General features: G+C 65.2%; 53 protein-coding genes (2 of these 53 only partly in view). 31 read left to right on the top strand and 22 right to left on the bottom strand.

Going from position 1 to position 56,221, the window contains the following annotated elements; translation table 11 throughout:
• The 6 genes from efeB to RCF34_RS01265 all read right to left on the bottom strand — a co-directional run.
• Nucleotides 1-1,242, bottom strand: the 5' portion of a protein-coding gene (efeB, locus tag RCF34_RS01290; protein ID WP_308706532.1) for an iron uptake transporter deferrochelatase/peroxidase subunit. Its footprint begins 51 nt before the window's first position; 1,242 of the gene's 1,293 nt are visible here — the first part of the coding sequence; its start codon is at nt 1,240-1,242; its stop codon lies off the left edge, out of view.
• The gene (efeO, locus tag RCF34_RS01285; protein ID WP_308707501.1) at nt 1,239-2,393 is read right to left on the bottom strand and encodes an iron uptake system protein EfeO; all 1,155 of its coding nucleotides are present in this window, start codon (nt 2,391-2,393) and stop codon (nt 1,239-1,241) included. The genes efeB and efeO overlap by 4 nt, the downstream gene beginning before the upstream one ends.
• Before the next feature lie 41 nt (nt 2,394-2,434).
• Entirely contained in the window at nt 2,435-3,289 is an 855-nt protein-coding gene (gene efeU / locus RCF34_RS01280; protein ID WP_308706531.1) for an iron uptake transporter permease EfeU, read from the bottom strand.
• Nucleotides 3,290-3,436: 147 nt separating this feature from the next.
• Nucleotides 3,437-4,459, bottom strand: a complete 1,023-nt coding sequence (locus tag RCF34_RS01275) for a twin-arginine translocation pathway signal protein (protein ID WP_308706530.1) — start codon at nt 4,457-4,459, stop codon at nt 3,437-3,439.
• Nucleotides 4,460-4,510: 51 nt separating this feature from the next.
• Complete coding sequence (locus RCF34_RS01270; RefSeq protein WP_133863086.1) at nt 4,511-4,915, bottom strand: 3-phosphoshikimate 1-carboxyvinyltransferase; 405 nt, start codon at nt 4,913-4,915, stop codon at nt 4,511-4,513.
• 100 nt (nt 4,916-5,015) lie between these two features.
• On the bottom strand, nt 5,016-6,044 hold the full coding sequence (locus tag RCF34_RS01265; RefSeq protein WP_308706529.1) for an RNA methyltransferase: 1,029 nt from the start codon (nt 6,042-6,044) through the stop codon (nt 5,016-5,018).
• 85 nt (nt 6,045-6,129) lie between these two features.
• On the opposite strand from RCF34_RS01265, the gene RCF34_RS01260 reads away from it, so the two are divergent.
• Entirely contained in the window at nt 6,130-6,432 is a 303-nt protein-coding gene (locus RCF34_RS01260; protein ID WP_133863084.1) for a DUF1883 domain-containing protein, read from the top strand.
• A 35-nt stretch (nt 6,433-6,467) separates the two neighbouring features.
• On the opposite strand, the gene RCF34_RS01255 is transcribed toward RCF34_RS01260, so the two are convergent.
• Together RCF34_RS01255 and metH are read right to left on the bottom strand one after the other, a co-directional pair.
• Nucleotides 6,468-7,595 (bottom strand): PQQ-dependent sugar dehydrogenase, encoded by a 1,128-nt coding sequence (locus tag RCF34_RS01255; RefSeq protein ID WP_308706528.1) that lies wholly within the window; start codon nt 7,593-7,595, stop codon nt 6,468-6,470.
• A 93-nt stretch (nt 7,596-7,688) separates the two neighbouring features.
• The gene (gene metH, locus RCF34_RS01250; RefSeq protein ID WP_308706527.1) at nt 7,689-11,405 is read right to left on the bottom strand and encodes a methionine synthase; all 3,717 of its coding nucleotides are present in this window, start codon (nt 11,403-11,405) and stop codon (nt 7,689-7,691) included.
• Nucleotides 11,406-11,632: 227 nt separating this feature from the next.
• On the opposite strand from metH, the gene RCF34_RS01245 reads away from it, so the two are divergent.
• The 3 genes from RCF34_RS01245 to nfuA all read left to right on the top strand — a co-directional run bounded on the left by RCF34_RS01245 (nt 11,633) and on the right by nfuA (nt 14,268).
• Nucleotides 11,633-12,634, top strand: coding sequence for a response regulator (locus RCF34_RS01245; RefSeq protein ID WP_308706526.1), 1,002 nt, complete (start codon nt 11,633-11,635; stop codon nt 12,632-12,634).
• Between the two features lie 2 nt (nt 12,635-12,636).
• A complete protein-coding gene (locus RCF34_RS01240; RefSeq protein WP_308706525.1) occupies nt 12,637-13,602 on the top strand; it encodes a diguanylate cyclase in 966 nt (321 codons plus the stop codon).
• 81 nt (nt 13,603-13,683) lie between these two features.
• Nucleotides 13,684-14,268 carry a Fe-S biogenesis protein NfuA gene (nfuA, locus tag RCF34_RS01235; protein ID WP_064308678.1) on the top strand — a complete coding sequence of 195 codons (585 nt, stop codon included), beginning with the start codon at nt 13,684-13,686 and terminating at the stop codon, nt 14,266-14,268.
• 60 nt (nt 14,269-14,328) lie between these two features.
• Here the strand turns inward: nfuA and RCF34_RS01230 are convergent, their stop codons facing one another.
• Nucleotides 14,329-14,739: a PA2817 family protein gene (locus tag RCF34_RS01230; RefSeq protein WP_308706523.1), complete on the bottom strand. Its 411-nt coding sequence runs from the start codon at nt 14,737-14,739 to the stop codon at nt 14,329-14,331.
• Nucleotides 14,740-14,881: 142 nt separating this feature from the next.
• On the opposite strand from RCF34_RS01230, the gene RCF34_RS01225 reads away from it, so the two are divergent.
• Genes RCF34_RS01225 through queF form a run of 3 tightly spaced genes read left to right on the top strand, consistent with a single transcriptional unit; the run spans nt 14,882 to nt 17,431 of the window.
• Nucleotides 14,882-15,814 (top strand): ABC transporter ATP-binding protein, encoded by a 933-nt coding sequence (locus tag RCF34_RS01225; RefSeq protein WP_308706522.1) that lies wholly within the window; start codon nt 14,882-14,884, stop codon nt 15,812-15,814.
• Nucleotides 15,811-16,590, top strand: a complete 780-nt coding sequence (locus tag RCF34_RS01220; RefSeq protein ID WP_308706521.1) for an ABC transporter permease — start codon at nt 15,811-15,813, stop codon at nt 16,588-16,590. The genes RCF34_RS01225 and RCF34_RS01220 overlap by 4 nt, the downstream gene beginning before the upstream one ends.
• A gap of 13 nt (nt 16,591-16,603) precedes the next feature.
• Nucleotides 16,604-17,431 carry an NADPH-dependent 7-cyano-7-deazaguanine reductase QueF gene (gene queF / locus RCF34_RS01215; RefSeq protein WP_308706520.1) on the top strand — a complete coding sequence of 276 codons (828 nt, stop codon included), beginning with the start codon at nt 16,604-16,606 and terminating at the stop codon, nt 17,429-17,431.
• On the opposite strand, the gene RCF34_RS01210 is transcribed toward queF, so the two are convergent.
• Nucleotides 17,432-17,701, bottom strand: a complete 270-nt coding sequence (locus RCF34_RS01210; protein ID WP_007158392.1) for a DUF4404 family protein — start codon at nt 17,699-17,701, stop codon at nt 17,432-17,434.
• Between the two features lie 142 nt (nt 17,702-17,843).
• On the opposite strand from RCF34_RS01210, the gene RCF34_RS01205 reads away from it, so the two are divergent.
• On the top strand, nt 17,844-18,545 hold the full coding sequence (locus RCF34_RS01205) for a VacJ family lipoprotein (protein ID WP_374941131.1): 702 nt from the start codon (nt 17,844-17,846) through the stop codon (nt 18,543-18,545).
• A gap of 57 nt (nt 18,546-18,602) precedes the next feature.
• Here RCF34_RS01205 and RCF34_RS01200 read toward each other — a convergent pair whose 3' ends face one another.
• Nucleotides 18,603-18,902, bottom strand: a complete 300-nt coding sequence (locus tag RCF34_RS01200) for a PilZ domain-containing protein (protein WP_308706519.1) — start codon at nt 18,900-18,902, stop codon at nt 18,603-18,605.
• 204 nt (nt 18,903-19,106) lie between these two features.
• On the opposite strand from RCF34_RS01200, the gene rssB reads away from it, so the two are divergent.
• Both rssB and rssC read left to right on the top strand, forming a co-directional pair.
• Entirely contained in the window at nt 19,107-20,291 is a 1,185-nt protein-coding gene (rssB, locus tag RCF34_RS01195) for a two-component system response regulator RssB (RefSeq protein ID WP_308706518.1), read from the top strand.
• Nucleotides 20,288-20,770: an anti-sigma factor antagonist RssC gene (gene rssC, locus RCF34_RS01190; protein ID WP_007158388.1), complete on the top strand. Its 483-nt coding sequence runs from the start codon at nt 20,288-20,290 to the stop codon at nt 20,768-20,770. The genes rssB and rssC overlap by 4 nt, the downstream gene beginning before the upstream one ends.
• A gap of 155 nt (nt 20,771-20,925) precedes the next feature.
• On the opposite strand, the gene tal is transcribed toward rssC, so the two are convergent.
• Together tal and dusA are read right to left on the bottom strand one after the other, a co-directional pair.
• Nucleotides 20,926-21,852, bottom strand: a complete 927-nt coding sequence (gene tal / locus RCF34_RS01185; RefSeq protein ID WP_308706517.1) for a transaldolase — start codon at nt 21,850-21,852, stop codon at nt 20,926-20,928.
• A 47-nt stretch (nt 21,853-21,899) separates the two neighbouring features.
• The gene (gene dusA / locus RCF34_RS01180; RefSeq protein ID WP_308706516.1) at nt 21,900-22,910 is read right to left on the bottom strand and encodes a tRNA dihydrouridine(20/20a) synthase DusA; all 1,011 of its coding nucleotides are present in this window, start codon (nt 22,908-22,910) and stop codon (nt 21,900-21,902) included.
• A 544-nt stretch (nt 22,911-23,454) separates the two neighbouring features.
• On the opposite strand from dusA, the gene RCF34_RS01175 reads away from it, so the two are divergent.
• From RCF34_RS01175 to RCF34_RS01120, 12 genes are all read left to right on the top strand, one after another.
• Entirely contained in the window at nt 23,455-24,195 is a 741-nt protein-coding gene (locus RCF34_RS01175) for a response regulator (RefSeq protein WP_308706515.1), read from the top strand.
• A 2-nt stretch (nt 24,196-24,197) separates the two neighbouring features.
• Nucleotides 24,198-25,256, top strand: coding sequence for an ATP-binding protein (locus RCF34_RS01170; RefSeq protein WP_308706514.1), 1,059 nt, complete (start codon nt 24,198-24,200; stop codon nt 25,254-25,256).
• 101 nt (nt 25,257-25,357) lie between these two features.
• Nucleotides 25,358-25,957: an EF-hand domain-containing protein gene (locus RCF34_RS01165; protein ID WP_308706513.1), complete on the top strand. Its 600-nt coding sequence runs from the start codon at nt 25,358-25,360 to the stop codon at nt 25,955-25,957.
• 308 nt (nt 25,958-26,265) lie between these two features.
• Nucleotides 26,266-27,807 (top strand): ABC transporter substrate-binding protein, encoded by a 1,542-nt coding sequence (locus tag RCF34_RS01160; protein ID WP_308706512.1) that lies wholly within the window; start codon nt 26,266-26,268, stop codon nt 27,805-27,807.
• Nucleotides 27,804-28,739, top strand: coding sequence for an ABC transporter permease (locus tag RCF34_RS01155; protein WP_308706511.1), 936 nt, complete (start codon nt 27,804-27,806; stop codon nt 28,737-28,739). The genes RCF34_RS01160 and RCF34_RS01155 overlap by 4 nt, the downstream gene beginning before the upstream one ends.
• Nucleotides 28,736-29,557 carry an ABC transporter permease gene (locus RCF34_RS01150; RefSeq protein ID WP_308706510.1) on the top strand — a complete coding sequence of 274 codons (822 nt, stop codon included), beginning with the start codon at nt 28,736-28,738 and terminating at the stop codon, nt 29,555-29,557. The genes RCF34_RS01155 and RCF34_RS01150 overlap by 4 nt, the downstream gene beginning before the upstream one ends.
• The gene (locus RCF34_RS01145) at nt 29,554-31,020 is read left to right on the top strand and encodes an ATP-binding cassette domain-containing protein (RefSeq protein WP_308706509.1); all 1,467 of its coding nucleotides are present in this window, start codon (nt 29,554-29,556) and stop codon (nt 31,018-31,020) included. The genes RCF34_RS01150 and RCF34_RS01145 overlap by 4 nt, the downstream gene beginning before the upstream one ends.
• Nucleotides 31,021-31,192: 172 nt before the next feature.
• A complete protein-coding gene (locus RCF34_RS01140; RefSeq protein WP_374941153.1) occupies nt 31,193-32,497 on the top strand; it encodes an OprD family porin in 1,305 nt (434 codons plus the stop codon).
• Between the two features lie 889 nt (nt 32,498-33,386).
• Nucleotides 33,387-33,599 carry a hypothetical protein gene (locus RCF34_RS01135; protein ID WP_308706507.1) on the top strand — a complete coding sequence of 71 codons (213 nt, stop codon included), beginning with the start codon at nt 33,387-33,389 and terminating at the stop codon, nt 33,597-33,599.
• Nucleotides 33,600-33,711: 112 nt separating this feature from the next.
• Nucleotides 33,712-34,092, top strand: a complete 381-nt coding sequence (locus RCF34_RS01130) for a response regulator (protein ID WP_007161706.1) — start codon at nt 33,712-33,714, stop codon at nt 34,090-34,092.
• Nucleotides 34,093-34,186: 94 nt separating this feature from the next.
• The gene (locus RCF34_RS01125; RefSeq protein WP_308706506.1) at nt 34,187-34,432 is read left to right on the top strand and encodes a hypothetical protein; all 246 of its coding nucleotides are present in this window, start codon (nt 34,187-34,189) and stop codon (nt 34,430-34,432) included.
• A complete protein-coding gene (locus tag RCF34_RS01120) occupies nt 34,432-35,295 on the top strand; it encodes a formate/nitrite transporter family protein (protein WP_308706505.1) in 864 nt (287 codons plus the stop codon). The genes RCF34_RS01125 and RCF34_RS01120 overlap by 1 nt, the downstream gene beginning before the upstream one ends.
• Before the next feature lie 54 nt (nt 35,296-35,349).
• Here RCF34_RS01120 and fabI read toward each other — a convergent pair whose 3' ends face one another.
• From fabI to gloB, 3 genes are all read right to left on the bottom strand, one after another.
• Nucleotides 35,350-36,150 carry an enoyl-ACP reductase FabI gene (gene fabI / locus RCF34_RS01115; protein ID WP_042134086.1) on the bottom strand — a complete coding sequence of 267 codons (801 nt, stop codon included), beginning with the start codon at nt 36,148-36,150 and terminating at the stop codon, nt 35,350-35,352.
• A 195-nt stretch (nt 36,151-36,345) separates the two neighbouring features.
• Entirely contained in the window at nt 36,346-37,977 is a 1,632-nt protein-coding gene (locus RCF34_RS01110) for a LysM peptidoglycan-binding domain-containing protein (protein ID WP_308706504.1), read from the bottom strand.
• Nucleotides 37,978-38,122: 145 nt separating this feature from the next.
• Nucleotides 38,123-38,902 (bottom strand): hydroxyacylglutathione hydrolase, encoded by a 780-nt coding sequence (gene gloB, locus RCF34_RS01105; RefSeq protein WP_308706503.1) that lies wholly within the window; start codon nt 38,900-38,902, stop codon nt 38,123-38,125.
• Between the two features lie 83 nt (nt 38,903-38,985).
• On the opposite strand from gloB, the gene RCF34_RS01100 reads away from it, so the two are divergent.
• The 5 genes from RCF34_RS01100 to nudC all read left to right on the top strand — a co-directional run bounded on the left by RCF34_RS01100 (nt 38,986) and on the right by nudC (nt 43,908).
• Complete coding sequence (locus RCF34_RS01100; protein ID WP_308706502.1) at nt 38,986-39,762, top strand: methyltransferase domain-containing protein; 777 nt, start codon at nt 38,986-38,988, stop codon at nt 39,760-39,762.
• Entirely contained in the window at nt 39,755-40,219 is a 465-nt protein-coding gene (gene rnhA / locus RCF34_RS01095) for a ribonuclease HI (RefSeq protein ID WP_308706501.1), read from the top strand. Before RCF34_RS01100 ends, rnhA begins: the two co-directional genes overlap by 8 nt.
• A gap of 17 nt (nt 40,220-40,236) precedes the next feature.
• The gene (gene dnaQ, locus RCF34_RS01090; protein ID WP_308706500.1) at nt 40,237-40,971 is read left to right on the top strand and encodes a DNA polymerase III subunit epsilon; all 735 of its coding nucleotides are present in this window, start codon (nt 40,237-40,239) and stop codon (nt 40,969-40,971) included.
• A 433-nt stretch (nt 40,972-41,404) separates the two neighbouring features.
• Nucleotides 41,405-43,084: a ferrous iron transporter B gene (locus tag RCF34_RS01085; protein ID WP_374941130.1), complete on the top strand. Its 1,680-nt coding sequence runs from the start codon at nt 41,405-41,407 to the stop codon at nt 43,082-43,084.
• Complete coding sequence (gene nudC / locus RCF34_RS01080) at nt 43,081-43,908, top strand: NAD(+) diphosphatase (protein ID WP_308706498.1); 828 nt, start codon at nt 43,081-43,083, stop codon at nt 43,906-43,908. The genes RCF34_RS01085 and nudC overlap by 4 nt, the downstream gene beginning before the upstream one ends.
• Here nudC and RCF34_RS01075 read toward each other — a convergent pair.
• Nucleotides 43,876-44,652, bottom strand: coding sequence for a TSUP family transporter (locus tag RCF34_RS01075; RefSeq protein ID WP_308707500.1), 777 nt, complete (start codon nt 44,650-44,652; stop codon nt 43,876-43,878). The two genes, nudC and RCF34_RS01075, sit on opposite strands and share 33 nt — an antisense overlap.
• Before the next feature lie 76 nt (nt 44,653-44,728).
• Entirely contained in the window at nt 44,729-45,913 is a 1,185-nt protein-coding gene (gene pobA, locus RCF34_RS01070) for a 4-hydroxybenzoate 3-monooxygenase (RefSeq protein ID WP_308706497.1), read from the bottom strand.
• 114 nt (nt 45,914-46,027) lie between these two features.
• Between pobA and RCF34_RS01065 the strand changes: the two genes are divergently transcribed.
• Complete coding sequence (locus RCF34_RS01065) at nt 46,028-46,945, top strand: helix-turn-helix domain-containing protein (protein WP_308706496.1); 918 nt, start codon at nt 46,028-46,030, stop codon at nt 46,943-46,945.
• Here RCF34_RS01065 and RCF34_RS01060 read toward each other — a convergent pair.
• Nucleotides 46,905-49,964 carry a PAS domain S-box protein gene (locus RCF34_RS01060; RefSeq protein ID WP_308706495.1) on the bottom strand — a complete coding sequence of 1,020 codons (3,060 nt, stop codon included), beginning with the start codon at nt 49,962-49,964 and terminating at the stop codon, nt 46,905-46,907. The two genes, RCF34_RS01065 and RCF34_RS01060, sit on opposite strands and share 41 nt — an antisense overlap.
• 42 nt (nt 49,965-50,006) lie before the next feature.
• Nucleotides 50,007-51,275, bottom strand: a complete 1,269-nt coding sequence (aroA, locus tag RCF34_RS01055; protein ID WP_308706494.1) for a 3-phosphoshikimate 1-carboxyvinyltransferase — start codon at nt 51,273-51,275, stop codon at nt 50,007-50,009.
• Nucleotides 51,276-51,477: 202 nt separating this feature from the next.
• Here aroA and RCF34_RS01050 point away from each other — a divergent pair, with 202 nt between their 5' ends.
• The 3 genes from RCF34_RS01050 to RCF34_RS01040 all read left to right on the top strand — a co-directional run bounded on the left by RCF34_RS01050 (nt 51,478) and on the right by RCF34_RS01040 (nt 55,211).
• Complete coding sequence (locus RCF34_RS01050) at nt 51,478-53,031, top strand: alkaline phosphatase D family protein (protein WP_308706493.1); 1,554 nt, start codon at nt 51,478-51,480, stop codon at nt 53,029-53,031.
• A 119-nt stretch (nt 53,032-53,150) separates the two neighbouring features.
• The gene (locus RCF34_RS01045) at nt 53,151-54,095 is read left to right on the top strand and encodes a DNA replication terminus site-binding protein (RefSeq protein ID WP_308706492.1); all 945 of its coding nucleotides are present in this window, start codon (nt 53,151-53,153) and stop codon (nt 54,093-54,095) included.
• A 522-nt stretch (nt 54,096-54,617) separates the two neighbouring features.
• Nucleotides 54,618-55,211: a DUF1349 domain-containing protein gene (locus tag RCF34_RS01040; RefSeq protein WP_308706491.1), complete on the top strand. Its 594-nt coding sequence runs from the start codon at nt 54,618-54,620 to the stop codon at nt 55,209-55,211.
• Nucleotides 55,212-55,223: 12 nt separating this feature from the next.
• Here the strand turns inward: RCF34_RS01040 and RCF34_RS01035 are convergent, their stop codons facing one another.
• A complete protein-coding gene (locus RCF34_RS01035; RefSeq protein ID WP_308706490.1) occupies nt 55,224-55,997 on the bottom strand; it encodes an L-iditol 2-dehydrogenase in 774 nt (257 codons plus the stop codon).
• 68 nt (nt 55,998-56,065) lie between these two features.
• A protein-coding gene (locus tag RCF34_RS01030; protein ID WP_308706489.1) for a sugar ABC transporter substrate-binding protein crosses the window boundary here: on the bottom strand, nt 56,066-56,221 show its 3' portion. 1,152 nt of this gene lie beyond the right edge of the window; only the last 156 of its 1,308 coding nucleotides appear in the window; its start codon lies off the right edge, out of view — the gene reads right to left on this strand; its stop codon occupies nt 56,066-56,068.

Below are 56,221 nucleotides of genomic sequence, written 5' to 3'. Positions count from 1 at the left end.
GGTGATCCCCGGCAGGACGAAGAAGTAACCGCCGCCGATGGGTTTGATGTATTCCTCCAGGGGTTCGCCATCCAGGCGCTTCTGCACGGCGATGAAGCCCTGTTCCAGATCGGCCTGGTAGGCGATGAACAGCAGGCCCATGTCGAGTTGGCCGTTCTTGCGCACGCCATTGGAGTAGTTGAAGGGGCGGCGCAGGATCAGGTTGCGCTGGCTCTCCGCGGTGCGGGGATTGGCCAGGCGGATATGGGCGTCCAGCGGGGTGACCTGGCCCTTGGGATCGCTGGCGTAATCCGGCACATCGGTCTCGTGACCGCCGGCCATGGGCGCGCCACTGGCCTTGCGCCGACCGAAGATGGCTTCCTGCTCCTGCAGCGGCGTGCGATCCCAGCGCTCGACGAAATTGCGAATGATGCGCACCGCCTGGTAGCTGCCCTGGGCGGCCCAGGCGGGCTCGCCGCCGCTGGGCTGGACCCAGACGATCCGGTCCATCGCCTGGGTGTCGGTGGAATCCGGGTTGGCCGAACCGTCGCGAAAGCCGAGGAAGTTGCGCGCGCTTTCCGCGGGTTGCCCGGGTGGCGGATCCTGCACCGGTACGCTGCCTTCCTGCTTCCAGCGGATCGCCAGCAGATCCGGCAGGTTCTTCACGATGTCGCGCAGGGCGTGGATGTTGGTGTCCGGGGTGTTGGCGCACAACTGCAGACAGAGATCGCCGTGGCAGCAGTCCGCTTCCAGGGCGTCGTTGGGAAAGCCGGTCATGCGTTGCAGCTGCAGTGGCTTGACCGCGCTCAGGCCGAAGCGCTCGTCGAACAGCGACTCGCCCACCGAGACGGTGATGGTGAGGTTGTCCGGCGTCACCACCGGGCCGAGGATGCCGGAATCCAACGGCGGCAACCTGGGATCGACCTCCGGCACCGGGCCGCCCTGCATGAGAAAGCGGATGCGTTCGTCGAGGGTACGCAGCAGGCGTTCCAGGTCCTCGCGGTCGCTGGCCAGTACATCGAAGGCCACGATCATCCCCGCCGCTGGCCGTGGGGTGACGATGCCGCTCTGGTGGAGACCAAGAAACGCCTGGCGCTGGTGGGTATTGGCGCTGCCGGGGGCGCGGGTCACCTCGGCGGTGCTGGCCGCCCGGGCGTGCATCGGGCAGAGCCCGGCACCGGCCAGCGCCACGCTGGCGGCGCCGAGGCCACCCAACAGCCGGCGGCGTTCGATGTTGGGCTGATCGGGAGCGGACTTCTTCATGGCGTGGTATTGGTCGCGGTAAGGCCGAGGGCCGGGGCCACCTGCTCGAGGGAGTCGGCCAGTGCCTGGGCCGCGTCGGCGATGCGCTGGCGGTCGCCAGGGACAAGGGTGGAGTAGGGACGCTGGACATCACCCAGGGCCGCGGCCAAGGCGTCGGCCTGGGTATCCAGGCGCTGCTGCAGCTCGGGATGACCCTTGCCGAGCAGCGGGCGCAGCAACTCGATCACCTTGCGCGTGCCGTCCAGATTGGCGGCGAAACCGGGCAGGACGAGCTGGCTGTAGCGTTCTTCCTCGCCCGAGATCCGGGTACTGGCCAGGTTGTGCAGCAGGCGTGCGGCGTTGCCGCTGAGTTGGGCGGGCGGCAGCGACTGACCGAGCAGGGCGTCGCGCAGGGCGGCGGCGTCCTGTTGCAAGCGATTGGCGACCGGCTCCAGGTCCTGGGTGCTGTCGCCGGCGAAAAGGCCCTGTTCGAGGCGATGGAAGCCCCCGAAGGCCGGATCCTGTTCGCGCTTTTCGTAGTAGTCGGCGCGGGCGTTGAGGCGATTGTCCAGTTCGGCGAAGCGCTGCGCGGTCGCCGCCAGACGCTGGTAGGGCAGGCGGGCGGCCGCATAGGCGGCGCGCGCCTGCTCCAGATCGTCCGCGGCCAGCGCCTGCTGGAGGGTGGCGAGGCCCTGCAGCAGCAGGCGGCTCTGCTGATTCAGGTAGACGCGGTATTCCGACAGCGGGCCGACGAACTGGGTCAGGGTCGGGCCGGCCTTGCTGGCGGCTTCAGAGGCGGCGGTGGGCAGCACCTTCAGGGTCCCGCGCGGATTGCTCAGCAGGCCGCAAGTGATGGCGTAGTCGCCAGGCGCCAGGGTGGCATTGATGACTTGGCTGAGGCCGGGCGCGATGTTCTCGCGCTCCTCGACCACCAGGACGCCATCGAGGATTTCCCACTCCACCGCCCGGTCCGAGCGGTTGACGATCCGGAAACGCGCCGGCCCGGCGGGCACTTCCAGGGCGTTGGGCTCGCAGCGATTGGCCAGGATATCGACCTTGATTTCGCCGTCGGCCACGGTGGCGTGACGCTCGCCTGCGGAGCGCGAGGCGTAGTAGAAGGCGGCGGCCGCGACGATCAGCAGCGTGGCGGAGCCGACCACGGCCAGGCGCATCGCCGTGGCGCCCTGCTTCGGCGAATGGGGGTTGGCGTTGTTCAAGACGGGCGCTCCAGCGAGGCAGGGGTGGTCACGGCAGGACGCTGGGGCGGCGCCGGGCTGCGGAAGAACAGCGGCAGGGTGACCGCCAGGAACAGCAGATAGGCGCCGAGGGTGCTGACCGTCGGGGTGTCCTGGTAGCCGAACATCCCGGCCAGCACCGTACCGACCGGGCCGTCGGCGGGCAGCACGTGGCTCCAGTCGAACAGCACCTGCTGCAGCGCATTCCACAGGCCGGCTTCATGCAGGGCCTTGACCGAGTTGGTGAACAGGCCGGCCGCGACGAAGAGGATGAACAGGCCGGTGAAGCGAAAGAACTTGCCCAGGTTCAGTCGCACGCCGCCGGTATAGAGACCGTAGCCCACCGCGATGGCGATGATCAGCCCCAGCAGGGCACCGAGGGGCGCGCCGGGGCCGGCGCTCTGCTGGAAGATCGCGAGCAGGAAGAACACGGTTTCCAGGCCCTCGCGGGCGACCGCCAGGAAGACCATGCCGATCAGGGCATAGACCTGGTTGCGCGAGGCGGACAGGGCGTTTTCCAGGGAGTCGTGCAGTTCGGTCTTGATCGAGCGCGCCGCCTTGCGCATCCAGAACACCATGGAGGTGAGGATGGCCGTGGCCGCCAGGCCGACCACCGCTTCGAACAGCTCCTGCTGACGCTGCGGAAATTCGGCGCTGGCCAGTTGCAGGCCTGCACCGACGAACAGCGACAGGGCGGCGGCCAGCATCACGCCGGTCCAGACCGCGGGCATCCAGTGGCCGCGACCGGTCCGTTGCAGATAGCTGGCGATGATGCCAACGATGAGCGCCGCTTCGATGCCTTCGCGGAGCATGATCAGAAAGGGAACGAGCATGAAAGCTATCACCGACGGAAGCTAAGGGCGCGGAGGCGCCCGCAGGTCGGTGATTTGTATCACAATGATTCAAATTGTTAAATGCGGATGATTCTCGTGCCTTGCGGATCCGCTGACCGGTTGGCAGCGGATCAGGGCGGGCGAGCGTCAGCCCCGGAAGACCACGGCGGTATCCGGCGCCTGGCCGGTGGCGAAGCGGCGGATCTCCCGCCAGTTGCGCAGATCGACCACCGCCAGCTGGTTGTCCTCCAGGGCCGCGAAGAGACGCTCGCCGCGGGGATCGAGGTTGAGTCCGGGCACGGCGCTGCCCATGGGCAGGTAGGCCACTTCGGCGAGGGTGTCGGGCCGCAGCAGCGAGAGACTCTTGTCCGCCAGGTTGGAGACCAGCAGGCGACCACCGGGCAGGGCGGCCACGCGCACCGCTTCGCCACGCAGCTTGACCTGGCGGAGTGGCGCGAGGTCGCGGGCATCCAGCGCATGGAGGATGCCGGCGAAGCGATCCAGTACATAGAAGGTGCGCTCGTCCGGACTCAAACAGCAGCCCTCCGGCGCCTGGCCGAGATATTTCTTAACCGGCAGCACGGCGGGATTGTGCGCGTCCACCAGGATCACCAGGCCGCTCAAGGTATCGGCGACATAGGCACGACGTCCGTCACGGGTCAGTACGAAGTAGTGGCTGCGGGTGCCGCCGACCGGGACGATCTGGCTGGGCGATTCGGCGGTTGCGGGGCGATCGAAGCGGATGAGCAGCGAGTCAGTTTCGCTGAGCACATAGAGGCGACCCTGGTCGTCCAGGCGCATGCCGTGCAAGCGGTGATAGGGCGACAGGTCGATGGATCTCACCAGGCGGCGCTCGGCGAGATCGATCACGCTGACCTGATGGCCGCCTTCGCCGGGCGCCTGCCAGCTCTTGACGCCATATTGGCCGACATAGGCATAGCGACCCTGGCGGTCGGCGACGATCTCATGGGGTTGCTCGGGCAATTCCAGGTTGCCGACGCGCTTGCCATCGACCAGGCGATAGAAGCCGATGCCGGGAGCTTCCTTCTCGACCAGGGCGAGGTATTCATCGCCCGCCGCGAATGCGTGGAGCGGATAGCCGCCCAGCAGGGGCAGGGCGGCACTGGCAGCCAGCAGGCCGAGGGTCCGGCGGCGATTCAGGTGGGGCATAGGAGGTCTCCCGAGGGGCAAGCCTCCCTGCCAGGGTCAAGCGAATCCGTGCTACTCGAATAGACCCTTGAACCAGGTCCAAACGCCGAAGGAGTAGTCGGGAAAGATGTCGATGCCCAGCGCGGACTTGAGCAGATAGAGCAGCAGCAGACCCACGAGTCCGCAGGCCAGCAGGATCACCGCCAGCACCGTGGCCTTGCCGAGCAGGGACAATTCCTGCTCCAGGCGCGAGAGTTGACGGTAGTTGCGACCGGCGAGGAAGACGAAGTAGTAACGGCGGTGCCAGAACTTGACGGTGCCGCGCAGATCGACGCTGTGCTTTCCCCAGCTGCGGGTGCCGAAAGCCAGCTTGAGGGCTTCCAGCTGCTCCTCGGTAAAGGATTCGCGCAGCGCTTCGGGCAGGCGTTCCTTCAGACCGGCGATGAAGGGGTCGTGGCGTTTGATGCGATCCTGCATGGAAAAGCTTCCCTCTGAATGGTGCGAATGCACTCTGAGGGAACGCCAGGCCGGGCGTTCCGCCGCAACTGATGGGCGGGGCCACGCGCAGGACGATCGGTCAGGCGCTGACCCGTATGGGGCGCAGCACCTCGGCTCGAGCGCGCAACTGGCCACAACCGCCATCGACATCCTGGCCTGCGGAATTGCGCACCTTGGTGAGCAGGCCGCGGCTGTGCAGGTAGCGCACGATCTGCACGATGCGCTCGCCGTCGGGGCGCTGGTAGTCGTCTACTTCCAGGCTGTTGTAGGGAATCAGGTTGAGCACACCGTACTTGCCCTTCATCAGCCGCAGCAGTTCGTCCATCTCGTCCTGGCTGTCGTTGATGCCGGCGAGCAGCGTCCACTGGTACTGGATCGGATAGCCAATCAGCCGGGCGTAGGCTTCTCCCTGTTCGATCAGCTCGCCGGGTTCGTAGCGGGGCGCCTTGGGCAACAGGCGGGCCCGACGCTCAGCGTTGGTGCTGTGCAGCGACAGCGCCAGCGCCGGCCTGACCGCCTGCCGGGGCAGTCGCTCGAACACCCGCGGATCGCCGACGGTGGAAAACACCAGGTTGCGATGGCCGATACCGCCGGCCGTGCCCAGCAGGTCGATGGCTTCCAGCACGTTGTGCAGGTTGTGCGCCGGCTCGCCCATGCCCATGAAGACCACCTTCTTGACCGGCCTGATGCGTCGCGCCAGGGCTACCTGGGCGACGATCTCGGCGCTGCCCACCTGACGCAGGAGGCCGCTCTTGCCGGTCATGCAAAAGACGCAGCCCACCGCGCAACCAACCTGGGATGACACGCAGAGTCCATCGCGGGGCAGCAGCACGCTTTCCACCGCCTGGCCGTCGCCCAGGGTCACCAGCATCCGCGCCGAACCGTCGGCGCCCGAATGCTCGGAGGTCACCCGGGCCAGGCCTTCCAGCCGCGCGGTCAGCGCCGGAATGGCATGGCGTACCTCCAGCGGCAGGAAGTTCTCCGCCTGCTGGCGCCGGGTGCCGGTGTCCAGGGGCAGCCCCTGGCACCAAGCGCGCAGGATCCGGGCACTGTGCTTGGGCTTGGCGCCGGCCTCGGCGAGCAATTGGACGACATCGGAAATACGCATGGGAAAAGGGCAGGTCGGGGGCGGGCGGCGATAATAGGACAGGGCAGGGATGCTATCCTAGTCCTTTGCAAGACGAGGACCCGTCATGAAGTTCATCCACCAGCGCGAGCATCTCAACGAGGGCGACCTGGTCGTCATCCAGAGTTCGGGGGTGTGCAACATCCGCCTGATGAACGATGCCAATTTCCGCAGCTTCAAGAACGGCGGCCGCCACTCCTACCACGGCGGCGCCTTCGACACCTTTCCGGCGCGGATCACGGTACCCAGCACCGGCTTCTGGAACATCACCCTGGACACCGTCACCAAGCGGCCGATCAGCGTGACCCGCAAGCCCGAGATCAAGCACTCGATCAAGATCGTCCGCCGCTCGCCTTCCGAGCTGCGCTGAGCCGGCGGTCACCCCTCCCTGGGTGACTCCTGCCGCTACTTCGGCTGCAATTCCAGCAGCCGCGCCTGGGCACCGTCTTCCAGGACCCAGAGACTGCCATTGGGGCCTTCCTCGACGTCGCGGATGCGCGTGCCCATGGCATAGCGCTCGACCTCGCGCGCCTCTTCGCCCTGGAGTTCGATCCGTACCAGCGCCTTGGACGACAGCCCGCCGATGAAGGCGTTGCCCTTCCAGGCAGGGAAGCGGTCGCCTGCGTAGATCATCAGGCCGGCCGGCGAGATTACCGGCGTCCAGCTGATCTTGGGCGGGATGAATTCCGGGCGCGTCGCGTGATCCGGGATCGGCCTGCCGCCATAGTGGTCACCATTGGAGACCTCGGGATAGCCGTAGTTGCCGCTACGCTGGATCAGATTGAGTTCGTCGCCACCCTGGGGGCCCATTTCCTGCTCCCACAGGCGGCCCTGGGCATCGAAGGCGATGCCCAGCGGGTTGCGATGGCCCAGCGACCAGACCTGGGCCGCTACGCCGCCCTGTTTGGCGAAGGGGTTGTCCGCTGGGACGCTGCCATCGTCGTCGAGACGGATGAGCTTGCCCAGGTTGCCGCTCATGTCCTGGGCCGGGGTGAATTTCTGCCGCTCACCCGAGGTGATCCACAACTTGCCGTCCGGGCCGAATCTCATGCGATGGCCATAGTGACCGTTGCCACTGACCTTGGGCGTCTGCCGCCAGATCACCTTGAGCTCGCCGAGCGAACCACTGCCGTCTTCCTTCAGGATCAGCTTGGCCCGGGCGACCGCCGCGCCCTGGGTGCCGTCTTCGCCGGCCTCGGCATAGCTCAGGTAGATCAGCCCGTTGCTGGCGTATTGCGGATGCAGGATGACATCGCCCAGCCCGCCCTGGCCGGCGGCGACCACCTTGGGTACGCCGCTGATGTCCTGGGCCTGGCCGGTCTGCACGTTCAGGTGCTTGAGTACCCCGCCTTTCTCGGTGACCAGGGCGGTGCCATCCGGCAGGAAGGCGATGGCCCAGGGCGCATCCAGGGTAGCGCGGGGCGTGGCGGTGAAGGGCCACTGAGCTTCACTCAGCGTCGGGGGCGCGGCAGTGGCGTTCAGGGTGGCGAGACCGAGCAGGAGACTGCCGGCGGCTAGGGTAAGGCCTTTCATGGGCACGCGGTCCTCGTCGATGGAAGTCCCTACACCCTAGTAGGGACGCCCGCGAAAAGGGCCGCGTTTTTGTTACCTGAGGCGTCTGCCAAGCTAGTTGTCGTACCCTAGGTTCGGCGCCAGCCACCGCTCCGTCACCGCCAGCTCCTGGCCCTTGCGCTCGGTGTAGCTGCCCACCTGATCCCTGTCGATCTTGCCCACGGCGAAGTACTGGGCCTCGGGATGGGCGAAGTACCAGCCGCTGACGGCGGCGGCGGGGAACATGGCGTAGTGCTCGGTGAGGAAGACGCCGCTACGACCGGCCTCGTTGAAGCGGGCCTCGGGGTCCAGCAGCTTGAACAGGGTGGCCTTCTCGGTGTGGTCGGGGCAGGCCGGGTAGCCGGGGGCGGGGCGAATGCCCTTGTACTGCTCGCGGATCCGCGCCTCGTTGTCCAGGGTCTCGTCCGCGGCATAGCCCCAGTGCTCCTTGCGCACCCGTTCGTGCAGCCACTCGGCGCAGGCTTCGGCGAGGCGATCGGCCAGGGCCTTGACCATGATGGAATTATAGTCGTCGCCCTTGCGCTCGTAGTCCTTGGCCAGCTCCTCGGCGCCGATGCCGGCGGTGACGATGAAGCCGCCCATGTAGTCGGTCACTCCGGTCTCCTTGGGCGCGACGAAGTCGGCCAGGGACAGGTTGGGCTTGCCCTCGGGCTTGATGGTCTGCTGGCGCAGGTGGTGCAGGGTGGCCAGCGGCTGGCCGTCCTCGCCATAGACTTCCAGGTCGTCGTCACGGACCTGGTTCGTCGGCCAGAAGCCGAACACGGCGCGGGCCTTGATCAGCTTCTCGTCGATCAGCTTCCTGAGCATGGTCTGGGCATCGTGGAACAGCGCGGTGGCCGCTTCACCCACCACCTCGTCGGTGAGGATGCGCGGGTACTTGCCGGCGAGGTCCCAGGAGATGAAGAAGGGCGTCCAGTCGATGTATTCGGCCAGCACCGCCAGGTCGATGTCTTCCAGCACCCGGGTGCCGGTGAAGCTGGGTTTGGGCGCCTGGTAGCCCAGCCAGTTGAAGGCGGGCTTGTTGGCCACCGCCTTGGCGTAGGACAGGCGTTCGGTGCGGGCGCTACGATTGGCGGTGCGCTCGCGGACCTCCACGTAGTCGGCGCGGGTGCGCTCGACGAAGCCGGCCTTGAGTTCCTTGGACAGCAATTGGGTGGCTACGCCCACGGCGCGCGAGGCGTCGGTGACATAGACCACGGCATCGTTCTTGTATTGCGGCTCGATCTTGACCGCGGTATGGGCCTTGGAGGTGGTGGCGCCGCCGATCATCAGCGGCAGGGTGAAGCCCTGCCGCTGCATCTCCTTGGCGACGTGGACCATCTCGTCCAGCGAGGGGGTGATCAGGCCGGAGAGGCCGATGATGTCGCACTTCTCGGCGATGGCGGTCTGCAGGATCCTTTCCGCCGGGACCATGACGCCCAGGTCGACGATGTCATAGCCGTTGCAACCCAGCACCACGCCGACGATGTTCTTGCCGATGTCGTGGACGTCGCCCTTGACCGTGGCCATGAGGATCTTGCCCTTGGCCTCGGGCTTGTCGCCTTTCTCCGCCTCGATGAAGGGGATCAGGTGCGCCACCGCCTGCTTCATCACCCGGGCGGACTTGACCACCTGGGGCAGGAACATCTTGCCCGAGCCGAACAGGTCGCCGACCACGTTCATGCCGCTCATCAGCGGGCCCTCGATGACCTCGATGGGGCGCGCGCACTGCTGGCGGCACTCCTCGGTGTCCTCGACGATATAGGTGGTGATGCCCTTGACCAGGGCATGCTCCAGTCGCTTGCCCACTGGCAGGCCGCGCCACTCCTCGGTCTCGGCTTCCTTGACCGCGCCGCCGCCCTTGTAGTCGTCGGCGATGGCCAGCAGGGCGTCGGTGCCTGCCGGGGTGCGGTTGAGCACCACGTCCTCGACCCGCTCGCGCAGGGCGGCCGGGATCTCGTCGTAGATCTCCAGCTGGCCGGCGTTGACGATGCCCATGGTCAGGCCGTTCTGGATGGCGTGGTAGAGGAAGACCGAGTGGATGGCCTCGCGCACCGGGTTGTTGCCGCGGAAGGAGAAGGAGACGTTGGACACGCCGCCCGAGGTCAGGGCGTAGGGCAGGTTGTCGCGGATATAGGCGCAGGCGTTGATGAAGTCGACCGCGTAGTTGTTGTGTTCCTCGATCCCGGTCGCTACGGCGAAAATGTTGGGGTCGAAGATGATGTCTTCCGGCGGAAAGCCCACCTGGTTGACCAGGATGTCGTAGGAGCGGGCGCAGATCTCGTTCTTGCGCGCCTCGGTGTCGGCCTGGCCATCTTCGTCGAAGGCCATGACCACTACCGCGGCGCCGTATCTCTTGCACAGCTTGGCGTGGTGGACGAAGGCCTCGACGCCTTCCTTCATGGAGATGGAGTTGACGATGCCCTTGCCCTGGATGCACTTGAGGCCGGCCTCGATCACCTCCCACTTGGAGGAGTCGATCATGATCGGCACCCGGGAGATGTCCGGCTCGGAGGCGATCAGGTTGAGGAAGGTGACCATGGCCGCCTTCGAATCCAGCATGCCCTCGTCCATGTTGATGTCGATGACCTGGGCGCCGGCTTCCACTTGCTGCTGGGCCACTTCCAGGGCCTCGGCGTAGTTCTCCTCGCGGATCAGCCGGGCGAACTTGGCCGAGCCGGTGATATTGGTGCGCTCGCCGACGTTGACGAACAGCGACTCGCGGCTGATGGTGAAGGGTTCCAGGCCGGAGAGGCGGCAGGCCTTGGGAATGTCCGGCAGTTGGCGCGGTGCATGCCTGCCGACGGCCTCGGCGATGGCCTGGATGTGCGCCGGGGTGGTGCCGCAGCAGCCACCGACGATGTTGAGCAGGCCGCTGGCCGCGAATTCCTCGACCACTGCGGCCATCTGCTCGGGGCTCTCGTCGTATTCGCCGAAGGCATTGGGCAGGCCGGCGTTGGGATGGGCCGAAACGAAGGTGTCGGCCTTGGTCGCCAGCTCCTCGACGTAGGGCCGCAGCTCCCTGGCGCCCAGGGCGCAGTTCAGGCCGACCGAAATCGGCTGGGCGTGGCGCACGGAGTTCCAGAAGGCTTCGGTGGTCTGGCCGGACAGGGTACGACCGGAGGCATCGGTGATGGTGCCGGAGATCATGATCGGCAACTCGATCCCGACCTCTTCGAACACGCCCTGGACGGCGAAGATCGCCGCCTTGGCGTTGAGGGTGTCGAAGATGGTCTCGATCAGGATGAGGTCGGCGCCGCCCTCGATCAGGCCGCGGGTGGCCTCGGTGTAGTTCTCCACCAGTTCATCGAAGGTGACGTTGCGATAGCCGGGGTTGTTGACGTCCGGGGAAATGGAGCAGGTCCGACTGGTCGGGCCGAGCACCCCGGCGACGAAGCGCGGACGATCTGGGGTCTCCAGGGTCTTGGCGTCGGCCACCTCGCGGGCGACCCGGGCGCCGGCCAGGTTCAGCTCGTAGGTGATCTCCTGCATGCCGTAATCGGCCTGGGAGACGCGGGTGGCATTGAAGGTGTTGGTCTCCAGGATGTCGGCGCCGGCATCCAGGTAGGCCTTTTCGATCTCGGCGATGATCTTCGGCTGCGTCAGCAGCAGGAGGTCGTTATTGCCCTTGACGTCGCTCGGCCAGTCGGCGAAACGCTCGCCGCGGTAGTCCGCTTCCTCCAGCCGATAGCTCTGGATCATGGTGCCCATGCCGCCGTCGAGGATGAGGATGCGCTGCGCGAGGGCGTGGCGGAGGGCGGCGAGGCGAGCGGTAGGATCGGTCATGGGCATTCCACAGAGAAGAAGAGACGCTGGACAAAGGGTGGCAGCATAGCAAAAGCCGGCGCCTGCCCCGGTATGGGCGACCACTGATCATGAGCGACGCTCATGCAAGGTCGGTGGGTCGCTCATGGCCGTGACAGCCGGCGATCTGGAACGGCCGCCATGCAAGCTGCCGAACTGCTGCTTTACTGTCTGATGACCGACGTTTACTGTGCGTCAAAACTGCGTCATGGAAGGTGGCCGTGATTCCTCTGGTGATATGCGACGACTCGAACATGGCGCGCAAGCAGCTGGTTCGCTCCCTGCCCGAAGGCTGGGGTGTATCCATCACCCAGGCCGCCAACGGCGAGGAGGCCCTTGCGGCGCTGCGTCAGGGCCTGGGTCAGGTCATGCTGCTGGACCTGACCATGCCGATCCTGGATGGCTACGGGACCCTCGCGGCCATCCGCAACGAAGGTCTGGGCGTCAAGGTGATCGTTGTCTCCGGGGACGTCCAGGATCAGGCGGTGGCACGGGTGCGAGAACTGGGCGCCCTGGATTTCATCCGCAAGCCGGCCGATCCGACCGAACTGGCGGCTGTGCTCGAGCGCCATGGCCTCTATAGCCCCAGTCCGACGGTGCCGGCGGCACCTGTCGCGCGCCCGGAGCTGGAAGTCAGTTTCCGCGATGCCTTCCGCGAGGTGGTCAACGTCTCCATGGGCCGCGCCGGGGCCCTGCTGGCCAAGGCGCTGGATGTATTCGTCCAGTTGCCCATTCCCAACGTCAACATCCTGGAAGTCAGCGAACTGCACATGACGCTGGTGGATGCCCAGCGCGAGGATCGGCTCAGCGCGGTGTGCCAGGGCTACATCGGCGAGGGCATCGCCGGCGAGGCGTTGCTGATCTTCCATGACTCCGAATTCGACGACATGGCGCAGCTGGTGCGCTGGCGCGAGGCGGGGGAGTCCGGCGACATCGAGATGCTGCTGGATCTGTCGAGCATCATCATCGGCGCCTGCCTGGCCGGGATCGCCGAACAGTTCGACATCCGCTTCTCCCAGGGCCATCCGACCATTCTCGGCCACCATGCGTCCATCGACGAGCTCATCGTCGTCAACAAGACACGCTGGAAGAAGACCCTGGCGGTCGAGCTCAGCTACAGTCTGGAAGGCCATAACGTCCACTTCGATCTGCTGTTGCTGTTCACCGAGGATTCGGTGAAGCGCATCACCCGCAAGATCGGCTACCTGATGAATTGAGCATGGCCGCACAGATCGATATCAACGAACTCCATTGGCTGCTGGACATCGTGCAGAACATCGATGTCGGCGTGGTGGTACTGGACCTCGACTACCGCATCGAGGTCTGGAACAGCTTCATGGAAAACCATTCCGGGCGGATCCTCAGCGAGGTCAGCCAGCAGTCGCTGTTCGCCGTCTTCGCCGAGATCGACGAGGCCTGGTTTCGGGCCAAGGCCGAGAGCGTGGTGCTGCTGGGTACCCGGGCCTTTTCCATCTGGGAACAACGGCCCTATCTGGTCCACTTCAAGAGCTACCAGCCGATCACCGGCGTGGAAGCCTTCATGTACCAGAACGTCACCCTGCTGCCGCTCCGGGATTCCACCGGCGCCATCGCCCACATCTGCGTGGTGATCTACGACGTCACCGATGTCGCCATCAACAAGCGGCAGCTGGAGTTCTCCAACGACAAGTTGCAGGAGCTATCGCGCACCGATCGCCTGACCGGGCTGGCCAATCGCGGTTACTGGGAAGAGCGCCTCACCGAGGAGTTCGCCCGCCACCAGCGCTATGGCGGCCGCCTGGCACTGATGATGCTCGACATCGATCACTTCAAGCGCATCAACGACACCTACGGCCATGCCGTGGGCGACCAGGCGATCAAGGCGCTGGCCGGGGTGATCAAGACCCACGTGCGCAATGCCGACATCGCCGGGCGCTACGGCGGGGAGGAGTTCGGCGTAGTGCTGCTCGACACCGGCGTGGAGGGCGCGCGGCTGCTCGCCGAGCGTCTGCGGGAGGCGGTCGAGGCCATGCGTCTCGACGTGCTCGGGACGCCCATCGCCTTCACCATCAGCATCGGCCTCACCGACCTATCGGTGCCCCTGGGCAATCACGAGCAGATGATCCAGCAGGCGGACAAGGCGCTCTACGAGTCCAAGCATGGCGGGCGCAATCGGGTCACGAGCTTCGTTCAGCGGCTCGATTGAAACCATTATCCGACTGTTTCACTAGGGCTTTCGTCGCGGGATGGGGTGGCGTAAACTTGTCACACCTGTTGAGGAGTGACCATGAGCGCCATCATCATTACCGACGCGGCTCAGGATTACCTGGCCGACCTGTTGGAAAAGCAGAACACCCCCGGGATCGGTATCCGGATCTTCATTACCCAGCCCGGCACCCAGTACGCCGAGACCTGTATCGCCTACTGCAAGCCCGGCGAAGAGAAGCCCGATGACCAGCCCATCGGTCTGAAGAGCTTTACCGCTTACCTCGATGCCATCAGCCAGCCCTTTCTCGAAGACGCCCTGGTGGACTACGCCACCGATCGCATGGGCGGCCAGCTGACCATCAAGGCGCCCAACGCCAAGGTGCCCATGGTCAACGAGGACAGCCCGCTCAACGAGCGCGTCGACTACTACCTGCAGACCGAGATCAATCCGGGGCTCGCCAGCCATGGTGGCATGGTCAGCCTGGTGGACATCGTCGACGACAACGTGGCGGTGCTGCGTTTCGGCGGCGGTTGCCAGGGTTGTGGCCAGGTCGATCTGACCCTCAAGGATGGCGTCGAGCGCACCTTGCTGGAGCGGATCCCCGAGCTCACCGCCGTGCGCGACGTGACCGACCATACCAACCGCGAAAACGCCTATTACTAGCCGTCTGGCATCCTTGCGGTCGCGAAGGGCTATCGACCGGTTCGATAGCCCTTCGACGTTTCAGTGACGCGCTGCGTCGGCCGGCAGGGCCAGCAAGCGGCGTTCCTGCGCCCAGTCGTAGGCTTCGCCGCGGGATTCCGCTTCATGGCGACGCTCGTCCAGTCGCTGATAGAGCGCCAGCTCTTCGTCCGGCATGAAGTGCAGGCAATCGCCGCCAAAGAACCATAGCAGGTCGCGCGGTACCCGATGGGCGATCTGCGGATAGCGGCTGAAGATCTGGCTGAGCAGGTCCTGGCCGAGATAGGCGTACTCCTCGGGCGCCTGCGGCAGTCCGGCGACCAGCTCATCGAAGCGGTCGAGAAATAGCGCGTGGTTCTCCGAGGGCACCTGATCGGCCGCGCCGACGTCGGCCAGAACCGCACGCAGCTGGGCGAGGAGGGCGACATGGTGGTCGAGATAGGAAGTGGCCATGGGGGTCTCCTGAAAAAGCGGCTGCGCAGTATAGGGGCACTGTCCGACGTTGTCTGGTTCGACTAGGATCGAACCTTTGCCCGCTGCCGGGGTTATAGGAAGTAGCACTTTTCTTTGCGAATCAGTTCTTGCCGGGAGGCACATGAGTCTAGCTCTCTCCATTCGCGGTCTGACCAAGACCTACAACAACGGCTTCACCGCCCTCAAGGGCATCGACCTCGATGTGGTCGAAGGTGATTTCTTCGCGCTGCTCGGTCCGAATGGGGCCGGCAAGTCGACCACCATCGGCATCCTCTCGACCCTGGTCAACAAATCGGGCGGCGAGGTCTCGGTGTTCGGCAACGACCTGGACAAGGATCCCGCAGGCCTCAAGCGCTGCCTGGGCGTGGTGCCCCAGGAGTTCAACTTCAACCAGTTCGAGAAGGCCTTCGACATTGTCGTGACCCAGGCCGGCTACTACGGCATTCCCGCGCGGATCGCCGGTGATCGCGCCGAGGAATACCTCACCCAGCTCGGGTTGTGGGACAAGCGCGACACCCCTTCGCGCATGCTCTCCGGCGGTATGAAGCGCCGTCTGATGATTGCGCGCGCGCTGATCCACAGACCGCGCCTGCTGATTCTCGACGAGCCCACCGCCGGGGTCGACATCGAGCTGCGCCGCTCCATGTGGAGCTTCCTCACCGAGCTGAACAAGCAGGGAACCAGCATCATCCTCACCACCCACTACCTGGAAGAGGCCGAGCACCTCTGTCGCAACATCGCCATCATCGACCATGGCGAGCTGGTGGAGCACACCAGCATGCGCAAGCTCCTGCAGAAGCTCAACGTCGAGACCTTCATCGTCGACGTCGTCCAGCCAATGACGGCGGCGCCGCAGCTGGATGGCTATCCGGCCAAGCTGCTGGGCGATCACTCCTTCGAGGTGCAGATCGACAAGGCCAGCGGGGTCAATGCCCTGTTCCGCCAGCTGGACGCCGCCGGCATCCAGGTGCAGAGCCTCAGAAACAAAGCCAATCGCCTGGAGGAGCTGTTCGTCTCCCTGGTGGAAAAGAATCTAGCCAAGGTCGCCCGATGAGTACCGAATTCCAAGCCAACATGGTGGCGCTGCGGACCATCGTCCATCGCGAAGTGCGCCGCTTCACCCGCATCTGGGCACAGACGCTGCTACCCCCGGCGATCACCATGGTCCTGTATTTCGTGATCTTCGGGAATCTGATCGGCAATCGTATCGGTGGCATGGGTGGCTTTACCTACATGCAATACATCGTGCCGGGCCTGATCATGATGTCGGTGATCACCAACGCCTACAGCAACGTGGTCTCCAGCTTCTTCAGCAGCAAGTTCCAGCGCTCCGTGGAAGAGCTGCTGGTCTCGCCAGTGTCGCCCCACGTCATCCTCATCGGCTATGCCATGGGCGGCATTCTGCGTGGCCTGGCCGTGGCCGCCATCGTCAGCGTGCTGTCGCTGTTCTTCACCCACATGCAGGTGCACCACCTGGGCATCATGCTGCTGGTGATCATCCTCACCGCGGCGATCTTCGCCCTGGGCGGCTTCATCAATGCCGTCTACGCACGCAACTTCGACGACATCTCCATCGTGCCGACCTTCGTGTTGACGCCGCTGACCTACCTGGGCGGGGTCTTCTATTCCATCGACCTGCTGCCGGCCTTCTGGCAGAAGGTGTCCTTGGTCAATCCGATCCTGCACATGGTCAACGCCTTCCGTTACGGCATCCTCGGGGTGTCCGACATCCGCATCGGGGTGGCGATCGCCTTCATGCTGTTCGCCGTCATCGTGCTTTATCTGGTCAGCATCCGCCTGCTCGTGAGCGGGCGTGGCATGCGTCATTGAGTGTCAGAGCGTCATGCATAGCGTAGAACAATCGCCCCTGGGCAAAAGCACCGAGTACGTCAGCCAGTACGCCCCGTCGCTGTTGTATCCGATCCCGCGCGGGCCCAAATGGGCGGAGCTGGGCCTGGACGGGCAGGACCTGCCGTTTCGCGGGGTGGACGTCTGGACCTGCTACGAGCTGTCCTGGCTGCTGCCGTCCGGCAGGCCGGTGGTGGCCATTGGCGAGTTCGCCATCCCGGCCGATTCGCCGAACATCATCGAGTCCAAATCCTTCAAGCTGTACCTCAATTCCCTGAACCAGTCGGTGTTCGCCAGCCTGGCCGAACTCGAAGCCGTGCTGGTCAAGGACCTGAGCGCCGCAGCCGGTGGTGCCGTCGGGGTCAGCCTGGTTTCGCTGGATGGCTGGACGGCTCGCGGGGTGCAACGCCCCGATGGCCAGTGCGTCGACGAACTGGATGTGAGCGTGGATCGCTACGCCCACCCGCAGGTTGAACTGCTGCGCGTGGGCGAGGCACGGGATAGTCAGAGGTTTTACAGCCACCTGCTCAAATCGAACTGTCCGGTCACCGGCCAGCCGGACTGGGGCACCGTGGTGATCGACTATGAAGAGGGACTGGCGCTGGAGCCTGCCAGTCTGCTGCGCTACCTGGTCGCCTTCCGCCAGCATGCGGATTTCCACGAGCAGTGCGTCGAGCGTATCTATCTGGATTTGTGGCGGCTGCTCAAGCCGGCGAAGCTGACCGTGTTCGCGCGCTATGTGCGGCGTGGCGGGCTGGATATCAATCCCTACCGGAGCAGTGACGCCATCCAGCCCGCCGCGGAGCGTTACGTCCGGCAGTGATCAGATGCCCATGCTGCTCAGGCTGTTCATGATCGACCGGAGCGTGCCGGCCATGGTCGGGTGGCTGACCTCGAAGCGTTCCACCGCCAGATTGACGCCTTCCACCAGGCTGCCATCCCGGGTATGGGTGGCGTCTTCGTTGGCGAGCTGGAATTCGATGTCCCGGATCAGCAGTTCCAGCTCTTCCCGGTCCTCGGGCGAGGCGGGCGGATCCTGGTCCAGCTGGTGGCGGAGGTGGTCGAGTTGTTCCTGCAGATGAGAGGTGGTCATGGCGTTTCTCCTGTGTCCGGACTCTTTGACCGCAACGTTGGGTCAAAGATCGAGTGACCGAGCCTGGCCCTAAGCCAAACTGGCAAAGCTATGACTATAATCGGCGCCTTTCAGGCGTCTGAGTGCAACGAGGAGAGAAGCGATGACGGTCGAGCGACGTGGTTCCAGGGTCTGGGGAGCGCTCCTTGCAACGGCCCTGACGTGTGCCGGTCAGACGATGGCGGCCGAGGCCGAGAATCCCGATCCTTGGGAGGGCTTCAACCGCAAGATCTTCGTGTTCAACGATACCCTGGACACCTATGCCCTCAAGCCGGTCGCCCAGGGCTATCAGCGCTTCACGCCCGGCTTCGTGCAGACCGGCGTGAGCAACTTCTTCAACAACCTGGGTGACGTGCGCAACCTGGCCAACGATCTGCTGCAAGGCAAGGTCGAGCACGCCGGGGTCGATACCGCGCGCCTGCTGATGAACACCACCCTGGGTGGTCTCGGCCTGGTCGACGTGGCCACCAAGGCCGGTCTGCAGCGCAACGACGAAGACTTCGGCCAGACCCTGGGCAAGTGGGGCGCGAACAGCGGTCCCTACCTGGTCCTGCCATTCTTCGGCCCCAGCAGCGTGCGTGACGGCCTCGGCCGCATCCCGGACAGCTACACCAGCGCCTATCCCTACGTGGACGATGTCGCGGTGCGCAACAGCGCCTTCGCCCTCAGCACCGTAGACACCCGGGCCGGTCTGCTGCAGGCCGAGCGCCTGATCACCGGCGACAAGTACGTGTTCATTCGCAATGCCTACCTGCAGACCCGTGAGTTCAAGGTCAAGGATGGCCAGGTGGTCGACGACTTCTAGTCCCGGCCTGAATAAAAAAGGCAGCCTGAGAGCTGCCTTTTTTATTGGCCAGCGCGCCTAGCGCATTTCCAGCACCGACAGGCCCAGCAGTTGCTTGCCCGAATCGGTGGGCTGGACACGCAGGACCTCGGCGTCCGCTTCCAGGTCGGGGAGTTCGGCATGGCTGGAGGGGATGAGCACGCTCACCTTGTCGCCGACCTGCAGGCTCGTAGCGGCCTCGATCTGGAAACCGGTGCTGGACAGATCGACGCAGCGCGCCTCGAAGGAAGCGTCGCCCACCTTCAATACGGCCTTGGAGTCGACGTGCATGCGAATGAAGTCGCGCTTTTCACTGTAAGAACGGTCGATGGTACTCATGGCAATCCTACTGCTTGGGAGGATGGATGGCGGGTTGCTGGAGGTATAAACTCCATAATGGCACCCTGTAAAGAAATTCCATCCGGTTGGCAAGCTTGAACGCCCCGGTGGATGGGAGTAGTGTCTCCGCCGTGTCGTAATCACCGTGGCCCGTGTCGGATAGTGTCCGCCGGTTTGCCGTTCGGGTGCATGCCTGGATCCTCTATGTCTAATTCGCCTGCCACGCTCTTGATCATTGACGATGATGAGGTGGTTCGCCTCAGTCTCGCCGACTATCTCGAAGACAGTGGCTTCAACGTCCTGCAGGCCAGCAATGGCCAGCAGGGCCTGGAAATATTCGAGCGCGAACAGCCCGACCTCATCATCTGCGACCTGCGCATGCCGCAGGTCGACGGCCTGACGCTGCTGCGCCGCATCAGCGAGCTGTCCATCGATACGCCCGTGCTGGTGCTGTCCGGTGCCGGCGTCATGAGCGACGTCGTGGAAGCCCTGCGCCTGGGCGCCGCCGATTACCTGATCAAGCCGCTCGAAGACCTGATGGTGCTCGAGCATTCGGTCAATCGTGCGCTGGATCGCGCCCGCCTGCGCCTGGAAAACGATCGCTACCGGGTCAAGCTGGAAAACACCAATCGCGAGCTGCAGGCCAGCCTGAGCCTGCTGCAGGAAGACCAGAACGCTGGACGCCACGTGCAGATGAACATGCTGCCGGTGACGCCCTGGGAGACCGAGGGGCTGAACTTCGCCCACGAGATCATCCCGTCGCTGTACCTGTCCGGCGACTTCGTCGACTACTTTCGCATCGACGAACACCGCGTCGCTTTCTACCTGGCCGACGTCTCCGGCCATGGCGCCTCGTCGGCCTTCGTCACCGTGCTGCTCAAGTTCATGACCACGCGCCTGCTCTACGAGTCCAAGCGCAACGGGACGCTGCCCGAATTCAAGCCCTCGGATGTGCTCGGCCACATCAACAGGGGTCTACTGGATTGCAAATTGGGCAAGCACGTGACCATGCTGGGTGGCGTCATCGACGAAACCACGGGTACCCTGGCGTACAGTATCGGTGGCCATCTGCCCCTGCCGGTCCTGCACACCCCGGAAGAAACCCGGTTCCTGGTCGGCAAGGGACTGCCGGTCGGCCTGTTCCAGGAGGCGACCTACAGTGACCACCAGATGGATCTGCCCGAGCGTTTCAGCCTGACCCTCTTTTCGGATGGCATCTTCGACCTGCTGCCGGGAGACAATTTGAAAGAGAAAGAACACAGCTTGCCCGACTACGTCCGCCGCGCCGGCGGTACACTGGCAGGCCTGAGCGAAGCCCTGGATCTGGCATCCGTCACCGAGATGCCCGACGATATCGCTTTGCTGGTGTTGAGCAGGAACCTGGCATGAGCACCGGAAAAATCCAATTTGCCGAGCAGGATGGCACCTTCGTCCTGAAGTTTACCGGCGAGGTGCGTCTGACCCTTTGCTCGGCGCTGGACGCGACCATCGAGCACATCTTCTCGTCGTTGAATTTCTCGTCCATCGTCATCGATCTGACCGAGACGCAGAGCATCGACAGCACCACCCTGGGCCTCTTGGCCAAGCTGTCGATCCTGTCGCGGCAGCGCATCGGGCTGCTGCCCATGCTGACCACCAACAACCCGGACATCCTACGCCTGCTGGACTCCATGGGTTTCGATCAGGTGTTCAACATCGTCGAGACCGTACTGCCGTGCCCGGATTGCCTGACCGACCTGCCACCGCAGGACCAGTCCGAAGCCGAGGTGCGCAGTCGCGTGCTTGAAGCCCATCGGGTGTTGATGGGCCTCAATGAATCCAACCGCAATGCCTTTCGCGATCTGGTCAGTGCACTGGAAAGGCACTGACCGCGTCAGCTCTTAGGTTCTGTTCAAAAAATGCCTGCGCATCGGTGATGCTTCGTTAAAAAAGGCTTCGGATGCTCATTTACCGCTTGTAAACTCCGCCTCCTCAGCCTTTTTCGCCTTGCCTGACCTTCGCTCGGCAATTTTTTGTAGAGAACTTAGCGCTTGCCGGGCAGCAGCACTTCCAGTTTTTCCTGATCGCGCGCGAACTGGCGAATGCCTTCGGCCAGCTTTTCGGTGGCCATGGCGTCTTCGTTGTGCGCCCAACGGAAGGCCGCCTCGTTCAGCTGCTGCTTGGGCTCGCCACCACTGGTGCCAGCGGTCAGCAGGCGGGGCAGGTCGCCCTCGGCGTCCGACAGCTGCTGCAGCAGTTCGGGGCTGATGGTCAGGCGGTCACAGCCGGCCAGTTGCTCGATCTGGTTCAGGTTGCGGAAGCTAGCACCCATCACCACGGTGTCGTAGCCATTGGCCTTGTAGTACTGGTAGATGCGGGTCACGGACTTCACGCCCGGGTCTTCGGCGCCTTCGTAGTCACGGCCTTCGGCCTTCTTGTACCAGTCGTAGATGCGACCGACGAAGGGCGAGATCAGGAACACGCCGGCGTCGGCGCAAGCCGCGGCCTGGGCGAAGGAGAACAGCAGGGTCAGGTTGGTCTGGATGCCTTCCTTCTCCAGTTGCTCGGCGGCACGGATGCCTTCCCAGCTGGAGGCGATCTTGATCAGCACGCGGTCCTTGCCGATGCCGGCTTTCTCGTACAGCTCGATCAGGCGGTGGGCGCGATCCAGGGTGGCATTGGTGTCGAAGGACAGGCGCGCGTCCACCTCGGTGGAAATGCGACCGGGGATCAGCTTGAGGATCTCGCCACCCACGGCCACGGCGAAGCGATCGCAGGCCAGGCCGATGTCACCGCCTGCGCCGCTGAAGGCGGCTTGGAGATGTTCTTCGTAGCGGGGCAGGGCAGCGGCCTTGAGCAGCAGCGAGGGATTGGTGGTGGCGTCGTAGGGCTTGAGGCGGGCGATGGCGTCCAGATCGCCGGTATCGGCGACGACCGTGGTGTATTGCTTGAGTTGTTCCAGCTTGCTCATGGCAGGTCTTTCCTTCGGTTAACGAATGGACATCGTGGAGACGTGACTCAGTGGCCCCTGAGAAGTTCAGTGGCCTCGTCATACAGGCGCAGCGGTTCAGGGCTGCGATGCAGATCGGTGGACAACAGTTGACGGAAGCGCCGTGCGCCGGGGAACCCCTGCGCCAGGCCCAGGACATGGCGGGTGACGTGGTGGATGAGGCCCCCCTGTTGCAGATGTGCCTCGACATAGGGTCGCAGCTGCAGCATGACGTCATGGCGGGTCAGTTGCGGACGGTCGCAGCCGTAGAGCGCCGCGTCCACCTCGGCCAGCAGGTAGGGATTCTGATAGGCCTCGCGACCCAGCATCACCCCATCGAAGACCTCCAGCTGCTCGCGGCAGGTGTCCAGGGTCTTGATGCCGCCATTGAGGATGAACTCTAGATCCGGAAAATCCTGCACCAGCTGCGCAGCCACGTCGTAGCGCAGCGGCGGGATCTCGCGATTCTGCTTGGGCGATAGCCCTTCGAGGATGGCGATGCGCGCGTGCACGGTAAAACTGCGGCAACCCGCTTCGGCGACCTGGCCGACGAAGTCCCGCAGGGCGTCGTAGCTGTCGCGCCCGGAGATGCCGATGCGGTGCTTGACCGTCACCGGGATGACCACGGCATCGCGCATCGCCTTGACGCTGTCAGCCACCCGCTCGGGATAGGCCATCAGGCAGGCGCCGATCATGTTGTTCTGTACCCGGTCACTGGGGCAGCCGACATTCAGGTTGATCTCATCATACCCCGCCCGCTCGCCCAGCAGCGCCGCGGCAGCCAGTTCGGCCGGCACGCTGCCGCCCAGCTGCAGCGCCAGGGGATGCTCGGTCTCGTCATGGCGCAGGAACCGCTGGGCATCGCCATGCAGCAAGGCACCGGTGGTGACCATCTCGGTATAGAGCAGAGCGTGCTGGGACAGCAGGCGGTGAAAATAGCGGCAGTGACGGTCCGTCCAGTCCATCATGGGCGCCACGGAGAAGCGGCGGGACGGCTCAGGGCGCGTGGTGACTGGGGTTGAGGCGGTTTCGGCTAGCATCTCGGTACGTCTGTGTGGAGCCTGTTTGCTACCTTTCAGTCGCTTCAGTAGAGCGGTAGCTGCAAAGGTAGCAAGCGCAAGGAGCATGAGTTGAATCGGAAGGGGACCGCTGACGGCTCAAGGCCAAAAACGGCTGAACGGGTGTCGCGGCCCGGGTCCGCAGCATGCGGGACATCAAGCCTGATTCTATCAGGAAAGCCCGGGCTTCGACGGTAGGTCTAAGGTCGTGGTTGGCGTCCTTCGACGTGGTATGCACAAGCGCGTGCCCGCTGGCTTTACCTTCGCTGATGGAGCGCGCTTGGCCATGGCAGGTCCCGGATATTGGCAGCTCAGGAGAAGCTTCCGATATCGTTTGGTATGACCTCTAGGCTGTGTGGAGGTAGCGCTTGAGCGGTTCAATATCAGGATGGATGCCTGGCCGGCTCTAGCTCCGTATCCATCCCTTGACCACCTTTACACAAGCCTACAGGCCAATCCGTAGCTGCCTCGCGGGCTGAGCGGCTAGCATGCACGTCTAGATCGTCCGACTGTTCAGGTAGCCCCGATGTCGCTGTCATCCGAACCCCCGCGCTGGACCTCGCGCATCCTGCTGGTGGATGACGATCCGTCGATCCGCGAGTTGATCTGCGGTTATCTGGCGCGCTTCAGCATCAAGGCTCGGGGCGTGGGCGACGGTCCGCAGATGCGCCAGGCGCTGGCGGAGGAGGCCTTCGACTTGGTGGTGCTGGACCTGATGCTGCCGGGGGAGGACGGGCTTTCCCTCTGTCGCTCGCTGCGGCGCGACAGTGGCATTCCCATCCTGATGCTGACCGCCCAGTGCGAGCCGGCGGATCGCATCATCGGCCTGGAGCTGGGCGCCGACGACTACATGGCGAAACCCTTCGAACCGCGGGAGCTGGTAGCGCGGATCCAGTCGGTGCTGCGGCGGACCCAGGACGGTCGTGTGCCCCAACGCAAGGCGCCGCGGACCAGTGTCAGCTTCGATGGCTGGAAACTGGATGGCGTCCTGCACCAGCTGCATTCGCCAGCCGGGGTGATGGTGCCCCTGTCCAATGCCGAGGTGCGGCTGCTTTGGGTCTTCATCGAGCAGCCGCGCCAGGTGCTGAGCCGTGAGCAGCTGCTCGATGCCACCCGGGGGCGGGCGATCGAGGCCTTCGATCGCAGCATCGATCTGCAGGTGTCGCGGCTGCGCAACAAGCTGGGCGACGATCCCCGGGCGCCGCAGTTGATCAAGACCGTGCGCGGCGAAGGCTATCTGTTCGATGCCAGGCAGATAGGGCACTAGCCGTGCACCGCCTGGATACCCTGTTCGCCCGGCTGTTCGCGGTCTTTCTGCTGGCCATCCTGCTGGGCCATCTGCTGGCCTTCTTCTGGTTTCGACATGGCCTCGGTGAGCGACCACCCCCACCGCCACCCCCCATGGAGGGCGAGGCCGTCTTCGATCGGCCACCGCCGCCGGGGCCTTTCCCGCACCGCGAGCCTGGCGTCTGGCGGCACATCGAGTGGTTTCTCGGCGGCCCGCTGATCTTCCAGCTGGGCTCGCTGGTGACCGCGGCCTGGCTCGGGGCGCGGCTGCTGACCCGGCCGCTGCGCCAACTGACCGAGACCGCCGAGCACCTGAGTCACAATCTCGACGGTCCGCCCATTCCCGTCACCGGGCCCAGGGAGACCCGCGAGGCCGCACGGGCGCTCAATCGCATGCACCAGCATCTGCTCGAACAGCTCCAGCAGCGCGGGCGCATGCTCACGGCCATCTCCCATGACCTGCGCACGCCTCTGGCGCGGGTGAAGTTGCGCATCGAGGACATCGACGATCCGCGCCTGCATGCCCGGGTCAGCCAGGACGTGGACGACATGATCGAGTTGCTCGACGGCACCCTGAGGTACTTGCGCGAACAGCACCGCCAGGAGCGGCCCATCCTCTGCGACGTCCAGGCCCTGGTCGAGGCCATGGCCGAAGACGCGGCCGAGGAGGGCGCCCAGGTCGCGGTCCAGGGTAGTTGCCAGCCGCTGAAGGTGGCGCCCATGGCGCTGCGCTCCTGCCTGGGCAATCTGCTGCAGAATGCCCTGCGCTACGCCGGCCAGGCGGAGATCCGCCTGAGCGAGCAGCCGGAGCGGCTGATCATCTCCATCCTCGATCGCGGGCCGGGCATACCGGCCCAGTATCGGGAAGCGGTGTTCGAACCCTTCTATCGCCTGGAGGGCTCGCGCAATCGATCTTCTGGCGGGACCGGACTGGGGCTGGCCATCGCCCGGGAAGCGGCGGCGCACATGGGCGGCGAGTTGACTCTCGGGGAAACACCCGGCGGCGGCCTGACCTGCCAGGTGGTGCTGCCACGCCTTTGATGTATCGCAGGGCATACAAAGTGACCAAATGGCGGACATCTACCCGGCGGATACTGGGAGGTGCGGAACACTGATGTCCGCATTTCCCAGGAGAGACATCCATGATCAGCGGAATAGGCAGTGGCTACTCCAGCTACTATAGCAGTGCCAGCGCGATCAAAGGCACAGCTACGACAGCGTCTGGCAATAGCGTGAGCGGCGGCGAAGACGGCAATCCGTTGAAGAAGCTGTTCGGCAAGCTCGACAGCGATGGCGACGGCTTCATCAGCAAGAGCGAGCTCACCACCGCCGCCAGCGCGGCGAGCGATACCCAGACGGATACCGACGAGGACGGGGCGATCGACGTCGACAAGCTGCTCGGCATGCTCGACCAGGATGGCGATGGCAGCGTTGGCGAAAGCGAATTCGCCTCGGTCTTCGCGCTGCCGCCGGGTGGTCCCCAGGGGCAGAGGGGCACCGAGGAATCCGGTAATTCCCGCGATTCCAGCGTTGCCGGACTGAGCGGTTCAGCGCGTCCGCGCATGCCGCCGCCACCACCCCAGAGGACGAGCGGGCAAGGGGACAGCGAAGCTGATTCCATCGCTCAAGACTCGTCGAGCCCCTACACGCAGCTGGTCCAGGCGGTGTTGCGCCAGTACCAGAGCATCGGCAGCAACGGCAGCAGCGCCGCCACGGGCAGCGCCTTGAACGTGGCCGCCTGAGCAGGGATGGGCAACGCAGGGCAGGGCGGCCAGAGGCCGCCCGGTCTGCGCACCCACGCTCCACTCGACCTCCTTCTCGACTTCGCACTCCTTGAGTGGCGCTCACCTGAGTTTTTGGCCGGTGGTTTCGGCGTCATCGCCTGATGAAGCTCGCAGCACATTCTCCAGCTATTTCAAGATGTTGCCAGCGGGGTTCCGCCTTTACCCTTATCAATAAACGTTATGATATAACGTGCGACTTCATTGGCTTGGCCGATGCTTGGCTGTCAGCTGCGGGTATCGGCGCTTTCGCTCTGCTAAGGACTGTCATGTCTGTATCCCACACCCTCCGGTCCGCGCTGACCGCTTCGGCGTTGGCGACCCTGGCCGCCTTCGTGCCGACGCTATCCAGCGCTGAAGAACGCGTCTTCGACGTGGTCGGCCCCTTCGAGATCGGTGGACTGGATCCGTCGATTTCCGGCTTCGTTTTCCAGCGCATGCAGATCACCGAGACGCTGCTCGAAGCCGATGCCCAAGGCCAGCCGCTCCCTGGCCTGGCAACGCGCTGGACCGAATCGGCGGATGGCCTAACCTGGCGGCTTGCCCTTCGCCAGGGAGTGAAGTTCCATGACGGCAGCGAGCTCACGGCCGAGGCTGCCGCCGCTGCTCTCAATACGGCGCGGGGCAAGCCCGGGGTGCTCAAGCAGGCGGGCATGGCGTCGGTCACGGCCGAAGGCAACGAGGTGGTGATCCGGCTGGCGAAACCCTTCAAGCCCTTGCTGGCACTGCTGGCGCATTCTTCCACCAATATCCTGGCGCCGGCCGCCTATGACGCCGAGGGCAAGGTGCAGAAGATCATCGGCACGGGGCCGTACCAGCTGACGCTGCTGGAACCGCCGCAACGCCTGGCTGCCGAGCGCTTTGCAGGCTACTGGGGCACCCAGCCGGAGATCGCCAGGACCTCCTACCTGGCCGCGGGCCGCGGCGAGACCCGCACCCTGATGGCTGAAAGCGGCGATGCCGAACTGGTGTTCCAGCTCGATCCGCCCAGCATCGCGCGACTCAAGCGCTCCAGCAATCTCAAGGTACTGGTCGAGCCGGTCCCGCGAGTGGTGTTGCTGACCCCCAACTCCGGCGCTGGCGCTACCGCGCCGGTCGAGGTGCGGCAGGCGCTCAGCCTGGCCATCCAGCGTGAGGGCGTCGCCGCCGCCGTGTTGCGCGCCCCGGGTACCGGCGCGACTCAGCTGTTCGCCAAGAACGTGCCCGCCTGGCACGACCCCGAGCTGGCGCCCCTCGCCTACGATCCGGCGGCATCGCGCACGCTGCTGGCCGGGCAGGGCTGGACCCCGGGAGCCAATGGCATCCTGCAGAAGAACGGTACGCCGCTCAGGCTCAAGCTGCTGACCTATTCGGATAGACCCGAGCTGCCGCTGATCGCCACCGCGCTGCAGGCGCAGTTGCGCGAGGTGGGCGTGGACGTGGAGGTCGCGGTGCAGAACTCCAGCGCCATCCCGGCCGCGCACAACGATGGATCGCTGCAACTGGCGCTCTATGGCCGCAACTTCGCCCTGGTCCCTGATCCCCTGGTCACCCTGCTCAATGACTTCAGCCACGGCGGCGCCGAATGGGGGCCGCTGGGCTGGAAGAACCCTGCCTTCGACCAGGCCCTGGCCGCGCTGCTGGCCAGCGATGATCCGGCCGAGCAGCAGCGCCAACGGTACGCCGCCATGGCCCAGGTGCAACAGGACCTGCCGGTGATCCCGGTGGCCTGGTATCGCCAGACCCTGGCCGTGTCCAATACCGTCGAAGGCGCCGCCATCGATCCCTTCGAGCGCACCTTTGGCCTGAGCAGGCTGCGGTGGGTCCAATGACCCGCCTGCTCGCCTTTCGCCTGCTGCAGGCGGGCCTGGTCGCCTTGCTGGTCGGGGGGCTCACCTTCCTGTTCATGAACCTGCTGCCGGGCGACGCCGCCTACCGCATCGCGGCCGGGCGCTACGGCTACGACCTGGTGGATACCGCCGCGGCCGAGGCGGTGCGGGCCGAGCTCAATCTGGACCAGCCGCTGCTGTGGCGCTTCTTCGCCTGGATCGGTGATCTGCTGACCCTGGATCTCGGCCATTCGCTGGTCTCCGGCAAGCCGGTGATGGACGTCGTCGCCCACGAACTGGGCAGCTCCATCCGCCTGGCCATCGGCGCCGTCTGCCTGTCGCTGCTGCTCGGCCCGCCGCTGGGCGTAGTGGCCGGTCTGCGTCCGGGCGGCCTACTGGACCGCGGCCTGCTGGTGCTGACCACCGCGATCCGCGCGCTGCCGCAATTCGTCCTGGGCGTGATCTTCGTACTGCTGTTCGCCATTTCCTGGCGACTGTTCCCGGCAGCCGGTCACGGCACCTTCTGGCACAGCGTCTTGCCCACGCTGACCCTGGCGCTGGGACTGGCCGCGGTGTCTTCCCGGGTCGCCCGGGATGCCACCGTGGACGTCGCGGCCTCCGCCTACTACAGCTTCGGTCGCCTCAAGGGCCTGAGAGGCGCCGGCGTCTTCCTGCGCCATGGCCTGCGCAACATCGGCGTGCCGGTGGTGACCTACCTGGGCGTGCAGCTGGTGTATCTCATCGAGGGCGTGGTGGTGGTGGAGACGCTGTTCGCCTGGCCGGGCATCGGCCACGGCCTGGTCCACGCCATCGTCCAGCGCGACGTGCCCATGGTGCAGGGCACCGCCCTGGCGATGGGCCTGCTGTTCGTCCTCCTCAACACCCTGGTCGATCTCGCCAATCACCTGATCGACCCGCGCGGGAGAAACGCATGAATCTCGATGCTACCGTCGCCTCGGTGGCGCCTCCGGTGCAGTCCTCCGCGCGCGGACTGGGCCTGGGTCTGCTGGCGGCCCTGATCGCCTTCGCCGTACTCACGCCACTGCTCTGGCAGGGCGACATCGCCCGCCAGGACTATGGGGCGATCCTCGCGGCGCCCAGCAGCGCCTATCCCCTGGGCACCGACCACCTGGGCCGCGACATGCTGGCGCGGCTGTCGGTGGCCATCCGCTTCTCCCTAGGGCTGGCCTTCATCAGCGTCTGCACCGCCGCCATTCCCGGCGTGCTGCTGGGCATCCTGGCCGCCTGGAAGGGCGGGCTGGTCGACAAGCTGCTGGGCGGGCTGGCCGAGTTGTTCCTGGCCCTGCCTGGCCTGCTGCTGGTGCTGCTGATCGTCGCGGTGTTTCCCGGCTCCTTCGTCGCCCTCTACAGCGCCGTGGCCCTGGTGCTGTGGGTGGAGTACTTCCGCATGACCTGGGCGCTGTCGCGCACCGTGCTGGCCTCGCCGGCGGTGGCCGCCAGCCAGTTGCTGGGCTTCGGGCCGGTCTACATCGTGCGCCGCCATCTCTGGCCACAACTGGCGCCGGTACTCCTGACCATCGCTGCCTTTGGCGCCGCCTCGACCATCATGGCCATCGCTGCCCTGGGTTTCGTCAGCATCGGCGTACGCCCGCCCACCGCCGAACTGGGACTGATGATCACCGAATTGCTGCCCTATTACGCCGAAGCGCCCCTGGTCATGGGCCTGCCAATCCTGGCGATCTTTCTGGCCGTGCTCTCGCTGCTGCTCATCACCGGAGGACGCAAGCCATGACCGCCTTGCTCACCACCACGGCGCTGGAGATCCGCACCGCCGAGGCCCAACTGGTGGAACCGCTGTCCATCCGCCTGGCGCCGGGTCAGGTGCTGTCGATCATCGGCGAGACCGGCTCGGGCAAGAGCCTGTTCGCCCAAGGGGTGGTCGGCAACCTGCCGGCGGGGCTGCAGGCCCACGGGCAGATAGGCCTGGCGGATGGCTTCAGCGAAGAAGGCCGCGAGGCCGGTCGCCGTAAGCACTGGGGCAGGGGGCTGGCGGTGCTGCCCCAGGAACCCTGGCTGAGCCTGGACCCGACCATGCAGGCACGCTCCCAGGTTGCCGAGACCTATACCCAGGTGGTCGGCCTCGGCCGTGCCGAAGCCCGCGACAGGGCCAGCGCGGATCTGGCGCGGTTGGGCCTGGCCGGCGCCGAGCGCAAGTATCCCTTCCAGCTGTCCGGTGGCATGGCCCAGCGCGTGGCCTTTGCCGCCACCCATGCCGGTGGCTCGCCGGTGCTGATCGCCGACGAGCCCACCAAGGGGCTGGATCGTGACCGCATCGACGAGGTCATCGACCTGCTCAAGGCCATGCTGGCCGAGGGCGGCAGCCTGCTCATCATCACCCACGACCTGGAAGTCGCGCGCCGACTGGGTGGCGAGGTGATGATCATGCTCAAGGGACGGGTCATCGAATCCGGTACGGCCGAGCAGGTGCTGGGCCAGCCGCAGCATGCCTACACCCGCGAGCTGCTGGCCGCCGACCCCGCGCAATGGCCGAAACGTACCTCGCGAGCCATCACTGAAAAAGCCGTGGTCACGGTGGAAGGCCTCGCCGTCCAGCGCGGTGGCAAGCAGCTGTTCGAGGACTTGTCCTTTACCGTCCGGCCCGGGGAGATTCTCGGCGTGACGGGGCCATCCGGCTGCGGCAAGTCGACCCTGGGCGACATCCTGCTCGGCCTGGCCACGCCCGGCGCCGGGGCGATTCATCGCCAGCCAGGCCTCGGTCGCTTCGCCTTCCAGAAGCTGCACCAGGACCCAGTGGCCGCCTTCGCGCCCTCGGTGACCATTCGCCACCTGCTGGCGGATCTGGTGCGGCTGCATCGACTGGATACGGCACGCATCGGTCGGCTGATGCAACGCCTTCGCCTCGACGAGCGCCTGCTGGATCGCTTGCCCGGCAACATCTCCGGCGGTGAATTGCAGCGTTTTTCCCTGCTGCGCGTGCTCTTGCTCGATCCGGCGCTGATCTTTGCCGACGAACCCAGTTCGCGGCTGGATCTCATCACCCAGAAGGAGATGATCGAGCTGCTGGTCGAGACGGCTGAGGAATCCGGGACCGCCATCCTCCTGGTCAGCCATGACGAGGACCTGGTGGATGCCGTCGCCGATCGGCGCATCCACCTGGGCACCCACACCAGACCCCTGCAGGACCAAGCGCCGGCACGGGAGCAGGGCAGCCGCCTGGCTGAATCCCTGACCTGAGATCAGGGCCCGCACGGGGTTGCGGGCCTGCCAACAGACGTCGCCAAGGCCGTGGTGGGATGCCACTGCCTTCGTGCGCGCGTCTTTCCGACAACTAGATCGGCCACACTCCGCAGAGGACTTCATGGAACGCTTGCGCTATCAGAAAGGATTACCCCGAGCCAGTCGCTGGTTGCACGGCAGACGCCTGGCCGCGCCGCTGGCACTGGGCGTATTGGGCAGCTGTATGGGGCTGCTGACGGGCGAGGAGGCCAGGGCCGACGGCTTCGTGGACGACAGCAAGCTCACCCTGACCCTGCGCAACTATTATTTCGGCAGCGATCGCCGCAACGGCCGTGCCGATCAGAAGGATTGGACCCAGGGCTTTCTACTCGACTACCAGTCCGGCTTCACCCAGGGCACGGTCGGGTTGGGCGTCGACGCGTTCGGCTACCTGGGCCTGAAGTTCGATGGCGGTCCCGGGCTCCGGGGAACCGGCAATCTACCCGTCCATGCCGGCAACCAACCGGCGGACGAGTATTCCCGCGCCGGCGCGGCGGCCAAGCTGCGTTTGGGACAGACGGTGGTGCGCTACGGTCAGCAACTGCCCACGGCACCGGTCTTCGCCATCAGCACCAGCCGCCTGCTGCCCCAGAGTGCCACCGGCTGGAGCATCCTCAGTACGGACATCTCCGGCTTGACGCTGGAAGCCGGACATTTCACCTCGGGTACCGATCAGGTCAGCACCAACCGGGATGGCGATCTCTGGGCCGGTTATGCCCGGCGCCGCGCGGATCACGTCGACTTCGCCGGGGGGAAATACGCCCTGGCCAAGGGTGTCAGCCTGTCGCTCTACGCGGCCAAGCTCGACGACATCTGGAATCAATACTACGGCAACTTCAACCTGGTGCAGCCATTGTCGGCGAGCCAGTCGCTGACCTTCGATGCCAACCTTTACCGGACCCTCGATACCGGTGCCGCCAACGCCGGTCCCATCGACAACACGGCCTACAGCCTCGCCGCCGCCTACAGTCTCGGTCCTCAGACCTTTACCCTGGGCTGGCAGCGGATCGATGGCGATACGCCATTCGACTACATCGGCATGGGCGACAACGGGCGCACCGGTGGCGGTCTGTTTCTCGGCAATGCCTCGATGTTCTCCGACTTCAACGCACCCGGCGAGCGCTCCTGGCAAGCGCGTTACGACCTCAACTTCAAGACCCTCGGGGTGCCCGGGCTCAGCCTCATGACCCGCTACATCGGGGGCAGCGACATCGACGGCAGCAACCTGCCCGCCACCAGTGCCTATCGCGGACTGTACGGCACCGGCGACCGGGAGAGGGAGCTGAATCTGGAAGGGCGCTATGTCGTGCAATCCGGCTCGGCCAAGGGACTGTCCATCAGGGTGCGCCAGGCCTGGCACCGGGGCTCGCTTTCCACCGGCGGTTCGGTCGATCAGCTGCGGGTGATCGTCGACTATCCACTGCGGTTACTGTGAGGCTTGAGCAAAGGGCTTTGGTGGGTAGAGGGCAACCGTTCATAGGCGGTTCGCTGCCGTCTGTCATCACGGGCTTGAGGGGGAGTGGTCGTGGAGAAAGCCCGATAATCATTGTTTTTCCTAGGTCCGCGCTACGTCATCCCCGCCTGGACAGCGCCGTACGCACGGTCATGTTAGTCGCCGTGATCCGGTTGATGGTCCTCGCGCCAGAGGGTGTCTCTCATGCCGAGAGGAACGGTGGACGCCTATAGTGCACCCAAGAAGCCCGATCCCCACGGCTACGCCGAAGCAGCCGTCTCGGCCCCGGTCCGTCGCCATTCTTCGCCGGCTGGTGCCGTGCTCCCGGCCACACGGTGCAGGACCGGGAGCGAACTCCGCTCAGCGATGGCCACTCACGGCGCTGTTATGGCTATGAGTGGCCACGGGGAATGGACGGACGTCATCTGGCCCAAATCGGGGACCTGCGACGACGGCGACGATCATCCCCATCGGGCCCTCCATCCACTCGCTTTCCAAGATTTGGAAGAGAACGTCGCTCACGTGGTTGGGACGATCTTCGCCCAGGCTGTCCCCGGCGTCTGGCTTGGGAGATTGACCGGACTGGCCAGCGGAGGGCCGCCGTGCTGACAAGTCCCGGCGTCACCCGCGCTGGATTGAGGCGTAACCTGCCCGTGGCCTGGGGAAGGGCGCCTGGGCGGAGGCCGCCAGCGGCAATAGCAGGACGAATAGCGGCTACGATCTCCAACACGGTATCCCGGAGCCCTACCGTGCGGCTGGATTGCCCCTACGGCAATCTTTAGTATCAGGTTACAGCGCTGCTGTTATCCGGTAGAGAACGAATCGGCGCTTGGCCTGCCTAAACAGTGTCCAATCAACCCGGAGTCCTACCATGAACGCGAAGAAAATCTCTGCCTTGATGTTTGCTGGTCTGATCGCCGCCAGTGGCGCCGCCTTCGCAACCGAAAGCGCAGGCAATCCGCCGAAGGCCAATAGCGCTGGCATGGGTACCCCGGCTGGTCAGAAGACCGGTGAGGGCGCTGGCGCCGCGACAGGAGCTGGCAAGACCACCATCAACGAGCAAGGGCAGAAGCAACAGCAGTAAGGTCCAGGGGGCCGCTGGCACATCCGGCGCCCCCTCAATCTGCGTCTGGAATGGAACTTTGCAGGCGCCCGGTGTCCAAGGGAGCCGAGCGTGTGGGTACAGGGGTTAGATAGTGAGTGCGGAACAGAGCAAGGTTGTCCTGGTCGTCGAGGATGAGCCGCAGATTTTGATGATTCTGGCGGATTATCTTTCCGAACTGGGCTACACCGTCCTGCAGGCGCCCTCGTCACTCGAAGCCTTCCGCATCCTGGCTGGTCGGCCACGCCTGGATCTACTGATAACAGACTTCCGTCTCCCCGACGACGTCTCCGGCGTGATGATCGCCGAGCCCGCCCTCAAGCTGCGCCCTGACCTCAAGGTCCTCTTCATCAGCGGTTATCCCGCCGAAATCATCGATACCGGTTCGCCATTGCTGGGCAAGGTCCCCTTGCTGACCAAGCCGTTCTCCCTCGAGCGTCTCCACCTACAGGTGCAGAAGCTGCTCGGCGCCTGATCCGCTCCGTCGCCACAGATCGTTTTTCCGCCGGCACAGTCTATTGATCAGGTGCGACCAGTCCGGTCGCCCAGGTGTGGAGACAACGGCGTCCATGGCTATCAAGCATTTCAATCATCACGAAGCGATCTCGTCCGCCGTTCCGGCTGAACAGGGTTTCGAAGCGATCATCGCTGTCAAGGCCCGGCGCGAGGATGCCCGTCCGACCTTTCACAAGGTCGCCACCGAACGCCATTTCGATCTGGCCTCCGAAGCGGAAGAGGCAGCTGATGCCGCGCTCAATCGTGTGACGGAGATTGGCGACGACGATGAGCTTCTTTGGGACGAGCAGGCCGTGTGATGAAGAGAGACCCGGAGCAGTCCGAAGAGTCCCGACAGCGGCAGGAATCCGGTCCGGACGACCCTGAACTGAGTCGCGCGGAAGAAGAGGACGTCGACGAGAACCAGTTGCCACGCGCCGTGGTGCTGCACGAGATCATCCGGACCCAGGGTGATCACGAACTCGAGCGGACGATTGCGGCGCTGTTCTGGTCGGCACTGGCCGCCGGCCTGACCATGGGCCTGTCGCTGATGGCGATGGGCTTGCTCAATGCCAACCTGCCCGAGGGTGGCTACAGCAAGGTCATCGCCAGCTTCGGCTATTCGGCCGGCTTCCTAGCCGTGATCCTGGCGCGCCAGCAGCTGTTCACCGAAAACACCCTGACGGCGGTGCTGCCGGTGATGAGCGAGCCTACGCTGCACAACTTCGGTCGCCTGGGGCGGCTATGGGGCGTGGTACTGGTGGGCAATCTCATCGGGACCGTCCTGGTCGCCTACGTGGTCCTGCACCTGCCTTTGTTCGACACCAAGACCGATGCGAAATTTCTCGAGATCGGTACGCATGTCATGGAGAACGATGCGTCGGCCATGTTCGCCAAGGGCATAGTGTCCGGCTGGATGATCGCCACCATGGTCTGGATGCTGCCCGCGGCGGAAAATGCCCGGATCTGGATCATCGTGCTCATCACCTATCTGATGGCGCTGGGCGACTTCACCCACATCGTGGTGGGCAGTGTGGAGGTGGCTTATCTGGTATTCGCCGGGGAGGCGAGCTGGGGAGACTTCCTGCTGACCTTCGCCGGTCCGACCCTGGTCGGCAACATAGTCGGGGGTAGTCTGATCTTCGCGCTGATCAGCCACGCGCAGGTGCGCAGCGATACCTGAAAGCAGAAGGGCCGGCAAATTGCCGGCCCTTCTGCTTTCAGGCGACGGTCACGCTCACTCGTCGTCGTTGAGCTGACCCATGGCGGTGGTGTTGAAGCCACCGTCGACGTAGAGGATCTCACCGCTGATGCCCGACGCCAGGTCGGAGCAGAGGAAGGCGCCGGCGTTGCCCACTTCGTCGATGGTCACGTTGCGGCGCAGGGGCGTCTGGCGCTCGTTGGCGGCCAGCATCTTGCGGAAGCTTTTGATGCCCGAGGCGGCCAGGGTCCGGATCGGACCGGCGGACACGGCGTTGACACGGGTGCCTTCCGGGCCGAGGCTGCCGGCCAGGTAACGGACACCGGCCTCGAGGCTGGCCTTGGCCATGCCCATGACGTTGTAGTTCGGCATGGTGCGTTCGGCACCCAGGTAGGACAGGGTCAGCAGGCTGCCGTTGCGGCCGCGCATCATCTCGCGACCGGCCTTGGCCAGGGCGACGAAGCTGTAGGCGCTGATGTCGTGGGCGATCTTGAAGCCGTCACGGGTGGTCACGGCGGTGAAGTCGCCGTCCAGCTGGTCGCCGGGGGCGAAGCCGACCGAGTGGACGATGCAGTCCAGGCCATCCCACTTCTTCGCCAGCGCGGCGAACACGGCTTCGATCTGGGCGTCGTCGGCGACGTCGCAGGGGAAGCACAGCTCGGGATTGGACCCCCAGCCCGCGGCGAATTCTTCGACGCGACCCTTGAGCTTCTCGTTCTGGTAGGTGAAGGCCAGCTCGGCGCCTTCGCGGTGCATGGCCGCGGCGATGCCGGAGGCGATGGACAGCTTGCTGGCGACGCCGACGATGAGAACGCGCTTACCGGCGAGAAATCCCATGGTTTTTTCCTCTTCTGTGTTGAATCCCGGGCAGCAGCCAGGGGCTGAAGGTCCGGGTTGGGCAGGGCTCTGCGCAGGTCAGAGCGAGATCTTGGCCTGGCTCCACTAGGGGTCAGGCACGGGTGGGGCGGTAAGGTAGCAGGTCGATACCCGGGACAAAAGCGCTGGTTGGCCGCTGCGGTGAGCGGTCGCGCTTCAGTTGAGGAACAGCGTCAAGGTCTGGCCGGGGGTCAGGGCGGAAGCGATACGCGGATTCCAGTCCTGCAGCGCTTGCACGCCGATGTTGTAGCGCTTGGCGATCTGATAGAGGGAATCGCCGGCCTTGACCCGGTAGTAGGTGGGGGCGGCCTTGGCCGTCTTGGCGGTCTTCACCGCCGGCGCGATGGTCTTGGTATAGGAGGCCGGCATCGCCACGGCCGTGGCGGTGCTGCTGCCCGCGCCGTGCAGCTTCAGGGTCTCGCCGACCTTGAGACCACGCTTGCCGAGATCGTTCCAGCGCTTGAGGTCGGCCAGCTCCACCTCGTTGGCCCGGGCGATGGACCAGAGGCTGTCGCCGGTGCGCACCTTGTAGGTCCGCACCACGGGCTCTTCGGCCACGGCGATGGTTTCGAGGGGGGTCGTGGTCTTGCCGGTCTCGCGTCGCGGAATCATCAACTCCCGGCCGGCGGACAAGCGGCTGCTGCCGCTGAGTTTGTTGAGGGCGACGAGTTGCTCGACGCTGACGTGATTGCGCTTGGCGACGCTGCGCAGGGTATCGCCCCGGCGCACCCGGTATTCCTGCCACTGCACCACAGCGTCGGAGGCGATGTTGGGCAGGGTCGCGACCAGGCGCTTGGCCTTTTCCGCCGGCACCAGCAGGTGCTTGGGGCCGTCCATGGTCACGCGTTGGGTGTAGGCCGGATTCAGGCGATAGAGTTCGTTGGCATCCAGATCCGCCAGTTCGGCCACCCGTGCCAGATCCAGGTGCTGCTTGATGTCCACCACTTCGAAGTAGGGTTCGTCCGGGATGGATTCCAGGGCTAGGCCGTAGGCGTCCGGGTTGCGCACGATCTGGGAGACGGCTAGCAGCTTGGGCACGTAGTCCTGGGTTTCCGGCGGCAGCGACGACAGATTCCAGTAGTCGGTCGGCAGGCCCAGCGACTGGTTGCGTTCGATGGCGCGACTGACCGTGCCTTCGCCGGCATTGTAGGCGGCCAGGGCCAGCAGCCAGTCGCCACCGAACATGTCGTGCAGCTTGCTCAGGTAGTCCAGGGCAGCATTGGTCGAGGCGGTGATGTCGCGGCGACCGTCATAGAAGCGGGTCTGGCGCAGATTGAAATACTTGCCGGTGGTGGGAATGAACTGCCACAGACCGGAGGCGGCGCTGCGCGAGAGGGCGTTCGGGTTGAAGGAGCTTTCCACGACCGGCAGCAGGGCCAGTTCCAGCGGCATGTTGCGCTCTTCCAGGCGCTCGACGATGTAATGCAGGTAAGGCGCGCCGCGGCTGCAGGACTGGGCGAGGGCGGCTTCGTGGCTGGCGTACCAGAGACGCTGACGATCGATGCGCGGGTTGGTGCCATTGTCGCCGGCGCCCTGCAGTTGATAGCCGTCCCGCACCCGGTCCCAGATGTCGCCGCTGGTCGCTGCCGCAGCGGGCGCCTTGCGCAACCACTCCGGCGGGCGCTGCATCTTACTTTGCGTCATGTGCAGATCGGCCTGATAGGCACGATTATCGGACTGCTGATTGCTCTGACAGCCGGCGAGGAAGACGGCGAGGCAGAGCGCCGAGACTTTGAAAGAGGTGGCCAGCACGTCTATTTCGCGGATTTTCGGCGTCGCTGGCGGCATCGGTCTGGGCTTTCCGGGAACTGAAGGATGGGCGATTCTAGGAACCGCATCCCGGGGGGTCAAGGAACAACCCCTTGGGCTGTGACCTGTACGACGACCGAAAACCACGAGTTCCGGCGTGTTGGCGGGGCCTGGGCAATAGGTGTCAGAACGTGTCCTTCCAGCCTCTCAGGGCCGCGAAATAGGTATCCTCCGACGCATCCGCAGCCACTTGGCGCTCCTCCTGCAGTCGTTGGCGTACGCTGTTTTCGGCCGTGCGCAGAAAGGGGTTGATGCGGCGCTCGCGTTCCAGGGTGGAGGGCAGGGTAGGCCGCTGGGCCTCCCGCAACTGCTGGGTCTCGGCCAGGGCCTGCCGGACCGCGGCATTTTCCGGTTCCACCGCCTGGGCGAAACGCAGGTTGCTCAAGGTGTATTCGTGGCCGCAGTAGATTTCGGTGGCGTCCGGCAGGCTGGCCAGGCGCTGCAGGGAGGCCAGCATTTGGCTGGGCGTGCCTTCGAAGAGTCGGCCACAGCCCGCCGAGAAAAGGGTATCGCCGCTGAACAGCAGGGGCCGCTCACCCGCGACATAAAAGGCGATGTGGCCGGCGGTATGGCCGGGCACGTGCAGCACCGCGAAAGCGGTCCCCAGGACTTCCAGCCGCTGGCCGTCCGCCAGCGGCAGGTCTACCGCGGCGATGCGCTCGTCGGCCGGCGCACTCACCCGGGCGCCGCTGCGCTGCTTGAGCACGGCGATGCCGCCGGTGTGGTCGTTATGATGGTGGGTGATCAGGATATCGGTCAGGCGCCAGTCCGGATTCCCGTCGAGCCAGGCCAGGACGGGAGTGGCGTCGCCCGGATCGACCACGGCCGCCTGTCTTGTCGCGGCGTCCTTGATCAGCCAGATGTAGTTATCGTTGAAAGCGGGCAGTGGAAGGATGTCGAACATGGATGAGCTCTCGGGTCGGACTGCGGTCCGCTAGGGTAGCAGTGGGTGGTAGGGCATAGGCTTCAGTATGAGAGGACCAGACGATGCACGATGAATTCTCCGCCCAGGTCGATCCGCGCTGGCTGAAGTTGATGAGCTCGGCGCGGGACTGGCTGGCCGGACCGCTGGGCCAGCTGTTGCTGGAGCAGGAGCGCCTGCTGATCGACGAAGAGCTCAAGCGCCACTTCGGCAGTTACCTGATTCATTACGGTCCGCACCCCGAGGCACCGGCCAATTGCGGCCAGCTTCGCCATGCGGTGCGCATAGGGCCGCCGCTGGGCGATGTGGACATCGTCTGCGAGGAGGGCGCCTGGCCGCTGGGCGAGCATGCGGCCGACGTGGTCCTGTTACAGCACGGTCTGGATTTCTCCCTGGCGCCGCATCGATTGCTGCGTGAAGCGGCGCTGAGCGTGCGCCCGGGCGGGCACCTGGTGGTGGTGGGCATCAATCCCTGGAGCCTCTGGGGCGTGCGCCATTACCTGGCTCGGGATGCCCTGCGCAAGGCCCGTTGTTACGGCCCCAGCCGGGTCGGCGACTGGCTGTCGGTGCTGGGCTTCGCGCTGGAGAAACGGCGCTTCGGGTGTTATCGTCCGCCGCTTTCATCCCCCAAGTGGCAGCAGCGGCTGGCCTGGATGGAGCAGAGTGAGGCCGAACCCAACTGCGAACAGGCAGCGGGCGCGGGCTTCTATCTGCTGTCGGCGCGCAAGCTGATGTTCGGCCTGCGCCCCGTGCCCCAGGCGCGAAAGGAACCGCGCGGCAAGCTGGTGCCCATGCCGGTGGCCAAGATCAGCCGCCGCGAATCGAGTGAATCCAATGAGTGACGACATCGTCGAGGTCTTTACCGACGGCGCCTGCAAGGGCAATCCCGGCCCCGGTGGCTGGGGCGCCTTGCTGAAATTCAAGGGTGCGGAGCGCGAGCTCTGGGGCGGCGAAGCCAACACCACCAACAATCGAATGGAGTTGATGGCGGCCATCCAGGCCCTGGCGGCGCTCAAGCGCCCCTGTCAGATCCGTCTGACCACCGACTCCGAGTACGTCATGAAAGGCATCACTCAGTGGCTGGTGAACTGGAAGAAGCGCGGCTGGCAGACCGCCGCGCGCCAGCCGGTGAAGAATGCCGAGTTGTGGCAGGCCCTGGACGAACAGGTTCAACGCCACCAGGTCGAGTGGCGCTGGGTGCGCGGCCACACCGGCCACCCCGAGAACGAACGGGCCGACCAGTTGGCCAACCGCGGTGTCGACGAAGTCCGGCAGGCCAAGCAGGCCGTCAAGGCCTAACAGCCAGGAGGTTAGCGATGAGATATGTAGTTCTGGATACCGAAACCACCGGCATGCCGGTGACCGATGGCCATCGGATCATCGAGATCGGTGGGGTCGAGGTCATCGGCCGGCGGCTGACCGGGCGGCATTTCCATGTCTATCTCAATCCGGATCGGCAGATCGACGAAGGCGCCATCGCGGTCCACGGCATCACCGATGAATACGTCGCCGACAAGCCACGCTTCGCCGAGATCGCCGACAGCTTCTTCGAATTCATCGAAGGCGCCGAACTGGTCATCCACAACGCGCCCTTCGACGTGGGCTTCATCAACATGGAGTTCGCCCGGCTGGGTGCCCATCCCGAGCGCGCCGACATCACCCAGCACTGCTCGGTGCTCGACACCCTGGTCATGGCGCGCGGTCGACATCCCGGCCAGCGCAACAGCCTGGATGCCCTGTGCAAGCGCTATGGCGTAGACAACTCCAACCGCGAGCTGCACGGTGCCTTGCTGGACGCCGAGATCCTCGCGGACGTCTACCTGGCCATGACCGGTGGCCAGACCAGCCTGTCGCTGGCGGCCCACGGCCAGGAAGGCAATGGCGACGGCAACTACGTCATGCCGATCAGGCGGCTGCCGGCCGATCGCCAGCGGACGCGAGTGATCAGCGCCACCAGCAGCGATCTCGACGCCCATGCGGCGCGCATGACGGCCATCGAAAAGAGCTGCGGCCGGACTCCCCTCTGGCTGGCCGGCGCCGAAGTCGAATAGCGCCCTTCATCTCTTGCCGGACGCCCGCTCGGCCCGCGGCCGGGCGTTCACGTTCGTCCGAATAAGCTGAAAGACCTCACAAATTTCAGCTATCGTTCAACTAAGATGCTGCAGGCTGGTCATTTGAGCCCGCATGAAGCCTCGAATTTCGAATTGAGCGGAACTTTATTTGTTCCGCAAACTCATATGACGATTCGGAGTTATCGCTTCGCTTTTGTGGATTTACAGGTTTAGCGTTCCAGAGCAAGGTTCCCTGGCGTGGCGAGAGGTCAAATCCCGTCCGCCGGGAGTGATTAGGGTGGCCCGGTCAGGAAGACGCAGGTACCTAGGCTCCAGTTGGAACAGCAAGCCTTTCTTCCCGTATTGACACGGCGTTGGCGAGGTTGTAATGGCGCAGGAGGCGTAAGGCACCATGGTGACCGGAGCAAGAGCTTTGAGCTTGGTCCGCGAACAGCTGTTCGCGACTATCGAGGAAGCTGAATCCCATCTTGAACGCTTCATCGTCGAGCGGCACTGCAGCAGCCTGTTGCAGCGTGCGGTCGAGAGCATCGGCCAGATTCGTGGCGCCCTGACGCTGATCGAGCTGACCGGCGCCCAGTTGCTCGCCCATCAGACGTTGCAGATCGCCAACGACATCCCTGCCGGCGCCGGTGCCGAACACGACGAGCACCTGATGGCGATCTGTCGTGGGCTGCATGTGCTGCGCCGCTATCTCGAACAGCTGCGTAGCGGTCAGGACGAGATGCCCGAGCTGCTGCTGCCGGCGATCAACGCCTTGCGGCTTGCCGGTGGCGAACCCGAACTCCCGGAAAGCTATTTCTTCAGTGTCCGCCTCGATCAGCGCCCCCTGATCAGCGAGACCACGAGTCTTGGCGCGCGTGAGCGTCAGGCCCAGGCTCGCCGGATGCGTCAGATGTATCAGGTCGGCCTGCTGGGTTTCCTGCGCGACGTCAATGGCGTGGCCAGCCTCAGGCTCATGGCGAGGGCGCTGGAGCGCTCCGCGGTGTTGCTGCACGATCACGTCGGCGGCTACTTGCCATGGGTGGCTGCGGCCACGGTCGAGGGCTTCGCCCAGGGCCGCCTGACGGCCACCCGTGAACGCAAGCAACTGTTCGCCCGGGTCGATCGCGAATTGCGCCAGATGCTGGGTAACGAGCTGCACGAGCCGGCCCGCAGCACCCTCAAGGAGCTGCTCTACCTGTTGGCGCTGGCCGGTGTCGAAGGCACCCATCCGCAAGAGGTCATGAACGCCTACGGTTTCGAGCGACTCGGTTTCACCGATGCCCAGCTTGAAGCCGGTAAGAAGCGTCTTGCCGGTCCCGGTCATGCCGTGATGCATTCGCTGTCCGCGGCGATCCGCGAAGAGGTGGAAACGGTCAAGGACCTGATCGACCTCATCGAGGCCGAGCTGCGCACTGGCGCCGAGCAGAATCGTGTGCCTCGCTCCGATAATTTCTCCCGGCTGTATATCCAGGTCGGCCTGCTGGGCAAGACCCTGGAGATGGTTGGGCAGGAGAATGCCGGCCAGGTGCTGCAGCAGTGCCTGCCGAACATCTCCCAGTTCCGCGACCGGACGGTCGTGCTGGAGGACCTCGCGCCCCTGGCCGATGCGCTGTTGCTGGTGGAAAGCATGCTGGGCCAGCCCGAAGGGCAGGGCTCGCTGATCGACGTGCCGCTGGAAGCCGAGGGTGTCCAGGTCAGTGTTGCCAACTACCAACTGGGCGAGGCCCAGGCGCTCCTGCATCGGGAGGCCTACAAGGGCCTGACCGACGCTAAGCGCGCCATTGGCGCCTTCCTCGATTCCCGTGGCGATACCCTGCACCTGGCCACCGTGCCGGCGCTGCTGGATACCGTCCGCGGCGCGTTGTTCTTCCTGGGCAATCCCCGTGCGGCCGAGCTGGTGCGGGCCTGCACCGGTTACATCCAGCGCTGCCTGATCGAAGGCGGCCAGGCCTGCGAGTCGGCGACCCTCGAAGTGCTGGCGGATGCCCTCAGCAGCATCGAGTTCTTCGTCGAGAGCGGTGGCACCGAGAGCCAGGACGGCACACCGGAGATTCTCGATATCGCGGCGCAAAGCATTCGCGCCCTGGGCTGGACTTCGGCTGCGGCATGAATGTCTGGCAGCCTGGCTGGTTTCAGACCGCCCAACCTGCCGGTGGCTGGCTGGTCGTCCACAGCGGCCAGGCGTTTCTGACATCAGGCACCGACGTGCTCTTCGCCCTGGAAGATCCGCGCGTCCAGGGCTTCGAGGGGGAGCGCCACGGGTTGGGGCAGTGGCAGGCGCAGCCGGTCACGCTGCTCGAACTGGATGCGCCTGGGGACATCGACGGCTGCGTCTGGCAGCCCTTACGGCCGCTGATGCTGCAATCGCCCCATGCGCTGTTCAAGTTGCTGGGCTATGCCAATCAGATCGGGACCTGGGCGCGGCAGCATCGCTTCTGCGGACAGTGCGGTACCCGTACCTTCGCCCTCGATGGCCAGCGCGGCCTCAAGTGCCCGAATTGCCAGCTCACCCAATATCCACGGCTGTCGCCCAGCATGATCGCCCTGGTCACCCGCGGCGATGAGGTGCTACTGGCGCGGTCGCCCCGCTTCGCGCCCGGCGTGTTCAGCACCCTGGCGGGCTTCGTCGAGCCGGGCGAGTCGGCAGAGGCCTGCGTGCACCGGGAGATCATGGAAGAGGTGGGCGTTTCGGTGACCAACCTGCGCTACCAGGGCAGCCAGAACTGGCCTTATCCGCATTCCCTCATGCTCGGCTATCACGTCGATTACCTGGCTGGCGACATCCGTTGCCAGCCGGACGAAATCGAAGACGCCCGCTGGTTCCACCTGCGCGAGTTGCCGACGCTGCCGCCGGCCTTTTCCATCTCGCGCTTTCTGATCGATCACTATCGCGTCGAGCGGCTAGGCGGCACTGAACCAGTGCTGCCAGATTAGCTTGACGGTCAACGCCAGCACGACGCAGATGAACACCGGGCGGATGAACTTGGCGCCGCCGGCGATGGCGCTGCGCGCGCCCAGATAGGCACCCAGGGTCAGCGACAGGCCCATGGTCAGCCCCAGTACCCAGAGCACCTGCCCCAGGGCGATGAACATCACCAGGGCGACGCCGTTGCTGACGAAATTCATGGTGCGGGCCACGCCGCTGGCCTTGAGCAGGTCGAGCGGGTAGAGCAGCAGGCTGCTGACCGTCCAGAAGGCGCCCGTGCCCGGTCCGAACAGGCCGTCGTAGGCACCCAGCGTCAGGCCCTGCGGCCATTGGCGCCGCTGCGGCACGGGCGCATCGCTGAGCACCGGCGCCTTGGGCGTGCCGCCGAACAGCAGATAAAGGGCGCAGCTGAACACCACGACCGGTAGCAGTTGATTGAGGAAGTCCGCCGAGAGATGGTGGGCGACCAGGGCACCTATCCCCGCACCGATGGCGGTAGCCACCAGGGCATGCCGCCACTGATGGGGATGGAACAGCTTGCGTCGATAGAAGGTGTAGGCGGCGGTGGCGCTGCCGAAGGTGGAGCTGAGCTTGTTGGTGCCGATCGCCAGGTGGGGTGGAACACCGGCCATCAGCAGGGCCGGCACCGTGAGCAGACCACCGCCGCCGGCGATGGCGTCGATGTAACCGGCCAGAAAGGCGACCCCGGCCAGCAGCGTCAGGGTCATGGGGTCCAGGGTGAATTCGAGCATGGGGTAGGGTGCCAGGTGGAACGGGGGCGCCATCATGCATCAGACGCGCAGCCGTCACCACCTGTCGCCGCCCCGGTCAGTCCAGTGCGGGGAAGGGCAGTCCGACGTAGTTTTCCGCGAGGGTCGTGCGACCCGCTCTGGAATCGAGCAGCGCCTGGAGCTCGGCGTCCTGCACGCGCTGGGTGAAGGCGTCGGTATCCGGAAAGCGGTGCAGGGCGGTGGTCATCCACCAGGAAAAGCGCACCGCCGCCCAGATACGTTTCAGGCAAAGCGTCGAATAGCGTTCGAGGCAGGCGGCATCCCCGGTGCGATAGGCCTGCTCCAGCAGCAGGTGCAGATTGCGCACATCGCCCAGGGCCAGGTTCAGCCCCTTGGCGCCGGTGGGCGGAACGATATGGGCGGCATCACCGACCAGGAACAGCCGGCCGTACTGCATGGGCTCGACCACATAGCTGCGCAGCGGAGCGATGCTCTTTTCCAGGGACGGGCCGGTCACCAGCTGGGCCGCCGTCTCGGCCGGCAGGCGGGCCTTGAGTTCCGCCCAGAAGCGCTCGTCCGACCAGTTCTCCACCGAGTCCCCGGCTTCCACCTGCAGGTAATAGCGGCTGCGGGTCGCGGATCTCATGCTGCACAGGGCGAAGCCGCGGGGGTGGTTGACGTAGATGAGCTCGCCGGCGGCGGGCGGGGTATCGCTCAGCAAACCCAGCCAGCCGAAGGGATACACCCGTTCGTATTCGGTGAGCACACCGTCCGGGATGCTGCGGCGCGAGACGCCATGGAAGCCGTCGCAGCCGGCGATGTAGTCGCAGTCGATGCGCAGGGTCTCACCGGCGACCTGGCAGGTGACATGGGGGCGCTCGCCCTTGAGCGCGTGGGGCTGGACGTCGCTGGCTTGGTAGAGGGTAGGGGCGCCACTCGCCTCGCGGGCGGCCATCAGGTCGCGGGTCACCTCGGTCTGGCCATAGACGGTGACGCAGCGCCCGCCGAGGAGGTCGTTCAGGTCCAGCCGCTCGCGCTGGCCATGGATGGCGAACTCGACGCCCTCGTGCACCTGGCCTTCCTGCTCCAGCCGCTCGGCGACGCCGGCCTGGCGCAGCAGATCGACCGTGCCCTGTTCGAGCACACCGGCCCGGATGCGGCTGAGTACGTGGCCGGCGCTCTGGCGCTCGAGGATGACGTTGTCGATGCCTGACCGGCTCAGCAGTTGGCCCAGCAGCAGCCCGGAAGGGCCCGCGCCGATGATGACGACTTGGGTGCGCATGGAGTCTGTCCTCTTGTCTGGCGTGATCGCCGTTTTGTTGTATGGCTCCGGTATTTTTGGACGGTTTTCGCCGATACCGACAGCGATCTTTCCGATACTTTCTGGTACTTTTCGATGATTCGTGCGGCTATCGCCCAGGGACTGACGATGACCAACGCCTTTCCACCCATCTTCAAGCTGTATGGCGAGGCCCAGGCCTGGCCGGCGCCGGATCTGCTGCATTGCGAGACCATCGAGAGTCGCAGTCGGCTGCATGCCTGGCATATCGACACCCATCGCCACGCGGATCTCGCGCAACTGCTCTATGTGCGCACCGGTGGGGTACGCCTGCAGCTGGAAGACTGGCAGGGGGAAAGGCGCGGACCGCTACTGGTGGTGCTGCCGGTGCTGTGCGTCCATGCCTTCGAATTCGATCCGGCGGTCGAGGGCTTCGTCATCACCCTGCCGGTGCCCCAGGTGGAGCGGCTGAAGCAGCGCTGCCAGAGAGCTGGGCAGGGGTTGTTCCTGGGTGCCGAGTGCCTGGACCTGGCCGGGCCGGATGCCCTCTGGATCGATCAGTTGATCGGCCAGCTGGTCGGCGAGTACGAGGGGCACAGGCCGGGTCGCGAGATAGTGCTCGAAGCCCTGCTCGACAGCCTGGCGATCTGGCTGTTGCGGCAGCATCGCCATGACCAGGGCGCCGCCTTGCCCCGGCGCGCCGAACAGCACCTGGGACGTTTCCTGGCGCTGGTCGAGCAGCATTATCGCGAGCACTGGAGCCTGGGTCGCTACGCGACGGCGCTCGGTATTTCAGGGGTACACCTGAACGGCCTCTGTCGGCAGCTGGCCGGCGCCTCGGCGCTGGCCATCGTGCACCAGCGCCTGCTGCTGGAAGCGCGCCGTACCCTGAGCTACACCCAGGCGTCGGTGGGCGAGATCGCCGATGCCCTCGGCTTCGCCGATCCGGCCTACTTCGCGCGCTTCTTTCGCCGTGGCACCGGGCAGAGCCCGCTCAATTATCGACGTCTGGCGGGCCAGCAACGGCAGGGCTGACGGTTGCCAGGGTTTCGCCGACCCGCGCGGCCAGGGCATCGAGGTTGAAGGGCTTGGTGATCAGGGTCATTCCGGGGTCGAGATAGCCGTCCAGATGCGCCCCCTCGGCATAGCCGGTGGCGAACAGTACCTTGAGGCCGGGCCGACGCTGCCGCGCGATCTCGGCCAGCTGGCGGCCGTTCATGCCCGGCAGGCCGACGTCCGACAGCAGCAGATCGATGGGACGTCCGCTTTCCAGCAGCGGCAGGGCGCCGCGCGCGTCTTCGGCCTGCAGGGTCGCGTAGCCCAGCTCGCGGAGCAGATCCACCACCATCTGCCGGACCACGGGTTCGTCTTCCACCACCAGCACGGTCTTGCCGGCGCCCTGGGGCGTCACGGTGGGCGACGCCAGCCGGGGCGGCTCGACATCGGCGCCCAGGTAGCGGGGCAGGTAGAGGCCGACGGTCGTACCCTTGCCGGGCAGGGAGTCGAGTCGGACATGGCCCTTGGACTGCTTGGCATAGCCGTAGATCATGGACAGCCCCAGGCCGGTGCCCTGGCCGATGGGCTTGGTGGTGAAGAAGGGGTCGAAGGCGCGGGCCATGACCTCGGGCGGCATCCCGGTGCCGTCGTCCACCACCAGCAGCGCCACATAGTCACCGGCACTCACGGCGTCCAGGCCGTTACCGCTGTCGGTCAGGTAGACATTGCGGGTCTCGATGCGGATGGTGCCACCTTGGGGCAGGGCATCGCGGGCGTTGATGACCAGGTTGAGCAGGGCGCTTTCCAGTTGGTGGGCATCGGTCAGTGCCTGCCAGACATCCTCGTCCAAGTCGAGGACCAGGGCGATGTCGCCGCGCAGGCTGCGCAGCAACAGCTCCTCCATGGAGCGCACACTGTCATTGACATGGATGGGCTGCAGGTCCAGCGCCTGGCGGCGGGAGAAAGCCAGCAGACGCTGGGTGAGGGCGGCCGCGCGCTGGGCCGAGGTCAGCGCCGAATGCAGATACTGGTCGAACTTGTCCTGCCGGCCGGCCTTCTGCTGCCGCTGCAGCATGTCGAGGCTACCCATGATGCCGGTCAGCAGGTTGTTGAAGTCATGGGCGATGCCCCCGGTCAGCTGGCCCACCGCTTCCATCTTCTGCGCCTGGCGCAGTTGTTCCTGCAGCTCCTGCTGTTCGGTGACATCGCGCCCCACGGCGTAGATCAGATCGTCCTCGGCACTGGCGGTCCAGTCGAGGATGCGATAGCTGCCATCGCGACCGCGCAAGCGGGCCCTGAGGTTCGCCGAGCCCTGCTGGCGGCCCAGGCGCCGCAGGGTATCGAAGACCTGGCGCTGGTCGTCCGGATGGATCAGCTCGGTGAGCTGGACGCTCGCCAGGTCGGTTTCGCGCCGTCCCAGCAGGCGGGCGGCGGCGCTGTTCACCGTCTTCACCTCGCCATCGGCGCGGCAGATCACCATGAGGTCGTGGCTGATACGCCACATCCGGTCACGCTCGCGGGTGCGCAGCTCGATCTGCTGTTCCAGTTCCTGGCGCGAGCGGGTGAGCACTTCCCGGGCGTCGACGATGCTCTGGATGTCGGTGCAGGTGCCGAACCACTGCTCGATGCGACCCTTGGCATCACGCACCGGTTGCGCCCGACCGAGCACCCAGCGGTAACGCCCGGAGCGATGCCGCAAGCGGTATTCGATATGGTAGGGCTCGCCGGTGCTGAGGCTGTGGTGCCAGACCTTCCAGGTACGCTCCTGGTCGTCGGGATGGAAGACGTTGGCCCAGCCTTCGCCCTCCGTGGAGCCTTCCGGCACCCCGGTGAATTCGTACCAGCGATCGTTGAAATAGAAGTGGTGGCCATCGGGGCGGGTGGCCCAGACCATCTGGTCGATGGAGTTGATGATGGCGCGCAGCTGCGCCTCGTTACGGGCCAGCTCCTGGGCCTGGCGCCGGTGGCCACTGATGTCGATGAACAGCACCGCGAAACGGTCGCCCGGCAGCTTGTGGGCGCGCACCTCGTACCAGTGTTCGTGCTGCAGGTGCAGCAGGATGTCGAACTGGGTGAATTCGGCATCGCCGTTCATGAAGTCGATATAGGCGGGCAGCAGGTCGGCTTCCAGCTGCGGCAGGGATTCGCGCAGCGTCCGGCCCAGGACCTGATCCAGGGGGATCCCGGTGAGCGTAGCGAAGACCGGATTGACCTCCAGGAAACGGAAGTCCTCCATCCGGCCACTGGCACCGCGGATCGCCTGGGCCATGTAGAAGCCCTCGCGCATGCCGTGATACAGCTCCTGTAGCCAGAGATCGCGCTCGGTGATGGCGGCTTCATTGAGCTTGCGCTCGGTGATGTCGTAGCACACGCCCAGGTAGCGGCCGCCGCCCTGGCTGGTCATCAGTTGGCCGCGCCGACCGAGCCAGCGCTCCTCGCCGGTGTCGACCCGGCGGATGCGGTATTCGAGATAGTCGAGGGCGTCGTCGTCCGGCGCCGCGGTCAGGGTGCGCAGGCTGGCGACATCGTCGGGATGCAGCTGGCGGACCAGTTCGTCCAGGGAATAGCTGCGCCTGAGCGGCAGTCCCCACAGCTGACAGAAGCCCGAGGACACCAGCAGTCGGGCCTCTCCGGGCAGCAATTCGAAGGTCCCCACGCGACCGACGTCCTGAGCCAGGCGTACCCGCTCCTCGGCCATCAGCTGTTCGGTGCGGTCCTGCAGCACGTGCGCGAAGCCAAGTAGGGCGTCGGCGTCCTTCAGGGCCGTGGTAGCGATCTCCACCCAGCGCGGCGTACCGCCCTGCACCGTGATCCAGCCGGCGCCCTGGCCATGTTCATCGACCAGCGCCTGATGTTGGGCGGTGGTCAGGAAGGGGGCATCCCGACCGGCTGCCAGCAGGTCGGTCAGGCGCTGGCCGCGGGCTTCGCTGGCCGGCCAGCCACACAGTAGTTCGGCACCCCGATTCCAGCGCTCGATGCACCCGTGGTGGTCGGTGATGACCAGGGCGTGGGAGGTCAACTGCAGAAGCGCCTGCTGTTCGAGCAGAGAGATCGACATGCGTGGATTCCATTCAGCGAGCGGGCGTGTGGCTAGCGGTTCCTAGGCTTCGATACCCTCGCTCAGCTGGACGTTCAAACTGCGCAGGGCGTTCCAGTACTCAGGATAGGTCTTGCCGACGCATTCGGGGTCCAGAATGCGGATACCCGCCACTTTCAGGCCCGCCAGGGCGAAGCACATGGCGATCCGGTGGTCGGCGTGGGTCTCGATCACGGCGTCGGTCCGGGTACCGGCCAGGGCCGGGTCCGCAGCCACCAGCAGGTCGTCACCCTCCACGCTGGCAAGGCCGGCGCGAATGGCGTTGAGGCCGTCGTGCAGCGCCGCTACCCGGTCGCATTCCTTGACCCGCAGGTTGGCCAGGCCAACGAAGCGCACCGGCGTCTCGTTGAAGGCCGCCAGGACGGCGAGGGTAGGGATGGCATCCTGCATCTGCGAGCCATCGATGACGGCCGGCAGCCGGGGGAAGGCGGCGATATGGTCGCGGGCCTTGGCATCGGGCTGGGTGAAGGCGTCGTCGGCCACGCCCAGATCGAGGGCGCCCCCGGTCAGGGCCTGGGCCGCCCACAGATAGGTGGCGGCGGAGGCGTCCGGTTCGATGAAATAGTCCCGGGCGACGTAGCCGGTCGGGGCGACTCGCCAGGTGGCGGCGTCCAGCTGCTCGACCTGGGCACCGAAGGCGCGCATCGCCTCGACGGTCAGGTCGACATAACCACGGGCACCGATGTCGCTGCCGCGCAGGGCGACATCCACCGGTTCGCTACCCAGCGCGGCCAGCATCAGCAGGGCGGAGACGTACTGGCTGGAGAGACCGGCATCCACCTCGAAGCGGCGAGCGGTGAGTCGGCCCTGGCCGGTGACGGTCACCGGCGGGCATCCGGTTGGGGCGTCCACCTGGATGCCATTGGCCCTCAGGGTTTCCAGCAGGGGACCGATGGGGCGCTTTTGCATATAGGCGTCGCCGGTCAGGGTCACGGCGCCCTCGACGGTGGCCACCGCGGCGGTGAGGAAGCGTACCGCCGTGCCGGCGTTGCCAAGGAACAGCGGCTGGGCCGGCTGCTGCAGGCGACCGGAGCCGGTCACCACGAAGGTGGTGGCATCGGGCTCGTCGACGGTGACACCCATCTGCCGCAGCGCCTCGGACATGTGCCGGGTGTCATCGCTCTTGAGGGCGCCGGTCAGGCGACTGGTGCCCTTGGCCAGCGCGGCCAGGAGCAGCGCCCGATTGGTGATGGACTTGGAACCGGGCGGGGCGATCCGTCCGTGCAGCGCGACGTTGGGCGGGGTGACGGTGATGAAGGGTCTGGCGGACATGGGGGCTCCAAGCAACTTCGCGACGGCCGTGACGGCGGTTCGTAACAGGGGCGCCATGATGCCATTTCGGGGGGGCAGGCCAAAGTGTCCATTTATTAATACCACCCCTATATGGCGGCATGGATTTGCCTGACACTCTCGTGTCATGAGCAGGTCATCAAGTCGGGGTAGTGCTAGCGGTTTTCCAGCAGAGGCCTATGCCATGTCCCTTCTTCGTCCTGATCGTCGTCGTGTCCTGCAAGGCCTGGGCGCTTCGCTCCTGCTACCGGCTCTGGGTCAAAGAACCTTGGCCGCGCCGGCCGGACGTCCGGGAATACCCGACGGTATCCAGGCCGGGGATGTCACCGACGGCCGCGCACTGATCTGGAGTCGCACGGACCGGCCGGCCCGGTTGCTGGTGGAGTGGGATACCCAGCAGAGCTTTCGCTCACCACGCAAGGTGGCCGGTACCGTCACCACGACCGCGCAGGACTATACGGCGCGTGTCGACCTTGCCGGATTGCCTGCCGATCAGCACATCTTCTACCGCGTCCGCTTCGAGGACGTGGACAGCGGTGCGTTCAGCGAAGCCGTCGCCGGTCACCTGCGCTCGGCGCCGAGCCAGCGTGGCGATATCCGTTTCGTCTGGGGCGGCGACACCGTGGGGCAGGGTTTTGGCATCAATCCCGATATCGGCGGCATGCGCATCTACAACGCCATGCGCGAGCGGCGTCCGGACTTCTTCCTGCACAGTGGCGACACCATCTATGCGGACGGCCCGGTGCCGGCACAGCTGACGGTGGAAGAAGGCCGCATCTGGCGCAACATCACCACCGAGGCCAAGAGCAAGGTGGCGGAAACCCTGGACGAATTCCGCGGCAACTATCGCTACAACCTGATGGATGACCATCTGAAGAGCTTCAATGCCGAAGTCCCGCAGGTGTGGCAGTGGGACGACCACGAGACCACCAACAACTGGTCGCCGAGCAAGACGCTGGACGATCGCTACCAGGTCAAGGACATCGGTGTCCTGAGCGGTCGGGCGCGCCAGGCCTTTCTGGAGTACGCGCCCATGCGTGGCGTCTCGGCCGACGGGGCAGGGCGTATCTACCGCCGGATCGCCTACGGCCCCTTGCTGGATGTCTTCGTGCTGGACATGCGCAGCTATCGCGCCGGCAATGACAGCAACCTGGGGGACGAGGAGGGCGCTCAGGGCGCCTTCCTCGGTCAGGAGCAACTCGACTGGCTGAAGAAAGAACTGCAGGCGTCCACGGCGGCCTGGAAGGTCATTGCGGCCGATAGGCCCATCGGGCTGCAGGTCCCGGACGGCAAGGAGGCGCAGGGGCAGGCACGCTGGGAAGCCATCGCCAATGGCCATCCGGGAGCCCCCAAGGGGCGCGAGCTGGAAACCGCCGACCTGTTGCGCTTCATCGCGCGGCAGGGGATCCGCAATACCGTCTGGCTCACCGCGGACGTGCACTACTGCGCCGCGCATCACTATCACCCGGACCGGGCGGCGTTCCAGGATTTCGAACCCTTCTGGGAATTCGTGGCAGGGCCGCTCAATGCGGGCAGCTTCGGGCCCAACCCACTGGATGCCACCTTCGGTCCCGAGGTGGTGTTCCAAAAGGCACCGCCCCAGGCCAATACCTCGCCCTTGGGCGGCTTTCAATTCTTTGGCGAAGTCGAGATCGACGGAAAGACCACTGAGCTGCAGGTCACCCTGAGAGATCAGGACGGCCGACCGCAGTTCACCCAGAAATTGCAGTCCGTCTAGGCTAATACCACCCCTATATGAGAACTTAAGTTTGGGATACTCCACTACTCAGTAATCAATGAGGAGGGTGAAGTTCGCGCAAATGCTACAATCTGGTAGATATCAGGCTGGAGTTGGCTATGCACGAAGACATCAAGAGCGCGTTCGAGGATCTCAAGCGGAGCATCGCAGCCTTCAACGAGCGCTGGCCCGGCAAGGTGATAGCTGCCCGGGTCTGGCGGCTACCTTTGCTGGCGCAACAGCGGGTGCCTGACCACATCGCGGCGGAGTCCTTCGAGGGTACCGCCGCGGTGGAGCTTACCCGCGATGCCTTGCTGGCCTTCCACCTGCAACCCGGCCAGGCGCCAGGTACCGTCAGCCGACTGCCAGGCTATATCGCCCTCGCCGACCCCCTGATGGAAGAGATCCTGGCCATCAACACCTGCAAGGCGGCCTTCAGCGCGGCGATCGAACAGACGCGCCTTGAGCTGGAGCTGGCGCCCGAAGCGCGGCCGCGCATCATGCGCAAGGCGCTGGGCGGCGCCTTCAATACCAAGCAGCTGATCCGCAAGGTGCATGGCTTTCCCGATCCGGTCCGGCAACTGACCTTCACCTGGGCCGGCCATACCGCCGGAGGAGAGCGGGTCAAGGTGTCCAAGGTACGCGAGCTACTCAAGACCCTCGCCATGGCCCGCGCCGATCGGGAGCGGATCGCCCTGGATCGCACCCCGGAATGGCAGGAGCACCAGGCCCTCAATCGCATGGCGGATGACGACATCCTGGTCCGGCACAAGAAGATCGCCCCGCATCCCCGGGCGATGCTCTGGTTCGGCGAGGAGAGTCGCTATGACGCCATGATCCATGCCAACCTGCCGGTGTTCGTGGTACCGGCCCAGGACGGTATGCAGGTCGTCGACCTGCGCGATTTCGACCGCACCCAGCGCGGGGCGCTGCGACCCGATATCAAGCCGCGCCGCGAGGTACTGGCCACGCGACTGCTGTACCTGCCTACCGACAACCCGGAACGACCCGCCGCCCAGCGTAACAACGAGGCGACGCTCAAGCGTTCGACCTACAGCCGCTGAGCGCCGATGACGTTACCGAGCGGGTGAATGTCGTAACCAGATCCTTCGCTGCCGAGTGAAAAGGTAACGAAATCCTCCGCAACAGGTGTACCAATGCCGGGCCCTAATCGGTGAAACCTCGATATTTCAATGACTTATGAATGTTGGCACGGCGAGTGCTTTATTACTGGCACAAGAACAACAAGATGCGCCGCTAACCGCCCACAACAAGAACAAGACGGCCAAGGCTCGCGAACCGATCATTTTGGAACGCTCCAGAGCAACCAAAGTAATCTGTTCACTTCCCACCTCGTTGGTGGGGCGTACTGAAGATCGATGACGTCGATGTCCGACAACAAAAACAAGAGGACAACGGACGTACTTGAACAAGGGAGCCTCCGGGCTCCCTTTTTTCATGCCGGCGAGAAAATCGCTAGAGGGCGGGGGACGGCTCCCCTGTAAGCACGATTTACCGTCTGGCTTTGGCGCATCTCGCCTCCTTGATCTATCGTGTGCGCAGCCCATCCGCCGCGGATACCTGTCATGACCCTTGCGAAGACCTTGCCTGCCCACTGGCTGAACGAGCCGAAGCGCTGGTCCGACGTGGAGGGCCTGCTGCACATCAGCACCGATCGCGAGACCGACTTCTGGCAGAAGACCCAGTACGGCTTCGAGCGTGATAGCGGGCATTTCCGTGGCTATGCGGCCGGAGCGAATTTCACCGCGCAGGTGCGGATCACCGGAACCTTTACGGAGCTCTATGACCAGGCCGGCCTGATGGTGCGGCAGGGCCGCGAGCAGTGGTGCAAGACCGGGCTCGAGATCAACGATGGCATCGCCCATCTGGGCAGCGTCCTCACCCTGGGTCATTCCGACTGGGCCCTCGGCCCCATGCCTGATGCCTTGCGTGGCTTCTGGCTGCGCATGACACTGCACGACGAGGTGCTGCGTCTCCAGTATTCCCTGGATGGCCTGACCTGGCCGCTATTGCGGCTGTGTCGGTTCGCGAGCGAAGAGGGCGCGGCGCTGCAGGTCGGACCCTATTGCTGCTCGCCGCAGCGCGAGGGTTTGCAGGTCAGCTTTGCCGACCTGCAGATCAGGCCGGCGATCGTCAAGCCGCTGCACGACCTGAGCTGACGACAGGACAGCTCAGCTCATCCAGTTGCCGCCGTCGACGTTGTAGGTCTGGGCGACCACGAAGTCGCTGTCACTGGACGCCAGGAACAGGGCCATGCCGACCAGGTCCTCGGCGGTCCCCATCCGGCCGTAGGGTACGGCTTCGCCGACCAGACGCTTTTTCTCGCCCAGTGGCCGTTGCTCGTAATGAGCGAAGAGGGCGTCCACACCTTCCCAGTGCTCGCCGTCGACCACGCCTGGGGCGATGGCATTGACGTTGATGCGGTGCTTGATGAGATCGAGGCCCGCCGACTGGGTGAGGCTGATCACCGCGGCCTTGGTCGCGCAATAGACGGCGACCAGGGCTTCGCCACGGCGCCCGGCCTGGCTGGCCATGTTGATGATCTTGCCCCCATGCCCCTGGACGATCATCTGTCGCGCGGCGGCCTGCAGGGTGAACAGGGGGCCGGCCACGTTGATGGCGAACAGCCGGTCATAACTCTCCCGCGAGATCTCGACGATGGGTGCCAGGTCGAACAGGGCGGCATTGTTGACCAGGATGTCGAGCTTGCCGGCGGTAGCGACCACCTGGGCAATGGCCGTGTCGATGGAAGCCTGGTCGGTGACGTCCATGGCCAGGGCGTAGGCGCGCTCGCCCAGTTCCTCGGCCGTTTCTCGGGCTCTTTCGATATTGATGTCGGCGATGGCCACCGTCGCGCCTTCCCGCAGGTAGGCCTGGGCGAAGGCCTTGCCGATACCGCGCGCGGCGCCGGTGATCAGGGCGCTTTTTCCTTCCAGTCTGTTCATGGTCTTGGCTCCAGTCGAGAGACCGACCGCGCGGTGCAGCGCGCGGTCATGCCTTGGGTAAAGGGACGTTACTTGAGATAGCCCGCGCGTTTCATTTCGCGGGTCGTCGAGGTCTGGGCCGCGTTGAGGGCCTGCTCGACGCTCATCTGGCCGGTAAGGGCAGCGGAGAACAGCTTGCCGACCGAGGTGCCGATGGCCTGGAACTCGGGGATGGTCACGTACTG

Source organism: Pseudomonas sp. 102515 (assembly GCF_031085165.1).
Lineage (GTDB): Bacteria > Pseudomonadota > Gammaproteobacteria > Pseudomonadales > Pseudomonadaceae > Chryseomonas.
Note: the sequence above shows the minus strand (reverse complement) of the source record. Positions and strands in the feature narration are given on the sequence as shown.

Bases quoted from the DNA above. Each gene is read 5' to 3' on its own strand.
- efeO (WP_308707501.1), bottom strand. From the start codon at position 2,393: ATGCGCCTGGCCGTGGTCGGCTCCGCCACGCTGCTGATCGTCGCGGCC.
- efeU (WP_308706531.1), bottom strand. From the start codon at position 3,289: ATGCTCGTTCCCTTTCTGATCATGCTCCGCGAAGGCATCGAAGCGGCG.
- RCF34_RS01275 (WP_308706530.1), bottom strand. From the start codon at position 4,459: ATGCCCCACCTGAATCGCCGCCGGACCCTCGGCCTGCTGGCTGCCAGT.
- RCF34_RS01270 (WP_133863086.1), bottom strand. From the start codon at position 4,915: ATGCAGGATCGCATCAAACGCCACGACCCCTTCATCGCCGGTCTGAAG.
- RCF34_RS01265 (WP_308706529.1), bottom strand. From the start codon at position 6,044: ATGCGTATTTCCGATGTCGTCCAATTGCTCGCCGAGGCCGGCGCCAAG.
- RCF34_RS01260 (WP_133863084.1), top strand. From the start codon at position 6,130: ATGAAGTTCATCCACCAGCGCGAGCATCTCAACGAGGGCGACCTGGTC.
- RCF34_RS01255 (WP_308706528.1), bottom strand. From the start codon at position 7,595: ATGAAAGGCCTTACCCTAGCCGCCGGCAGTCTCCTGCTCGGTCTCGCC.
- metH (WP_308706527.1), bottom strand. From the start codon at position 11,405: ATGCCCATGACCGATCCTACCGCTCGCCTCGCCGCCCTCCGCCACGCC.
- RCF34_RS01240 (WP_308706525.1), top strand. From the start codon at position 12,637: ATGGCCGCACAGATCGATATCAACGAACTCCATTGGCTGCTGGACATC.
- nfuA (WP_064308678.1), top strand. From the start codon at position 13,684: ATGAGCGCCATCATCATTACCGACGCGGCTCAGGATTACCTGGCCGAC.
- RCF34_RS01230 (WP_308706523.1), bottom strand. From the start codon at position 14,739: ATGGCCACTTCCTATCTCGACCACCATGTCGCCCTCCTCGCCCAGCTG.
- RCF34_RS01225 (WP_308706522.1), top strand. From the start codon at position 14,882: ATGAGTCTAGCTCTCTCCATTCGCGGTCTGACCAAGACCTACAACAAC.
- RCF34_RS01220 (WP_308706521.1), top strand. From the start codon at position 15,811: ATGAGTACCGAATTCCAAGCCAACATGGTGGCGCTGCGGACCATCGTC.
- queF (WP_308706520.1), top strand. From the start codon at position 16,604: ATGCATAGCGTAGAACAATCGCCCCTGGGCAAAAGCACCGAGTACGTC.
- RCF34_RS01210 (WP_007158392.1), bottom strand. From the start codon at position 17,701: ATGACCACCTCTCATCTGCAGGAACAACTCGACCACCTCCGCCACCAG.
- RCF34_RS01205 (WP_374941131.1), top strand. From the start codon at position 17,844: ATGACGGTCGAGCGACGTGGTTCCAGGGTCTGGGGAGCGCTCCTTGCA.
- RCF34_RS01200 (WP_308706519.1), bottom strand. From the start codon at position 18,902: ATGAGTACCATCGACCGTTCTTACAGTGAAAAGCGCGACTTCATTCGC.
- rssB (WP_308706518.1), top strand. From the start codon at position 19,107: ATGTCTAATTCGCCTGCCACGCTCTTGATCATTGACGATGATGAGGTG.
- rssC (WP_007158388.1), top strand. From the start codon at position 20,288: ATGAGCACCGGAAAAATCCAATTTGCCGAGCAGGATGGCACCTTCGTC.
- tal (WP_308706517.1), bottom strand. From the start codon at position 21,852: ATGAGCAAGCTGGAACAACTCAAGCAATACACCACGGTCGTCGCCGAT.
- dusA (WP_308706516.1), bottom strand. From the start codon at position 22,910: ATGCTAGCCGAAACCGCCTCAACCCCAGTCACCACGCGCCCTGAGCCG.
- RCF34_RS01175 (WP_308706515.1), top strand. From the start codon at position 23,455: ATGTCGCTGTCATCCGAACCCCCGCGCTGGACCTCGCGCATCCTGCTG.
- RCF34_RS01165 (WP_308706513.1), top strand. From the start codon at position 25,358: ATGATCAGCGGAATAGGCAGTGGCTACTCCAGCTACTATAGCAGTGCC.
- RCF34_RS01160 (WP_308706512.1), top strand. From the start codon at position 26,266: ATGTCTGTATCCCACACCCTCCGGTCCGCGCTGACCGCTTCGGCGTTG.
- RCF34_RS01155 (WP_308706511.1), top strand. From the start codon at position 27,804: ATGACCCGCCTGCTCGCCTTTCGCCTGCTGCAGGCGGGCCTGGTCGCC.
- RCF34_RS01150 (WP_308706510.1), top strand. From the start codon at position 28,736: ATGAATCTCGATGCTACCGTCGCCTCGGTGGCGCCTCCGGTGCAGTCC.
- RCF34_RS01145 (WP_308706509.1), top strand. From the start codon at position 29,554: ATGACCGCCTTGCTCACCACCACGGCGCTGGAGATCCGCACCGCCGAG.
- RCF34_RS01135 (WP_308706507.1), top strand. From the start codon at position 33,387: ATGAACGCGAAGAAAATCTCTGCCTTGATGTTTGCTGGTCTGATCGCC.
- RCF34_RS01125 (WP_308706506.1), top strand. From the start codon at position 34,187: ATGGCTATCAAGCATTTCAATCATCACGAAGCGATCTCGTCCGCCGTT.
- RCF34_RS01120 (WP_308706505.1), top strand. From the start codon at position 34,432: ATGAAGAGAGACCCGGAGCAGTCCGAAGAGTCCCGACAGCGGCAGGAA.
- fabI (WP_042134086.1), bottom strand. From the start codon at position 36,150: ATGGGATTTCTCGCCGGTAAGCGCGTTCTCATCGTCGGCGTCGCCAGC.
- RCF34_RS01110 (WP_308706504.1), bottom strand. From the start codon at position 37,977: ATGCCGCCAGCGACGCCGAAAATCCGCGAAATAGACGTGCTGGCCACC.
- gloB (WP_308706503.1), bottom strand. From the start codon at position 38,902: ATGTTCGACATCCTTCCACTGCCCGCTTTCAACGATAACTACATCTGG.
- RCF34_RS01100 (WP_308706502.1), top strand. From the start codon at position 38,986: ATGCACGATGAATTCTCCGCCCAGGTCGATCCGCGCTGGCTGAAGTTG.
- rnhA (WP_308706501.1), top strand. From the start codon at position 39,755: ATGAGTGACGACATCGTCGAGGTCTTTACCGACGGCGCCTGCAAGGGC.
- dnaQ (WP_308706500.1), top strand. From the start codon at position 40,237: ATGAGATATGTAGTTCTGGATACCGAAACCACCGGCATGCCGGTGACC.
- nudC (WP_308706498.1), top strand. From the start codon at position 43,081: ATGAATGTCTGGCAGCCTGGCTGGTTTCAGACCGCCCAACCTGCCGGT.
- RCF34_RS01075 (WP_308707500.1), bottom strand. From the start codon at position 44,652: ATGCTCGAATTCACCCTGGACCCCATGACCCTGACGCTGCTGGCCGGG.
- pobA (WP_308706497.1), bottom strand. From the start codon at position 45,913: ATGCGCACCCAAGTCGTCATCATCGGCGCGGGCCCTTCCGGGCTGCTG.
- RCF34_RS01065 (WP_308706496.1), top strand. From the start codon at position 46,028: ATGATTCGTGCGGCTATCGCCCAGGGACTGACGATGACCAACGCCTTT.
- RCF34_RS01060 (WP_308706495.1), bottom strand. From the start codon at position 49,964: ATGTCGATCTCTCTGCTCGAACAGCAGGCGCTTCTGCAGTTGACCTCC.
- aroA (WP_308706494.1), bottom strand. From the start codon at position 51,275: ATGTCCGCCAGACCCTTCATCACCGTCACCCCGCCCAACGTCGCGCTG.
- RCF34_RS01050 (WP_308706493.1), top strand. From the start codon at position 51,478: ATGTCCCTTCTTCGTCCTGATCGTCGTCGTGTCCTGCAAGGCCTGGGC.
- RCF34_RS01045 (WP_308706492.1), top strand. From the start codon at position 53,151: ATGCACGAAGACATCAAGAGCGCGTTCGAGGATCTCAAGCGGAGCATC.
- RCF34_RS01040 (WP_308706491.1), top strand. From the start codon at position 54,618: ATGACCCTTGCGAAGACCTTGCCTGCCCACTGGCTGAACGAGCCGAAG.
- RCF34_RS01035 (WP_308706490.1), bottom strand. From the start codon at position 55,997: ATGAACAGACTGGAAGGAAAAAGCGCCCTGATCACCGGCGCCGCGCGC.